Genomic DNA, 55,445 nt, shown 5'->3' on the forward strand with positions numbered 1-55,445 from the left:
TCACGGCGAGCGCAGCTTGTGCATCTGCCTCATCTGCTTGTCTCCCGTATGGAAGGCGGAGGGCAACGAACTCAGCATGATATTCCAAAGTTCGAAGCTCCAGGACGGCGCGCTGCGCAAGCATCCCCGCCGCAAGCGAGTCGATCCCGCCGCTGATGCCGAGCACGTAGTGTTTCAGGCCCGAGCGAACGAGATAGTGCTTGAGGAACTCTATGCGCCTGGCTGCTTCCTCCTCTGCATCAAAGGCTTTCTGTACGTCCAAGGTTTCAATGATTGCAGATTGGTCAAACATGCCTCTATCCATAGGTGGTTGATTGAATGCCAAACAATAAAGAGGGCAGTTCGATCCAATGCCCGAGAAAATCGGGGTTGAACCGGTTGCCGATCGAGCGTCGCAAAAAGAAGGTCGGGGAGGCGTGGATAAGGCAAATTGATAGCTTTATTTATTTATTTGACGCAAATTATTTGGATGCAAATAAATCTCCCAATACTTCCAACGGGTTCCCCTCTGAGGGATCCATTTCAGGAAAAGTGACTGTTCATACCGTCGTGAACAGATAGTCGGCAAAACGAACAATTGTCTCAAGAGGATCGAAGACCTAAATTTAAGCCGTCAGCGATCAACAGCTAAGCCATTAATAAGACTTGGTGATTTCGCTCTCGAGCCATTATTGAACGCATAGGAGATTTATCATGCGTAAGGTTGTTCTTTCTGCAATTGCTCTTTCTTTCCTCGGCCTCGGTGCTGCATCGGCAGCTTCCCACACCTCTGCCGGGGTTGTTGAAAATCTCAATGCCAAGGCTGGTGTCGTTCGTCTTGCAAATGGCGACCAGTACATTCTGCCTGCCGGCACGGATCTGTCCGGCATCGGCGGTGGCGACAGGGTCATCATCAACTGGGAGACCCAGAACTCGTCCTCGATTGCAAGCCAGCAGTCGAACAATGAACTGCCCGCCCGCATCCTTCAGGCTGACAGCATCTCCCTCGCTCGCTAAGCTTCTCTGCGACGAGAAAGGGGCCGCATTGTTGCGGCCCCTTTTATTTGACAATTATCGTGCCCCTCGCTACCGCCTTTGAAAACAGACGCGGAGCTTCTCATGGCTATTCTCTACGGCATCCCTAATTGCGATACGGTCAAGAAAGCGCGCAGCTGGCTTGATGCCAACAGTATCGCCTATCAATTTCATGATTATAAAAAGGCAGGTATCACGCGCGAAAAGCTGGTGTCCTGGTGCGGGGAGTTCGGTTGGGAAAAGGTGCTCAACCGTGCTGGCACGACCTTTCGCAAGCTGGACGAGGCGCAGAAGGCCGATCTCGACGAAGCAAAGGCTATCAACTTGATGCTGGCACAGCCGTCGATGATCAAGCGTCCCATTGTTGAGAAGAACGGGGCGAATCTTGTGGGCTTTAAGGTCGAGGACTACGAAAAGGCATTCGAAGTCTGACCATGGAAGCAGCATCCGACAGCCGCGAGGCATGGCGACTTGCATGGGCAGGGATGTTTTCTCTCGTGGCTGCGATGGGGATTGGGCGTTTCGTATATACGCCGGCCCTTCCTAGAATGATGCAGGAACTTGATCTTTCGGCCGTTGATGGAGGTTTGATCGCTTCCGCCAATTTTCTAGGCTATTTCGCGGGCGCCATGGTTGGCGGAGGCCGCTGGGCGGCTGGCCGTGAACGCATTATTCTTGTTGCTGCACTTATTGCGAATGCTGCACTCTGTCTGGCCATGGCGCTGACCCATTCGGTCAATGTTTTCATGGTCCTGCGTTTCGCTGCCGGCCTCGCCAGTGCGTTTGTGATGCTCTATTCCTCTGCGATCGTGCTTGGCAGCCTCAATGCAATGGGCGCCAGCAAGTTACAGGATCTGCATTTCGCGGGTGTCGGCAGCGGGATCGCGCTCTCTTCGCTGATGGTACTGATGCTCTTCGCCGTTGATCTTCACGAGTGGCAGGGCATTTGGTTGGCTTCGGCCGCTGTGGGCTTTCTTGCTGCGGCGGCCGTCATGATCCTTTTGCCAGGCCGGCAGATGCGCCCTGGGCAGCAGGAAGGACTCTCGCAGATGCCATGGTCGGAGTCCCTGCTGCGCGCGGTCATATGCTTCGGCCTTTTCGGCATTGGTTACAGCGTGTCAGCAACGTTTCTCATTGCGTTGGCGCGTCAGCAGGGCGCTACACAGATCGATGAAGCCATGCTTTGGCTGATCGTCGGCGTGACTGCCGCGCTATCCGTTCCAGCAGGTAGTTTCCTTGCGCGTCGGTTTGGATTGGTACAGACGTTGACGGCGCTGTGCATCGCAGAGGCCGCCGGTGTCGCCGCCTGTGTTCTTTTGCCGGTTCCCCTTGGGGTCTATCTCGGCGCATTTCTGTTCGGCGTAACTTTCATGTCGATTACCGCGCTCGCACTGGATGTGGCACGGCGGCTGGTGCCGCAGCATGCTCGACGCGTTTTCTCGATCATGACGATCTCTTTTAGCCTCGGCCAGATACTAGGGCCCTTGCTCTCCGGATTTGTCGTTGATGCAACGGGAGATTATGTCGCCGCTTCGCTGGGTGCGGCAGCCTTGCTTGTCATTGCGGCGTTCATCGTCTGGCCGGCGAAGGACCGCGCGGTACTCTCCTGACTACCCCGCGTGGCTTTCGTCGGGAGCGGCCGTTTCTTCCAGATATGTCCGGTAGCTGACGCAGCGCACCTCCTTCTGCCTGCACACTTCGCGCGCAAAATGTTCGAGGGCGCGCCAGTAAGCGCCATCGTTCATCAGTGTGAAATGAAAGCCGAATTGGAGCGGGATGCGTTCGCCCGAATATTGCGTGTCGAAGGTTGTCTTGAACGCCTCGTAAGCTCTGGCTTCGTAGATTGCCGCCTCTTCGGGGCGTTCCTTGCCACCGCTGTGGCGGACATAGAGATTGTAGTCCATGCCGATAACGAGGCGCTTCGATGGTCCTTCAGGAATGAGCGGCAGTGAAAACTGCATTATGTCCTTCTTCACATGGGGCTCCAACGGCCCGCGCGAAACCGTGCTGGCGTCGTACTGCAAACCAGCCTGCCGCTGAGCGGCGTTCAGTGCGGGAGACATGGCCAGATAGGGAGCGCGAAAGCCGATAACCGAACGCGCCATCTCCTTCCAGCCGTTCGGCTCACCTTCGATGCCGTTGATCTCATAGGCATGCGTCAAAATGCGCGAAAACTCGGAGAATTCCTTGTCCCAGGTCGCTTTCGTCCACTTGGTGCCGTCGAAATGCCCGCAGCCGTGGCTGGCAATCTCGTGGCCGGCTTGATGCGCCGACCAGATCGCTGCAAGCCGATCTGCAACCTCCTGCTTACTCAGGGCAAAACCGACATTGGATCGCGCCTTTTCGCCAGGAATGCGCGCATATTCGTTGCGAGTGTCTGGTGAAAGCAGAAAGACGCAGGACTGGAAGTAGGTGAAACTCGCCCCGGTTTCGCGCCCCAGATCGGCACTGCGCCGCCATTGCCTGAGATCATGAGCGCCGTCGAAGGAGATAATGACGTATTGCGGCTTTTCCTGCTTTGCCTCGGCATAAGCCGGGAAAGGCAGTGCCAGCATCGCTGACATAAAAGCGACTATACGCCTGACGCTCATCATTGAGAAAATCCTTCGTAACTGGAAATGCAACGCACCTATTTGCCGGCAAGGGGCTTTAGTTCGCCTTTATGGCGTGTTTGAGATTACGCAGGGTAGGACCGATAAGAAGATCCGCTGCATAAATTTGGTGTGTTCGGGGCGTCGCAGGCGCACAATATGCACGTAGTGCCCCTTCCATGCGGCGCGAAATCCTTTAAAAGGCGGGCTTTAGAAACGCCTCTAATAAAATTGGATCAGCGATGTCGAATGACAGTTTCATCCGCGAAGTGAACGAAGAGATCCGTCAGGATAAGATGAAGGCCCTGACGCGCCGGTTCGGACCGATCGTGGGTGCTGCGGCCGTTCTCATTATTCTGGCCACTGTTGGATGGGTAGCCTGGGACCGATGGCAGAAGGCGGAAGCTGGTGCATCCGGTGATCAGTTTATTTCGGCGCTCGAACTCGCTAGCGACGGCAAGGTCGATGAAGCGCAGTCGGCCTTGCAGACGATCGAGAAGGAGGGGCACGGTAATTATCCGACCTTGGCCGCGTTCCGTCTCGCTGGTCTTGCTGCTGACAAGGGCGAGGCCACTGCCGTCCAGCAATTCGATGCCATTGCCGCAACGGGCAGTGCAGCGGCGATTGTGCGCGACATGGCACGCCTTCGCGCCGGACTCCTGCTGGTCGATAGTGGTTCCTATGAGGATGTCTCTGCCCGGGTCGAGCAATTGACGGCCGATACAAATCCGCTGCGCCACGTGGCCCGTGAGGCACTGGCGCTTTCCGCCTACAAAGCCAGGCGCATGGCAGATGCGCGGGCCTTGTTCGAGCAGATCAGCAACGATGCCGAAGCCCCCGGCAACGTGCGCGGCCGTGCCGGCCTGATGCTCGACCTGATCAAGAGTGGCGATGGAGCCAACGAATAAATGACTTTCAAGATCGCTGTTCTTGGGCGGCCGAATGTCGGCAAGTCAACCCTGTTTAATCGTCTCGTGGGTCGCAAGATCGCCCTTGTGGACGATACGCCGGGCGTAACGCGCGACCGGCGCGTACATGACGCGCATCTCTACGATCTCGATTTCGATGTCATCGATACAGCGGGCTTCGAGGATGCCGCCGCCGAGACGCTGCAAGGTCGCATGCGCGCGCAGACCGAGCTTGCAATCGAGGAAGCTGACGCGATCATCTTCATGATCGATGCCAAAGCCGGAGTTCTTCCCGACGACCGAACTTTTGCGGAAATCGTCCGCCGCTCCGGTAAACCGGTAATTCTTGCCGCCAATAAGTCCGAATCGCGCACCTCTGAAGCAGGGCTGCTCGAGGCTTGGGAGCTTGGTTTCGGCGAGCCGATCCCTCTTGCTGCCGAGCATGGCATCGGCATGCCGGATCTACGAGATGCGATTGTCGATGCCATTGGTGAGGATCGTGCGCTGGGTATCCGCGACAGCGAAGGCTATCTCATTGACGAAGCGACGGTTGATATTGATATCGAAGATCCCGACGCTGAAGAGTCGGAAGATGATTATGACGCTACCAAACCGGTTCGCATCGCGGTTGTGGGTCGTCCTAATGCCGGCAAGTCCACCATGATCAACGCGTTGATCGGGGAGGAGCGTCTGCTGACTGGTCCCGAGGCTGGCATCACGCGCGATTCCATTTCGGTGGAATGGGAATGGGAAGGTCGCGAGGTCAAGCTCTTTGACACTGCCGGGATGCGGCGCAAGTCCCGCGTGCAGGAAAAGCTAGAAAGACTCTCTGTGGCCGATGGTCTGCGTGCAGTCCGCTTCGCCGAGGTGGTTGTTATCGTGCTGGATGCGACCATTCCCTTCGAGAAGCAGGATTTGCAGATTGCCGATCTCATCATTCGAGAGGGACGCGCGCCCGTTATCGCCTTCAACAAGTGGGACTTGATCGATAATCCGCAGGAAAAACTTGCAGAACTGCGTGAGGCGACCGAACGTCTGCTACCGCAGATCCGCGGCATACAGGCCGTGCCGATCTCCGGCGAGACGGGCAGGGGACTCGACAAGCTCATGGCTTCGATCTTCAAGACCCATCGCGTTTGGAACAGTCGTGTTTCGACGGGACGGCTCAATCGCTGGCTGGAGCGCGTCTCCGCGCATCACCCGCCGCCAGCCGTGTCCGGCCGCCGCCTCAAGGTCAAGTACCTGACGCAGGTCAAGACGCGCCCTCCAGCATTTGTGCTCTCCTGCTCGCGGCCCGATGACATGCCGCAGAGCTATGTGCGCTACCTGATTAATAATTTGCGTGAGACTTTCGACATACCTGGCGTGCCGCTGCGCATGTTCCTGCGCACGTCGGATAATCCATTTGCCAGCAGGGCAAAGAAGCGCTGATGGCTAATCAGGCACTTACGAGGGAAGATCTTCAAACGTTGTTCGCGGCTCCGGTTGTCCCGGACGCTGCAAACGTTTTTGAGGCTTTTACTGATGCAGATGACCTGAAGAGGCTCGTTGACCGCTATGAACGCGGCATGACCATGTGGCGCAACGATACCCGTCTCAAGATCGAGAAAGCCATTGCCAGCTTGAAAGAGAAGGCCGCAGAGCACGCTGCTTCGACCTATTCTCAGGCCGCGCTCCCGCTGGTCAACGACATGTTGCACACGCTGGAGCGCGCCACGGCCTCGCTCACGACGCCGCTCGAGAGTGAGCCGGAGCATCAGGCGACCTTTCGCCGGTTAAGGTTCGGGTCTGGCGCGAAGGGGAAATTCTTTCGCAGGAATCTTGACCGGGCCGAGGAAATACGTGTTCTCAATTACGACGCCGTTCTGAATTGGCGTTCCCAATTGCTGGGCTTGAAAAGAGATCTGATGCGGGACGCTGCGGACGTTTAGGCACCGAATTTCATCCTATTCCGAAATTTGAACGCGGGCGGCGACGGCGGTATTCCTCACGTCATCGTTACCTGTGATCCCTGCCGGCTTCCCGGTTTTATGGTTACCAACTTCCTTAATCTGGCTCCTCTGTTAACTGTCCATCAAGGTTACCGCTTCATTATCGACTTCGATTGCTGCTTGTATCGCGTTGGAGGGTAACTCGTGTTTCGGAAACGTCGTAGGCCGACGGTCTATCTGACCGCCGAACCCCGTCGCTCGTTCGTATCGCCGGTGGTTTTCGGTCTTGGTGCCCTTCTTCTTTCATCTTCGCAGATAGCCTATCAGGACATGACGAGCATTCTGGCTTCTGCCGGTGGTGTAGGCGAGCGTTGGGCAAGCTACATTGAACGCTCAGCGGCAGGCGGAACGCAGATCGCTTCGCTCCCCTTTGGTGGCGCAGAGGGCATGGCGCTGTCAGGCGGGGGCGTACGTACGGCAAATCTTGGCGAAGTTACCATCCGTGCCAAAGACGGTTCGATGGTCGGCTCGGACGAATCCCGCATCAATCGTGCCGAGAAGACGGGACGTCTTGTTAAAGTCGCCCCGACCGCGCCGCCCAAGGCCTTTAGCGCGGGAACGATTCTGCAGCGGACCAGCTTGCTGAAGCGTCCGAGTGAACTTCCTAAACGGGAAATGGCCTTTATCGTACCCAAAATCGCCGGCAAGGAGTTGCAGATTGCAGGCAATTTTCACAATACGCCGCCCAAGGTCACCGAGCAGATTCCCGTCGCGATCGCGTCGCTGGTTACCAACGATACGCCGGACGTGCTGGCTTACGCACCGTCGGAGCCCAATTATGCGAAACAATCGCCTTTCTCGAGCCTGCTGAGAAAGGAAGATCCGAACGAGGGCCGTTTCATTCCTCCGATCGGTGAGAATGATCATGGCTGGATGGCGAGCCCTTTGCCACCGAAAGTCTTCTCGAGCGCTGAGCAAAAATGCCTGGCGACGGCAATTTACTTCGAGGCGCGTAGTGAGCCCAAGCTGGGACAGGCTGCGGTGGCTCAGGTTGTGTTGAATCGCGTGCGCAATCCTGCGTACCCGAATACGATCTGCGGCGTTGTCTATCAGAACGATGACTGGTTGAACCGTTGCCAGTTCTCTTTCGCCTGCGAGGGCCGCAAGAAGGTCGTCTACGACCGCAAGCGGTACAAGCTGGCAGAGGAAATCGCGTTGGCCGTGACATCCGGCGCGATCTTCATCCCGGAGGTCGGCTCCTCGACCCATTACCACGCTACGTATGTTCGTCCGAAATGGGCTCCGACCATGACGCGTCTGACCAAGATCGGCCTTCACATATTCTATCGTACGAAGAACGGTGGCTGGAGTTAAAGAGCCGGATCGTCGGGAGAGGGTGCGAATTTTCTCCCAAGCCGCTGTTCCAGCTCCAGATTCGGTGTGCCGCCGTGGCACATTCGTCGCACTCGCTGTTAAAGTTCTGGTGAGCGCATTTCAAACGATTGATTTTATTTCACAATTTTCATGTATGAGTCTTGGTGTCGGAGTCTTGACGCAAGAAGGGCGTCTCTCTATGTTGCCCGCGACTTTGGAGGCAGGTTTTGCTGCTCGCAGGGGAGGAAGGTCATGGCACCTGAACGGCAAGATGACGCCGACGCCCGTAAGCGTAAGCAGGCAGGATCTGGACCTTCGGCAGGTGGCGATCTCGATCGCCGCAGGGATGTGCTGGGCGAGAAGTTGCAGGCAATGCGTGGCCAGAACAAGGCCGACCGCGAACCTGCTTCGGCAAAGTCGGGCTATGGTCAGGCCATGAAGCTGTCGAGCGAGTTCATCGCCGGTGTGCTGGTTGGTATCGGATTGGGTTGGGTGATCGATGAGTGGGCCGGAACGCGGCCTTGGGGATTGGTCATTTTTCTCATTCTCGGATTTTGTGCGGGAATCCTCAACGTGCTGCGTTCGATGGGGGTTGTCGTTGAAGAGGGGTTGAAACCATCCAAAAAAGATGGTGATAAGCCGGACGTAAACTGAAAGCGCCCGAGCGCGCAAAGGAAGAGGTTCCCAGGTGGCTAACGATCCGCTCCACCAGTTCCAGATTTCTCCTCTGGTTCCGATTGAAATCGGAGGTCTGGACTTTTCCTTCACCAATGCGTCTGCCTTCATGGTTGCAACGGTTGCCGCCGCAGGCGCATTTCTGTTCCTGACGACGTCGAGCCGTGGCCTCATTCCAGGCCGTCTCCAGTCGGTGTCGGAACTGTCCTATGAGTTCATTGCCAACATGCTTCGCGATTCCGCGGGCACGAAGGGCATGGTCTTCTTCCCGATGGTCTTTTCGCTGTTTATGTTCGTGTTTGGCGCGAACATGCTTGGTCTGTTCCCGTACTTCTTTACGGTTACCAGCTCGATCATCGTCACCTTCGCCCTGGCGCTTCTCGTCATCGGCACGGTAATCGTCTACGGCTTCTCCCAGCACGGCCTTGGCTTTCTCAAGCTTTTCGTGCCGAGCGGTGTCCCGCCGATCCTGCTGCTCATCGTCGTGCCGATCGAAATTATCTCGTTTCTGTCGCGCCCGATCAGCCTCTCGGTTCGTCTGTTCGCCAACATGCTGGCAGGCCACATCACGCTCAAGGTCTTTGCAGGCTTCGTTACCTCACTCTCCGCACTTGGTGCGATCGGCGTGTTCGGTGCCGTTCTGCCGCTTGCCATGACGGTTGCGATTACCGCTCTCGAATTTCTGGTGGCTTTCCTCCAGGCTTATGTCTTCGCAGTGCTTACCTGCATGTATCTCGCTGACGCGGTGCATCCCGGCCACTGATCTATAGAATTCCGCAGGGTTCCCGATACAGGGGCGCTGCGGTGCAATCTCGCCGACGGTTCGCCGTCATCTAAAAAGTTCTGCATGAATCGTAGATTCCAATGAGGAGTAATTGAAATGGAAGCAGAAGCAGCACGTTACATCGGCGCAGGTCTCGCTTGCTTTGGCATGGCCGGTACGGCTCTCGGCCTGGGCAACATCTTCGGCAGCTTCCTGTCGGGCGCTCTGCGCAATCCGTCGGCTGCCGATGGCCAGTTCGGCCGTCTGGTTTTCGGCTTCGCCGTGACCGAAGCTCTGGGCATCTTCTCCCTGCTCATCGCCTTCCTTCTGCTCTTCGCATAATCGCAAAGACCGAGAAGCATTTCGATATGCCGGCCGCTTGAATTCTTTAAGCGGCCGGAGAGGTTGAACAGGGGTTCTCTATGCTGGTTACACCGGTTTTCGCCCAGGAAGCGCCTGGCGCTTCTCATAATACCGATGCGGCGGTTCCTTTGGCACCGGAAGGCCCACAGCATCTGATCGAGCAGGAAGTTGCGCACGAAGGCGTTTTCCCGCCTTTCGACGCGACGACCTATCCTTCGCAGCTTCTTTGGCTCGCGATCACCTTCACCCTGTTCTACCTCTTCCTGAAAAAGGTAGTTCTTCCCCGCATCGGCGGCATCCTCGAAGTTCGTCGCGATCGCATCGCGCAGGATCTCGACCAGGCTGCCCGTTTGAAGCAGGAAGCTGACGAAGCAGTTGCTGCCTATGAGCAGGAACTGGCCGAGGCACGCGCCAAGGCGCAGAAGATCGCGACCGAAACGGCAGACGTCGTGAAGGCCGAAGCCGAAGCCGAGCGTCAGAAGGTCGAAGGTGCACTTGATGCCAAGCTGTCTGAGGCAGAGGCGCGGATTGCTACGATCAAGGCAACGGCCCTGAAGGATGTCGGCACCATCGCCGAGCAGACCGCCAAGGCAATCGTCGAAGAACTTGGCCTTACTGCCGACGACAAGGCAGTTGCTGCCGCCGTCAAGGCAGCAGGCAACTAAGGAGAGACGACAATGGATGCAACATTCTGGGCGACAGTCGCTCTCGTCCTCTTCATCGCCATCGTCTTCTACGTGAAGGCTCCGGCAATGCTTAACAAGTCGCTCGATGCGCGTGCGGATCGCATTCGCAACGAACTCGACGAGGCGCGCCGTCTGCGTGAAGAAGCGCAGCAGCTCGTTGCGGAATATCAGCGCAAGCGCAAGCAGGCTGAGAAGGACGCGGAAGACATCGTGGCTGCGGCCAAGCGTGAAGCCGAACAGCTGACCGCAGAAGCCAAGGCGAAATCGGAAGAATATGTCGCACGTCGTACCGCCATGGCAGAGCAGAAGATTGCTCAGGCCGAACGGGATGCCGTGAACGAAGTCCGTTCGAATGCTGTCGAGCTTGCCGTTGAGGCAGCGCGCTCGGTAATCGCGGAACGTTCGGATGCTACAAGTCGGGATGCGCAGTTCAAAGCCTCGCTGGAACAGCTCAAGGGCAAATTGCACTGATCTTGCGCAGCAGTACCTGAAACGAAAAGAAGCGTCGGGCAACCGGCGCTTTTTGTTTGGCTTAAGATGTTCATGACGTGGAAAAAATTCTTGCCAAGAAATCTTTTCCTTTTGCAAGTTCAAGCGCTTGTCGTTTTCTTGCGCGGCAAGATCTCAGCAATTGTCCACACCCGGGTATGGCTGGCGGATAATCTCTCTCACGCGTCGAGGGGCTTTGGTTGCGCACCCGTGGCATCGAAGGCGCGAGGGCAAGCTGTCTGCCGGGATCTTCCGGTGGGCGGTGGCTGCGGGACGTGACAATCTTCACATCCGGCCTGCAAAAGCGCATGTGGAAGCATACGCAATTTATGAGATTACGGGCCACATGCGCTCTTCCCCTCATGAAATGCGGCAGTTTCCGGGGAAGCGAGAACCGGCTTCCCCGGAACTGACGATCTTCTCCCTTATCAACCGCGCGGCGAGAGCCGTGGCGGCGCCAGCGCATGCAATGGAAGTTGCCGAAGGAATCTGCCTCAAGGACACCGTTATAACTGCGGATAGCGCGGCTATGGCCTAAATCTTATGTGAAGCTCTCAATGACACAATATTAGTTGGAGCTTTGCCTTGGCCGCTACGGAATTTGTTACACCCAAACATTCAATGGAAAGCATCTACACGCTTCCCAGCGGGTTTAAGGAAATGCCCTTCGCTACCTATCAGCACCCGAAGGTCGCCTCTCATGAAAGCGAAATATCGCTGGATGAAGTCGCTCTTTTTGTCATGGACGACGCATATGCGATTGCAATGGGAGGGAGCGGAAATGACCGTTTCGAGATATTCCCCCCCGCCAATGCCGAGACCGTTCTGCTGATTTATGGAATGGCTGGCGATGACGTTGCAAGCGTGCATCTGAATGCCACTGAGCTGAAGATTGTTCGGGAACCTGGTCAGTATACGCTGATTACGTCGCTGCCAGGCTATGCGCATAACGTGCATATAGAACTGGAAGGCGTCGAACAGGTCAGGTTCGATACGGCTCCCTTTGAATGCCTTCTTTGAAAGCAACCGTCCTGACCGGAGGGGAGTTGGAGTGGCCGTCCGCTCGTGAAGCCCGTTTTCAGCTCCTCAAATCTTGCGGAGTGATCTTGTTTGCATTGCGTGCCGGCCCTCCATTGAGCTGTACGGCTTCGATGTACAAACGATAAAGTAAAGCATCGGGCAGCTGGAGATAGAGCTTCGACTTCGGAAAACGCTCTGCATAGGCGTCTTTGAACGACGCAAGGTCGGGCCCGCTGATCAACTCGACATGGCCCGACAATGTCAGGCGTGGTGTCACCATCACGTCGCTTGCATAATCGGCAACGGTAATCGACACTCGCGGGTCGGCTTCGATGTTCCGCGCATGCAGGGAAAGCCGGGCCATGAACAGGACAGGCATTGCCTCGGCGTCGATCAGCAGGTTCGTCACGGTGCTGTAGGGAAAGCCGCTCGGGTCGAGAGTGGCAAGTGCTGCCACCTTTGCGCTGAAAAGCAGGTCCTTGGCGACTTTGATCGCGTCGATGGGACGGGCGGCCTCCGGATTGATCTCGATGCTTCGGGGCGTGATCGCCTTCATGTCCTTCCTCCATCAACTGACGAAATAGTACTTCTATGTCAGGCAACCTGGTTTTGGTGCAAGAATGAACATCTCTGTTCGACTTGAATCTGGTGAGAAAGCAGGTCCTGGGGCCGTATTATTTGATCCAATTCTCTTGCGGGTACGCGAGGGCCGGGAGAGCCAGGTTCACTTTCCTCAGATCTGTTTGCTGACAATCCCGCATGGGGAACGGCGCCGGGACGGCTGGGAGGCTGGCTGCCTCTGAATGATATGCGCAAGACGCAGTATTTGCTCATAAGCACGCCGAAGGCAGTTAGAGGATACTCTCTTGTGTCCTCTTCAAGATGCCAGACCATGGTAGCTGGTAGCTGAATTTTCGGCCATCCTCCGTCGTGCTATTTCATTGGCTAAAAGTCAGGCGCTTTTGAGTGGGGCGAAGGTCATGCGATGAATACGTACCAGCGCGCCGCTTTCCAGAATTGCCTGCCGGTGCCGAACGGTGCCGTAGCCGGCATGCGTCTCGAAGCCATAGACGGGGTGATGATTTCCGCATCCTGCCATGATGCGATCGCGCATGACCTTGGCCACAATCGAGGCAGCTGCGATAGATTGCGACCGCGCATCGCCTTTGATGAGCGGACGGCTCTCGCAGGGCAGCCGCGGCGGGTGATCGCGCCCGTCGACCAACACAAGTTTCGGTGCAATCGACAGTGCCAGAACGGAGCGCCGCATGGCCTCCAGGCTGGCGCGCAGAATATTGACGCGGTCTATGGTCTCGGCACTCATAGAGGAAAAGGAAACGGCAAGGCTACTCGTTACGATCAAATCGAAAAGTGCTTCGCGGGCTTTCAATGTCAGCTTCTTGGAATCGTTGAGGCCATCAGGAATGTTCCGCGGATCGAGAATGACGGCTGCTGCCACGACCGGCCCCGCAAGTGGGCCGCGCCCCGCCTCGTCTGTCCCTGCTACTGGAAAATGGCCAGCGTCTATTGCCGCTTTCTCTATCGAGAAGTCGGGAACGAGCACCTCGTCGAAGAGGAGCGGAGAATCGGGAGATGTTCGAGCCATTGCGGCAAACTCGCACGTCACCCCGATTCTCCGCAAGTCCCTCGCAAGAATTTGGGGAACTTGCGAGGCACATCCGGCCAGATCTGACGGCGGCAATGATCGCACTTTGGGACGAGTACAGGCGGCGATCATTCGTCACATCGGCCGCAAGGTTTTGGTCACAAGAGACCAGGATCAGAGAAGGCTGAGTTGCCCCCCTTGCTGAACAGGACGGCGGAATAGGTCGGTCCGAAGCTTCGTGCGGTCCTTGTTGAAACCGAGCTTGCGGGCCGCAATCTCGAAACGACGACCAATCTGCCAGGCATAGGGACCTTCACCACGCATGCGCTTGCCCCATTCAGCGTCGTAGTCCTTGCCACCGCGCATTGAGCGAAGCAGCGACAGCACGTGCCGATAGCGGTCAGGATAATGGCGCAACAGCCAATCCTTGAAGATCGGGCTGACCTCGAGCGGCAGGCGTAAAAGTACATAGCCAGCATTGAGCGCTCCCATTGCGCGCGCGGCATCGAGAATCTTTTCGATTTCGTGGTCATTCAGCCCCGGAATGATCGGCGCGACCATGATTGAAGCGGGAATACCCGCCTCGTTAAGCTGGCGGATGGCGTCAAGCCGGCGCGATGGTGTCGAGGCACGCGGCTCCATCGTGCGTGCCAGGGTGCGGTCGAGCGTCGTCACCGACAACGCGACCTTCGCCAGCCCTTTTTCTGCCATACGTCCCAGAATATCCAGGTCGCGCAGGATCAGCGTCGACTTCGTAACAATACCGACCGGATGATCGAAGGCCTCGAGCACCTCGAGTACTTCGCGCATGATGCGATACTGTTTCTCGATCGGTTGGTAAGGATCGGTATTCGTTCCGATGGCGATGGTCCTGGGCTCATAGGAGGAGCGTGCCAGCTCTTTTTCCAGAAGCTTGGCCGCATTCGGCTTGGCAAAGAGCTTCGATTCGAAATCCAGCCCCGGGGACATGCCCATATAGGCGTGTGTCGGGCGCGCGAAACAGTAGACGCAACCATGCTCGCAGCCGCGATAGGGATTGATCGAACGGTCGAAGGAAATATCCGGCGAATCATTGCGGCTGATGATGCTGCGCGGGTTTTCCGTCTGCACCTCGGTCTTGAAGGGAGGTAGTTCCTCCAGGCTGTCCCACCCATCGTCGAATATATGATGGCTGATCGGTTCATACCGCCCGCTTGGATTGATGGCAGCAGCGCGCCCGCGCCGCCGATCCACCTGAATGCGCACAGCCCCACCCTCGACAATGGCATTGGCAAGCGCCGTCCGGCCTTCGGAAAAAGCTGCCGCATCCGCACGCGAAATCTGATCCATTTCCTGCCTCCGGACATGTTCTCATTTTCATACCATTAGGATCAAAAAGAGAACATAGCAAGAACTTTATATTTTCTTGCGAGGCCAGACATGCTAGGTTACCGATAGGCCATGCTGAGTGTCGTTGTTGTTCCTGCCGATGATCCAGAGGCTCTTGCCCGCACGCTCGCCGTGCTGGTCGAGGGGGTCCTGGAGGGTGTGATATGCGAGGCCTTCGTCATCGACGAAGGGCTGGAGGCAGCCTCGCTGGAGGTGGCCGATCAGGCGGGCTGTATGCTCATGAAGAACAGGCCGGCTGAAATCGCTGCTGCGATGCGGGGCGAATGGTTACTGGTTCTGGAAGCGGGTGCGATTCCGGGCGAGGGGTGGGTGCAGGCGCTATCGCTGCACATGGCGTCGGCTTGTGAAACGGCATCGTTCCGGCATGAACGCTGGTGGGGCAATTTGGGGCTGCGATTCCTGCGCAGGCCGCTGGCCTTTGGCCTTCTGGTGAAGCGTCGCCGGGCCATGGAGCAGGCGGAAAAGGGCTTTGAGGTGATTGCGCGTGGCGCGCGCCTCTCGATAGCGGCGACTATCGTACCTGCCGAAGGGGAAAGCAGAAAACCGGCTGTCGCAGAAATGAGAAAGCGACCTGCGGCATCTGGAAACTAAACTTTTAAGCGCCGCAGATGTTCATCCAATCGCGGCATGATCTCGACGAAGTTGCAGGGCTTGTGACGATAGTCGAGCTGGTCCTTTAAAATGCCGTCCCAGCCGTCACGGCAGGCGCTGGGCGAACCGGGGAGACAGAATACGAAGGTAGTGCCTATTAGTCCCGCAGTTGCACGCGATTGCACGGTCGAGGCCCCGATTTTTTCGTAGGAAATTCGATGAAAAGCGTAGGAAAATCCTTCCATGCGTTTGGTAAACAAAGGCTCCAGCGCTTCCGGAGTGACGTCGCGGCCAGTAAAGCCTGTGCCGCCGGTGGTGATCACTACGTCTGGGCCGCTATCTGCTATCCACGCTTGAACCTTCGCCCGGATAGCGGAAATATCGTCGGGCGCGATCGCGCGAGCGGCGAGCTTGTGACCTGCTTCGTTTATGCGCGCAACGAGTGCGTCACCGGAACGGTCGTCGTCAAGCGTACGTGTGTCGGAGATGGTGAGAACGGCGATTGAAACGGGGATGAAGCGGCGTTCGTTCATGGCTCAATCATCGAGTGTCCTGGCGGCGCGTACCCACCATGTGGGATTCGCGAGCGCGATGGCGTCGGCAGTCTGCCTTGCCTCATCGGCGGTTGAAAATATGCCGAAGCACGTGGCGCCTGAGCCAGACATACGGGCAAGGCGAGCGCCCCCGTCGCGCAGCGCCACAAGGCAGGGCGCAATGCCCGGCGCAATTTCGAGTGCCGGTGCCTGAAGATCATTGCGCTGCTCTCCCAGCCAGTCGAGGAAAGAGCCCAGCGCGAGATCATCGGGAAGAGGGGACAGAGGCGGGTTCACCTTTGAGGAGAGGGCGCGATAGACGGCAGGCGTCGAGATCTCGATGCCGGGATTGACCATGACGATATGCAAGACCGGCAGATTCTTGATTGCGACCAATTCTTCGCCGATGCCGGATGCGATTGCCGGCACTTGCGCAAGACACATCGGCACGTCGGCTCCAAGCGACCGCGCAATTGTCTCTACATGGGCGGTTTCGACTTCTGGATGCAGCGTCTGATAAGCGCGCAGTGCGGCCGCTGCATTGCCGGATCCTCCGCCTATTCCGGATGCAACCGGCAGGTTCTTTTCCAGGGAAAGACGCAATGTGCGCAGACCTGGATAAAGCGTCAACAGTTTCTCGCGCGCCCTGACGACGAGGTTCCCCGCATCAAGCGGCAGGCTCTCGCCAAACGGCCCTTCTATCCGAAAATCATGATCGGGGGCGGTGGCGACGTGCAGGAGGTCGCCAATATCGGTGAAGGCGACGAGCGAATGCAACAGGTGGTACCCGTCCTCACGCTGGCCCGTAATGTGCAACGCCAGATTGATCTTGGCGGCAGAAGCGATGGTGAAAGAAGGCGCGTGCAAAGTCATTAGTCCTGGGGAACGCGATATTCGCCGGTCTTCGGGTCGTAGACCAGCGTGCCGTGTGAGCCGGTCTGCTGTTCGCGTTCGGCGCGGCGCAGCCGTTCATTGACCTTCTCGGCCTGCGAGATCATCTTCTTGTAGCCCCAGAAAGCCACGGCTCCCACAGCGGCGAATACGAAAAGATGCGGCATCACAAGGCGTCTCCAAAACATGAGAACTGGCGGAATAGAGCAAATATCATAACCGCCGGGTCAAGACCATATCAGGCGCGAAAGCTCAAAGCCCGTAGCGGTTCCAAAGTGCGCGTTCCTCCGCTGCCGAAATCAGCCCGTCGGCTACCGCGGTGCCGAAGCCCGTCGAAACGCCAAGTCTGCGTCCGAACAGACCGCGCTTTTCAGTGATAAGCTTCAGCTCGGTTCTGGAGCCATAGCGCGCTTTCAGGAAGCCGCGCATCGTGCCGAAATCGTCGACGAGGCCAAGCGTTCTGGTCTTCTCGCCCGTCCAGAACAGGCCGGTGAAAAGATCGGGATCCTGGGCAAGCTTTGCCCCGCGCCGCTCCTTGACCATATTGATGAAGGTCTGGTGAATGTCGGCTTGAAGCGCCTTCAGATGCTCGACATCCTCGGCCTTTTCCGGGCTGAAGGGATCGAGAATCGACTTGTTCTCGCCCGACGTATGCACGCGGCGCTCGATCCCGAGTTTGGACAGCGCATTCTGGAAACCGAAGGAGGCGGATATTACGCCAATCGAGCCGACGATAGAGGATGGATCCGCGATTATCTCGTCGCCAGCCAGTGCCAGCATGTACCCTCCGGACGCAGCGACGTCCTCGACAAAGACGTAAACGGCCTTGTTCTTCTCAAGGGCAAGATCGCGGATGCGCTGGTAGATCAAGCGCGACTGTACGGGCGAACCTCCAGGCGAATTAATGGCAAGGGCAATAGCCGGCGCACCCTTGTAAGCGAACGCCCTTTCCAGAAGCGGCGCAACGCTTGCCATGGAAAGCGACGGACGAAGCCGATTGCCACCGCTCATGATGGCTCCCTCGAGTCGCACCACCGGAATGGTAACCTCTTCACCGCGCATCGATCTTGGCAAAAAGCGCTTCACAAGCTTCTTCAAGAGTGTCTCCTCATATCTCGATCACGAGGACTATGTAGGCAATGCGGCGGGAATCGGAAGAGTCCGTATATGCAGATAATCAATCACCAAAGAGTGAGATGTATCCGTTAGCGAGCTGGTCGGCTCTCTCCTCGACCGGCAGACCGGACAGAACGGAGCGCTCGCTGCCATCGCGCAGGATCAGAGGCGGCTCGAGCGACAACCGCGCCTTCGAGCCACTTTTTGCGCGGATGAGAATGCGAATGGCGGTTTCAGCGCGCGAAGGGTGCACCGGCACGATGCGCACTGCGCCGAAACGGCTTTCCATAGCGGCAAGAATCGTACCCAGGGAGGAAGGTCGGGCGATCAGGCCAATCTCGCCGGACGGCCGCAACACCGCCCGCGCCGAACGCAGCCAGGTCTCAAAGAGGCCAGCTTCCATGACATGCGCGCCCTTGCGGAGCGGATCAGGTGTTGCCCGGTCGGAGTTTTCGTTGAAGGGAGGGTTCATGATGACGAAATCGGCGCTGTGATCCGTCAATCCCGCTGCAACGCGCATCTTGCCGCGCAAACCGAGATCGGTTTCGAGGACTGCGGCACGCTCTCGCAGATGCGCATTCTCAGGTAGCTGTAACGAACGTCGCGCAAATTCGGCCATTTCGGCATCGCGTTCGACCAGCGTCGCGCTTGCGCTCGCGCATCGCTGCAGCACGGCAAGGCCAGCCGCACCGGCGCCAGCGCCGAAATCCATCAAGTGCCCGGCAAAGGCCGATGGCACGAGCGCCGCAAGCATCATGGCATCCATGCCGGCACGATGGCCCCGGCCTTTCGGCTGGATCAGATAAAAGCCGCCGCGATGAAATGCGTCGAGGGTTTCGGTCGTCATTGCGTGTTGCGGTCGCTCAGCTCGTTACCGATCCCCGCATCCGCCAAAAGGCGTTGGGCTTGCGCTAGCGCGTCATCGGCGACGAGAATACGCCGCGGTAACACGCCGATCGAGCCGTCCAGAACACTCATGTTCTGATCGACAGTGAGATGTTGAATGTCGGAGTCGCGCAATAGGGATTCTACAAAGGAAATCACGACTGCGTCATTGGTGCGTATCAGTTCCTGCATCGTGATAGTCTCCTTGAAGCGACAAACCGCTCGATTGAATGATCCGTATCAATGTTTTGGGCAGCTTGGAAGTTTCCTTGGGGCGGCAATTGGTCTATTGCCCTTCTGAAATGGCTGAATAGTATCGCCTTCAAGTTGGAATGAGCTGCCGAAAGGCAAGGCAAGGAGCATGTCGTGGGTGTTGTCGTCAATCTGGACGAGGGAAAGAAGGGATCGGCGTCGATCCGCAACCTTATCGAGCTGACAGCCGCCGACATGGGCGCCGTCAATGAACTTATCCTGTCAAAGGCGGGATCCGATGTCGCAATGATTCCGGAAGTTGCCAATCATCTGATTTCGTCCGGCGGCAAGCGCCTGCGCCCGATGCTGACGCTCGCTGCTGCGCAGATGTTCGGCTATCAGGGCGATCACCATGTCAAGCTCGCCACCAGCGTCGAGTTCATGCACACGGCGACGCTTCTGCATGATGATGTCGTCGATGAAAGCGATTTGCGTCGCGGCAAGAGCACGGCGCGCATGATCTGGGGTAATCAGGCGAGCGTTCTGGTAGGTGATTTCCTGCTCGGTCAGGCCTTCCGTATGATGGTGGATGTTGGTTCGCTGGAGGCATTGGATATTCTCTCCACCGCCGCTTCGGTCATTGCCGAGGGCGAGGTCTTGCAGCTTGCTGTGGCCAAGAATCTGGAGACGACGGAAGACGAACATTTCAACGTCATAAAGGCCAAAACGGCCGCCCTCTTCGCCGCCGCTGCCGAGGTCGGGCCAGTCATTGCAAATCGTTCAAAGACGGAAAAGGCTGCACTGCGCTCCTATGGCATGAACCTTGGTCTGGCTTTCCAGCTCGTCGATGACGCGCTGGATTACGGCGGCTCGGCCAAAGACCTGGGCAAGAACGTCGGCGACGACTTTCGTGAAGGCAAGGTGACGCTGCCGGTGATCCTCGCCTATCGTCGCGGCTCACCCGAGGAGCGTGTTTTCTGGAAAGATGCCATCGAGGAAGGCAATGCCGACGACGCGAAGCTTGAACACGCCATCGCCCTGATGGCCAAGCACAATGCAATTGGCGACACGATTGCACGCGCACGTCATTTTGGCGATATTGCTTGCGATGCATTGGCACCGCTTGATGCGACGCCGCAAAAGGACGCGCTGCTGGAAGTGATCGATTTCTGTATCAGCCGCGTCGTCTGATCAAAGATCGTCACGGCTACGTGTTGCGTGGTTGATCGCTGATCCCAAAAAGGCCATGCTTTCTATCAAGTATGAAACGCTGTATTTGACTGCGACATAAGATCAGACGATTCACTGCGGAAAGGAATGCAATGCCGCGGAAACGAGATTTGCGTATTGCGGGATTGGCCGTTTTGCTCCTGGCGGGAAGCGCCTTGGCATCGGCGCAGGATGCGCAGCCGCCGGTAGAGGTAAATTCCTTTTCAGGTGCATTTCTGGCCGGACGCTCTGCAGAGATCGATAATGATCTCAATCTTGCCGCGCGCTACTATGAGCGTGCGCTCGATTTCGCACCGGGCAACAAGGATATAGAGCAGAGCCTGCTCCTGTCGCTGATCTCCAATGGCAAGATCGCGGAGGCGCTTCCCTATGCCGAAAAGCTGAAGGAAGTGCCGGAAGTAGAACGTTTTTCGCGGCTGGTTCTGGCCGTTCAGGATTTCAAGGCAGGCGATTATCAGAAGGCCGAGTATTGGCTCAAGCTGACGCTGGAATCCGACCTGGATCAGATGATTACCGGGCTGATGACCGCTTGGGCGCGCTATGGCAAGGATGGCGCGCAGGCCGGTCTCGACCAGTTGCAGGAGCTGCGAGGGCCGGAATGGTCGCAGCTATTCGTGACCTATCATCGTGCGCTTATGGCCGATCTCGCGGGCCGCAAGGATGTTGCTGATGAGGCTTTTCGCCAGACGGTGGATAATCTTCCAGGTGGTGGTGCAGCACCGCAGACGTGGCTGCGAGCAGCAGAAGCCTATGCCGGTTTCCTGACGCGCGAGGGCAAGAAGGACGAGGCCAACAAGATCCTCGATCGTATCGCCGAACTTTATACGGGCCGTCCGTCCACCGACACTATTCGTGATCAGATCACCCGTGGGGATGTCCCGGATCGCACGGTCAAAGACCCTCTGGCAGGCGCAGCCGAAACCCTGGTCAATGTTGGTAGCGCTCTCAATCGCGGCGGCGGCGAAGCTTTCGTCCGCATCTATCTCCAGCTTGCGCTGCATCTCCAGCCGGATAATGACGCTGCCTTGTTCGAAATGGCACTCGCTTCGGAACAAATGCGCAAGCATGCCGATGCCGTTGCCTTCTACGAACGCATCAATGAGAACTCACCGCTCAAGCGCATCGCGCGTTTGCAGGAGGCGCTCAATCTCGCCGACATGGAGGAGAAAGAGCGTGCCATCAGCGAGTTGCAGAAGGTGATTCAGGCCTCGCCGAAAGATTTGCAGGCTTATCTCGCCATCGGCAGTATCTATGCGTCGGACAAGAATTTTGCCGAGGCCGCAAAGATCTACGAAAAGGCAGTTTCTGCCATCGGCGAACCGAAAGCCGAAGACTGGAACCTCTTTTTCCAGCGCGGCATCGCCTACGAACGCCTGAAACAGTGGGACAAGGCCGAGCCAAACTTCCACCAGGCGCTGAAGCTCTCGCCGGATCATCCTCAGGTTCTGAATTATCTTGGCTATTCCTGGATCGACAAGAACATGAACCTGAAAGAAGGCATGGAGCTGATCCGCAAAGCGGTCGATCTGCGCCCGAGTGATGGCTATATCGTCGATTCGCTTGGCTGGGCATATTACAAGCTTGGCCAATATGACGATGCCGTGCGCGAACTGGAACGGGCGGTCTCCCTCATGCCGGAGGACCCGACCCTGAACGATCATCTGGGCGACGCCTACTGGAAGGTGGGGCGCAGGCTCGAAGCACGGTTCCAGTGGTCGCATGCCCGCGATCTGGAGCCGGAACCCGAGCTGCTCGAACAGGTCGAGAAGAAGTTGAAGGAAGGCATGCCCGCCGAGGAGAGTAAACCGGAAGAGCCGCAACGAGTCGAGGCGGAGCCTGCGCCGGAGCCAGTCGAGACCGCTCAGGCCTCAACGCCAGAGACACCTGCGCCAGTGGCACAGCCTGTCTCTGCAACGACGGCACCGGTGGTGGATGCGTCCGATTATGAGGTGCAGCCGGGGCAGTCACTTTGGTCCATTGCCGATGAGCGCCTGGGCGACGGAAATCGCTATCGCGATATATTGCAGCTCAATCCCGTTCTGAAAGGCGATCCGAACCGTATCGTGCCTGGCCAGCGTCTCGTGATGCCCCCCGCAAACTGATTCTTTTTTGCATCCTGACAAGGCTCGGTACATCCGGGCCTTTTTCTTTTGGGATCGATGCGCTAGAGGGATGCAAACCTCCGGCACGCAATGCTTTGCTCACTCCAAGACGGCTTGCGACGTCGAACAACCGATCTCGCAAAGGATACGGCATTGGCTGAATTCTCGTCCGACCCGAAGCGCTCGTTTCAGGGCCTGATCCTGACCCTGCACAACTACTGGGCCGAAAAGGGCTGCGTCATCCTGCAGCCCTATGACATGGAAGTGGGTGCGGGGACTTTCCATCCGGCAACCACCTTGCGTGCCCTCGGGCCGAAGCCGTGGAACGCAGCTTATGTGCAGCCCTCGCGCCGCCCGAAGGATGGCCGTTACGGCGAGAACCCCAACCGCTTGCAGCATTATTATCAGTATCAGGTCATCCTGAAACCGAACCCGTCCAATCTACAGGAGCTTTATCTCGGTTCCCTGAAGGCGATAGGCATCGATCCGCTTCTGCACGATATCCGTTTCGTTGAGGATGACTGGGAAAGTCCGACGCTTGGAGCTTGGGGGCTGGGCTGGGAATGCTGGTGCGACGGTATGGAAGTCTCGCAGTTTACATATTTTCAGCAGGTCTGCGGTATTGAATGCTCACCCGTTGCAGGAGAACTGACATACGGGTTGGAACGGCTCGCCATGTATGTGCAGGGCGTCGAGAATGTCTACGACCTGAATTTCAACGGCGGCGAGGGCGATGCCAAGGTCACTTACGGAGAAGTTTTTCTGCAGGCCGAGCAGGAGTATTCGCGTCACAATTTCGAATACGCGAATACGGACATGCTGCTTTCCCATTTCAACGATGCGGAAAAGGAGTGCCGCACCCTGCTGACGGCCGGTGAACCGAAGGAAGAGGGTGGCGTGCACCAGCTCGTCTTTCCGGCCTATGACCAGTGCATCAAGGCTTCGCATCTCTTCAACCTTCTCGACGCTCGCGGAGTCATATCGCCTACCGAACGCGCCCGATATATTGGCCGCGTACGCGACCTTGCCCGGGCTTGCGGCGAGGCCTTCATGAAGACCGATGCGGGTGGAATGAATTACAAGCTGGCGGAGGCGAACTGATGCCCGATCTTCTTCTTGAACTCCGCTCCGAGGAAATTCCCGCGCGCATGCAACGCAAGGCAGCCGGTGATCTGAAAAAAGCCGTCACTGACGGTCTGGTTGAAGCGGGCCTGACTTATGAGGCCGCGCGCGAATACTGGACACCGCGCCGGCTTGTGCTGGATGTGCGCGGCGTATCGGCGCGCTCCCGCGACGTGGTGGAAGATCGCAAGGGTCCCAGTACCAAGGCACCGGAAGGGGCGATCGCCGGCTTCCTGCGCTCGGCGGGCCTTTCAGACGTTTCCGAAGCGCATGTGCATACCGACCCGAAGAAGGGTGAATTCTATGTCGCTCATATCCGTACGCCGGGGCGTGATGCGGAGGAAATCATTGCTGAACTCATGCCTTCGGTAATTCGCAACTTCTCGTGGCCGAAGTCGATGCGTTGGGGCAAAAATTCGGCGAGACCCGGTGCGATGCGCTGGGTGCGCCCACTGCAATCAATCGTCTGCACCTTCGGCCCCGAAACTTCCGAGCCTGTCGTCGTGCCGTTCGAGGTCGAGGGAATTTCGTCGGGCAATGTCACTTATGGCCACCGCTTCCATGCGCCGGATGCAATCGTCGTCAGACGCTTCGACGATTATGCCGCGAAGCTCGAGGCTGCCAAGGTGGTGATCGACGCCGAGCGCCGCAAGGAGATTATTCGCACGGACGCCGCAAATCTGGCCTTTGCACGCGGCCTCGAAGTTGTTGAGGATGAAGGCCTTCTCGAGGAAGTATCCGATCTCGTGGAATGGCCGGTCGTGCTGATGGGGGAATTCGAGGAGAGCTTTCTTCAAATTCCGGCCGAAGTCATTCGCCTTACCATCCGCGCCAATCAGAAATGTTTCGTCACGCGAAAGAGCGGAGAGACCGAAGGGCTCTCCAATCATTTCATCATTACCTCGAATATCGAGGCGAAGGATGGCGGCGCCGAAATCGCGCACGGCAATGGCCGCGTGGTGCGCGCCCGTCTGTCCGACGCGCTCTACTTCTGGGAGACGGATCAGCACGATCTGCCTGATCTGATGAGCTTCGCGGCGAGCTTCGAAAAATTTGGCCTGGACGCTAAGAAGCCGCTCGACCAGCGCATGGCCCGCCTTGACCATCTCGGCGTGACCTTTCATGCGAAACTGGGCACCCAAGGCGAGCGTGTGCAACGCATTATCACGCTGGCGCGTGAACTGGCACCGATCGTCGGTGCCGATGTCGAACTGGCCGTGCGCGCTGCAATACTCGCCAAAGCCGATTTGCAAACGGAGAATGTCGGCGAATTCCCGGAACTGCAGGGCGTTATGGGCCGCAAATACGCCCTTCTTCAGGGTGAAGACGTGCGCGTTGCTGCTGCCATTGAAGAGCATTACAAGCCGCAAGGCCCGACCGATTCAGTGCCGCACGATCCGGTATCGGTTGCTGTTGCACTTGCCGACAAGCTAGACACTCTGTTCGGCTTCTGGGCAATCGACGAAAAGCCGACGGGTTCGAAAGATCCCTATGCCCTGCGTCGCGCGGCGCTGGGTATCATTCGTTTGATCCTTGAGAGCGACGTTCGCATTGAACTTTCGACACTCGCGTCAAACGCTTTCGCATCTGTTGCAGATAAAGCCGTAGGCGCCGCCAACGAAGTGGTGGCCGACCTTCTTTCCTTCTTCCACGACCGTCTCAAGGTTTACCTGAAGGATCAGGGCGCGCGGCATGACGCCATCGACGCCGTTCTTTCGGCTGAAGGCGGGCAGAACGACAACCTTCTCTTCATCGCTCGGCGTCTTGAAGCACTGATTGTCTTCATCAACGAGGAGGACGGAAGGAACCTGCTCGCGGGCACCAAGCGCGCCGCCAATATTCTCGCTGCGGAAGAAAAGAAGGGAACGGCCATTGCCACCTCTGTCGAGCCGTCTTTGTTGGCGGAACAGGAAGAGCGTGCGCTATATGACGCTGTGGTAAAGGCCGAAGCAGAAGTCGAGACGACGCTGGCCGCGGAAGATTTTTCCGGAGCCATGCTGGCACTGGCACAGCTTCGAGCGCCAGTTGATGCCTTTTTCGACAAGGTGCTGGTGAACGCCGAGGACGAGAGGGTGCGTGCTAACCGCCTGGCGCTTCTAAAGCGCATTGCGGCTGCAACCGGCAAGGTCGCGGATTTCTCCAGGATCGCTGGATAAATGGCCAACAAAAAACCCTCCGTGCAGCGATACGCGGAGGGTTTTTTGCATTTCAGGGCAGGGAATTGCCTGATTATTCGACCGTAGGTACGGAATCGGGTGATTCTGTGTCAACGGTTGGCGACGTGGCGATAGCCTCGTCATCCAGGTCGGCCGGGGTCGTTGCATGAGCTTCAAACTCCTGGGCGCCGGGGCTTTCCGTAGCAGCTTCCGGACTGGCTATGCGGCTTTCCAGAGCCTCGGCCGGAGTTTGCTTCTCAAGCGGAATTTCGCGAATCTCGCGACCCGAAATCGGGTCTTCCGTGCGAACTATTGCCGGTGCTTCTTCAATGGTGATCTCGGGCGTTGTGCTGGCCGTTTCCTGAGCGTCAATCTCGGGTGTTTGTATTTCGCTTGTAGTGGGCCGCATTTCTTTCAGCGCCTGTTTGGAGGCGATGCGCTCTTCTTCTGCACGCCGGGCCTCAAGTTCGGCCTCCCGCGACGTGCCGCGATAGATGAAAGATGAGCTTGGTTGCTTTGCGCCCTGATAAACGAGCGAATCCGCCGAAGCGTTTTGCGTGGCAAGCAGGCCAAGCGCTAGGAGCGCGATTAAAGACGTCAGTTTCATTGCAACAAGCCATATGCAGGTCCGGTTACAACAGGAATACAACCAAGAGTTAAAAGAGGCTTTAACCCGTCGACTTCAATGCCGCCCTTGCTTCCTCCAAATGATGCCTATAGGCAGATTTGGACACATTATTGAACAAAACGGACATGATGGCACAAATCGTTGCAGCAGATGCAGGATTGGAAAAGGCAGCGGATTGCCTTGAGTCCGGTCAACTTGTCGCCATGCCGACGGAAACCGTCTACGGGCTTGCGGGTGATGCCACCAATGGCGTTGCGGTGGCGAAGATTTTCGAGACCAAGGGCCGCCCGCAGTTCAATCCGCTTATCGCACATGTTTCGTCGATCGAGATGGCAAAGCAATATGCGCACTTCGATCCGCTATCCCTGAAACTGGCGGATGCGTTTTGGCCCGGTCCGCTTACGCTGGTGCTTGATCTGGCGGGCGGCTCGGCCATTCATCCTCTGGTGACCGCCGGTCTCGAGACGGTGGCCATCCGCATGCCGTCCGGTTTCGGGCGGGCGCTGGTGGAAAAGCTTGGTCGTCCGATCGCTGCTCCAAGCGCTAATTCTTCAGGCAAGATCTCCCCAACGACAGCCCGGGCCGTCAATGAAGATCTCGGTGCAAGATTGCCGCTGATCATCGATGCCGGTGCCACGCCGGTGGGTGTGGAATCCACCATCGTCAAGGTTGAGAACGGTGTTCCTGTGCTGCTGCGGCCCGGCGGGCTCGCCGCGGAAGAAATCGAACGCGTGGCGGGCATCCCGCTTATGCGCCGTGGTGGCTCGGCCGTCGAGGCACCAGGTATGATGAAATCCCATTATGCACCGAATGCTGCGTTGCGCTTGAACGCTGCCGAGGTGGGGGAGGACGAGGCGCTGCTGGCGTTCGGGACAGAAATCGTTGTGGGAAGCGACCGCGCGCTTGCAGTCCGGAATCTATCCGAAAGTGGCGATCTGGCCCAAGCAGCCGCCAATCTCTTCAGCTATATGCGCGAACTTGACGCAAGTGGCGCTTCTATGATCGCCGTTACACCTGTGCCGATGCACGGGCTCGGTGAAGCGATTAATGACAGGTTGGCGCGTGCTGCTGCGCCACGCAATGAATAGATAAAAACGAGGGGGGAATACATGGATGGGAATCTCAAGGAGCGTTTCCGCGCCATCGTCGGGGACGCTTATCTGATTGATGCCCCTGCCGATATGGTCTCTTATGCCACCGAACCGAGAGGGCTTTTCGGCGGTTCTCCGTCGCTGGTCCTGCGCCCCGGGACGGTAGAGGAAGTCAGCCGCATTCTCGCCCTTGCCAACGAAACGAGGACACCGATCGTGCCGCAGGGCGGCAATACTGGCTTGGTCGGCGGACAGATGGCGAGCAGCGACGGCAGTCAGGTTGTTCTGTCGCTCGCCCGGCTCAATCGTATCCGCGAGATTGACGGAGCAGGCAGAACGATGACCGTGGATGCCGGCGTTCTGCTCCAGAATATTCAGCAGTCGGCGGATGATGCAGGGCTTCTTTTCCCGCTCTCTCTGGCTTCCGAAGGATCATGTCAGATCGGTGGGAATCTTTCCGTCAATGCTGGGGGCACGGCGGTACTGGCTTATGGCAATGCGCGCGAACTATGCCTGGGTCTCGAAGTGGTGCTGCCGGATGGCACGGTACTGGATGATCTGCGCAAGCTGAAGAAAGACAATACCGGCTATGATCTGAAAAACCTCTTCATCGGGGCGGAAGGTACGCTCGGCATCATCACAGGCGCAGTGCTCAAGCTTGTTCCGAAGCCAAAAGGTAAAGGTGCGGCCTGGGTGGGGGTGAATAGCCCTCAGGCGGCGCTTGCTCTCTTCAATCTGGCTGAGCAACGTGCAGGCTCGGCGCTCACAGGTTTCGAGCTCATGGCTGACGTGGCTTTCTCCTTCGCGATCCGCCACCTTGAAGGCGCACGCGCGCCGCTGGAAGGTGAGCATGCATGGCATGTGCTGATGCAAATCTCGTCGGGTCGTTCGCAGGATGATGCCGATCAGCTGATGCAGGAAATTCTTGAGGAGGCATTTGAAAGCGGCGTTGTCGAAGATGCAGCGATTGCGGCGAGCCTAGCGCAGGCGAAGGAGTTCTGGCGTTTGCGCGAGGAGCTCTCGGATGTGCAAAAGCGCGAAGGCGGGTCGATCAAGCATGATATTTCCGTGCCCGTTTCAAAAATCCCGGCTTTCATTGAGCAAGGCGCTGCCGCCGTTCAAAGCGTCTGCCCCGATGCGCGATTGGCTGCTTTCGGGCACATGGGGGATGGCAACTTACACTTTAACGTTTCGCAGCCGGTCGGATCAGATACGAAGGGGTTTCTTGCGCTCTATCGCCAGATGAATGACGCTGTCCACAGGGTGGTTCGCAGCTTCAACGGTTCGATTTCCGCCGAGCATGGTATTGGTCAAATGAAGCGCGAGGAGCTGGCCGCGACCGCGCCGGCTCCCGCAATTGCCCTGATGCGCGCCATCAAGGACGCCGTGGATCCCAATGGAATCATGAATCCTGGCAAGGTAATTTGATCGAGTTCAAGGTTAGCAAAAACTTGCTGAATCTCTCTCCAGCAAACCTTTGCTAACCAATGGAAAAGTCAGTCTTTTTTAACCGAGCTTTTTAAGCCGTCTGGAATACAGCCTCCTCTAAATTCCCTCACATGCCGAGATCGGAAAACCGATCCGAAAGTCTTCAAAACGAAGGCAAAACAGGGATGTCGAGGCAGAAGATGAATCATCATCTCAAAGTCCTCGAAACATTGAACGGACGTGTGGCGCAAACCACCGTCCCGTGCAGGGAAGGCGACAGAGATGACGATGGGTTTGAAACCGGTTTGGGCTGAAGGCAATCTGCGACTGGATCCGTGGGAACTGCCTCAGGCCACAAGCTATTCGCTGCGGGGCGAAGCCGGGGACGTGACCTTTACGGTTGATCATCGTGGGGCGCGTATTCGTCGCCTGCTCGATCGCAGCCGCCTGCCGGTTACGATCATGCTGCCGTTCCACGCCTTCCAGGGCGTCGCTGCGCGCGCCATCGAGGATGAGAACGGCTTCGTAACCGTGACGTTGGAACTATTGCATGAAGACGCGTCACTTTGCGTGCCGCTGCTTATTGCAAACGATCTGGGTGATGTTGCTGGCGACTGGCGCGCCTGGTCTGACATGCTGAAACTGCCGATGCTCCTGATCGAGTCAGACGGCATTGCTCGTTCGCTCGAAGAGACCATGCAGATGGAAATAAGCCTGCATCCCGGCTATGAGCGGCGCAAGCGTCGTCACTCGGCGGAAAAGCGCCCCCGTTTCCTGGCACGCCGCAAAACCGGCTCATTGGGGCTTCGCGTTGTGGTGGAAGGGCGAGAGATCATCGCAAGACGATGATCCGACTCCTCAATTTCAACCGAGCAGCGGCTTGATCCAGGCCCACAGGCCGCTGCCGACAATGCCCAGGAAGATCATCCAGCCAACCGTCTTGTTCGATTTGAAAAGGGCGAGGCACTGCGTCGGATTGTCGATGTCGAGGACGGTGATCTGGCGTGCCATGTGGATACCGGCGGCAACCACCCCGGCCAGTGCTGGCATGGGGGCTTGTGCGGCGGCGATCGCATAGGCAAACAGGATCAACGCGCCGCCATAAAGTCCGGAAAGCCAAAGCTTCGTGTGTTTTCCCATAAAGAGCGCAGTCGAGCCGATGCCGACCAGTGCATCGTCTTCCTTGTCCTGGTGCGCATAGATTGTGTCGTAGCCGATCGTCCAGAGGATCGCGCCGATGTAAAGCAGGACAGCAGGCCCGTCGATATCGCCGAAGGCCGCAGCCCAACCCATTAGTGCGCCCCAAGAAAAGGCAAAACCCAGCACCAGTTGGGGCCAGTTCGTGAATCGCTTCATGAAGGGATAAAGCGCGACGACGCCGAGCGAAGCCAAGCCAAGCAGGATCGCGAAACTGTTGAATTGCAACAGCACCACCAGTCCGACCAAGGATTGTGCGACCAGAAAAGCCCAGGCCTGTTTCTTCGTAACGCGGCCGGATGGCAGAGGACGCGAACGGGTACGCTCTACCTGCTCGTCGATCCTGATGTCGACAATGTCATTATAGGTGCAGCCGGCGCCGCGCATGGCGATCGCGCCGATCAGGAAAAGCACGATGTGATACGGACTGGGCAGTAGCGAAAGGAGGGTGTCGCCCTCGCGAGCATAGGCCACCGCCGCGAGCGCCGCAGACCACCAGCAGGGCCAGAGCAGGAGCCACCATCCTATAGGACGGTCCCAACGGGCAAGCTGCGCGAACCCCCAGGCCGGGCGCGGCAAAATCTTGTAGACCCAATGGCCGCTGGGAGCATCTGCAACCCGGCCCTGAACATTGCGTGACTGAATCGTATCCATGGCAATGCAGTGGCAAGGTTCGAGCCTTGCGTCAAGAATTCTGCGCAAATGCCACATGAACTTGAACGCAACACCTCAGATGACTTGACCGCCGCGTCGATCACCCATACCGAAGCGGCAAGAATTTCAATGGGAGTTTGGCTTGATGAACCTGTTGCTGATCGGCTCCGGTGGCCGGGAACACGCGCTGGCCTGGAAGATTGCTGCCTCGCCGCTCGTCTCCAAGCTCTACGTCGCTCCCGGCAATCCGGGCATCGCCGAGGAAGCCGAATGTGTCGCTCTCGATGTCGCCGATCACCAGGCCGTTTTGACTTTCTGCAGAGAGCATGAGGTCGACCTCGTTGTGGTGGGGCCGGAAGCACCGCTGGTTGCAGGTATTGCCGACATTCTGGAAGCCGCTGGGGTCAAGGTATTCGGACCGAGCAAGGCGGCGGCGCAGCTTGAGGGCTCAAAGGGCTTCACCAAGGACCTCTGCGCCCGTTTCCATATCCCGACAGGTGCCTATAAGCGTTTTAGCGATGCAACTGCCGCCCGCGAATATGTGCAGGCGCAAGGTGCGCCGATTGTCGTCAAGGCTGACGGCCTTGCGGCTGGGAAGGGCGTGACCGTTGCGATGACCATTGAAGAAGCAATCGCGGCCGTCGATGATTGTTTCGAGGGTGCCTTTGGTTCCGCTGGTGCCGAAGTCGTAGTCGAAGAGTTTCTGACGGGCGAGGAAGCGAGCTTCTTTTGTCTGTGCGATGGCAAGACAGCGCTGCCTTTCGGGACCGCCCAGGATCATAAGCGCGTAGGCGATGGCGACACGGGGCCGAACACCGGGGGCATGGGTGCCTATTCGCCCGCTCCCGTCATGGATCAGACTGTGCTCGACCGAACCATGCGCGAAATCGTGGAACCCACAATGCGCGGCATGGCCGAGATGGGCCACCCCTTCAAGGGTGTGCTTTTCGTCGGCCTGATGATCGATAATGGTGCGCCGAAGCTTATCGAATTCAATACGCGTTTTGGCGATCCTGAATGCCAGGTACTGATGACGCGTCTGAAGGATGATCTCGTTGTCTTGATACAGGCAGCCGTGGATGGTCAGCTTGCCAATGTGTCGGTGCGCTGGAGCGAGGAACCGGCCCTGACGGTGGTGATGGCGGCGGAGGGCTATCCGGCCAACCCGAGGAAGGGATCTGTCATCTCCGCCATAGACAAGGCTGACGCGCTCGAAGACGTCAAGGTCTTCCATGCGGGCACGGCGCTGAAGGAGGGTTCTCTGATAGCCAACGGCGGTCGCGTGTTAACGGTGACAGCGACGGGCAAGACAGTGAAGCAGGCCCAGACGCGCGCCTATGAAGCTGTAAAAGCAATCGATTGGCCGGAAGGATTCTATCGCTCGGATATCGGTTGGCGAGCGGTTGCGCGCGAAGGCTGAAGGAACAAGAACCCCGCGAGACGATCTTGCGGGGTTCTGTCCAACGGGTCATTTCACGAGATAGATTCTGCTGATCTTGTCGCCAGCTGTCCTGGTCGGACATTCCATGATGATGGTGATGTCATTGAAGTCGTCGTCATTACCGTCTTCCCAGCCGAAGTAACGGAACTCACCGACTGGACATGCGCCGTCTTCTCTGACTGGAAAACGGTTCTTTCCTTCAGGAATGACGCCGCCCTGTGACTTCGGCTTGCATTGTTGTTCCGTTCGGCAGCGAATGGTCTCGGGATTGAAGCGATCGCCGCGGCGATCAAAGGCTCCGTCGGCCTTATGAATAAAATCGTCGCCAGGGCCATATGCAGTGCCGGAAAAGTCGCTGGCAGGCGGCGGCGGGTTTTTCTTGTACTTCCCATCCATCTGTTCGCGCTTGAAGCTCAGATTGCCGTCTTCGCCGCAATCGGGAACCGCGACCGGGTATGCGGTCGGCGGTTCGGCATTGTCGCTCACCGGCGTCAACTGATCCCGACCCTTGTTATAGTCGTAACCGGGGAGACTCGGATCGCTCGTGTCGATATCGTCCGGATAATAGCAATAGAAATAGATGCGATTGTAATGATCTGCTTCAGGGTCGACAAAGGAATATTTGGGAGGCTTGAATTCCGTGTTCGCATACTCAACGCGTGCACGTGAATAGATACCGATGTCGGTCTGCGGCGAAATGCCTGGGACGATGCGCATGAGCGTCCCTTCCACTTTGCCATTAACAAAGACCTCAACGTCGGTTGTTCCGTCCCAATTTGCGCGAAGCTCCAAGGAAGGATCGAGCGTATCGGGGCCGAGTTCGGCGAGAATAGTGTTGCGTGCAAATTCGACTGGTTCCGCAAGGCTTGCGCTTTTTCCTCGCTTGGCGATTGCAATAGCTGCAGCATCTGCCTGGTCCTGAAGCGAAGTCCTTACGTTTTGAATGCGAGATAAATCAACCGCATATCCGGTCATTCCCATTAATGGAATAAGAAGAAAAACGGTTGCAACAAGGAAATTCCCTTTTTCGTCCCTGATAAAATTTTTCATAATAAAATACCTGTTCTGAATTGCGTAAATACATATTGAGTAGATGTTTTTTTATTGTTTATAACACTTTAGTATTTTGAATAAATTTTGGTAGATCTTAAATTCTGCTGCTGCGGGAGGCTTCAGGGGAGACTTGCCACTCAGCGGGAAACTTGTATGTTTGACCTTTACGTCAAAGGCGCTGGAGGAGTCTGCCCATGTATCGTGCCCCGGTCGATGAGATCGCGTTTGCCTTGCGTCATCACGCAGGTTTGTCTCAAGTTCTGGGGGACGGCGTTTTTTCGCATCTCGACGACGATGTTCTGGATGCAATTATGGGCGAGGCGGGACGCTTTGCGTCCGAGGAAATCGCTCCGCTCAATCTCTCTGGTGATCGGGAAGGCGCCAAGCTCGCGAACGGTGCCATAACGACACCAAAGGGATGGAAAGAGGCTTATGCGCATTGGCGCGAAGGCGGCTGGAACGGGCTTTCCGCTCCGGAAGCCTATGGCGGGCAGGATCTGCCGCTCGTCGTCAATATGGCAGCCTTTGAGATGTGGGCGAGTGCATCAGTCGCGTTCGCGCTTGGACCGACGCTGACAATGGGCGGGATTGAAGCCCTTGCCGCACATGGCTCCCCGGAGTTGCAGAAGCGCTATCTGGAAAAGCTCGTCAGCGGCGAGTGGATGGCCACGATGAACCTGACCGAACCCCAGGCCGGTTCCGATCTTTCGACGGTGCGTACCAAGGCAGTGCCGGAGGGAGACGGGACCTACCGTCTTTCGGGTCAGAAAATCTTCATCACCTTTGGCGAACACGATTTCACCGATAATATCGTGCATCTCGTTCTGGCGCGTTTGCCGGACGCGCCAGAAGGCACGCGCGGTATTTCACTCTTCCTCGTTCCAAAGTTCCTCGTCAATGAAGACGGTACGCTTGGCAAACGCAACGACGTGATCTGCTCTGGTGTGGAACACAAGATGGGCATTCATGGCTCTCCCACCTGCACTATGGTCTATGGTGATGGCGGCGCGCATTCGGAAGTCGGCACGGGCGCCATCGGCTGGCTGGTCGGCGAAGAAAATCGCGGGCTGAATTGTATGTTCACGATGATGAACAATGCGCGTGTGGCAATTGGCGCGCATGGCGTCGGTCTGTGTGAAGCCGCGACGCAAAAGGCGCTGGAGTATGCGAGGGAACGGCGTCAGGGCAAAGCGAAAGCCGTTGCTTCCGAGGGCGCGGTGGCCATCTTGCATCACGCCGATATTCAGCGTGAACTCCTGACCATGAAAGCTCTGACCGCAGCCTCGCGCGCCCTCGTCTATTCCTGTGCGCTGGCTATTGATCTCGCGCACGCGAATGAGGACACGGAGAAGAAGAAATATTGGCAGGAGCGCGCTAATCTCCTTACACCGCTCGCCAAGGCATTCTCGTCCGACAATGCTGTCGAGGTGACGGGACGCGGTGTGCAGGTGCACGGCGGCATGGGTTTCATCGAGGAAACGGGCGCGGCCGTATTTTATCGTGATGCCCGCATAGGTACGATCTACGAAGGTACCAATGGCATCCAGGCAATCGACCTCGTAATGCGCAAACTGCCCCAATCCGGCGGACAGCATGTGCTTTCCTATATTGGCGAATTGTCCGAACAGGTGGACGCTTTCAAAGCCTCGGGAGAAGCGACTGCGGAAGTGGCTGCCCGACTTTCCTGGGGTCTCGATCAGCTGCGCGATGCCACCGTATTCCTCCAGGAGAAATTGCAGGCCGGGGACGAGCAGCCTTTGATGGCCGCTGCAACGCCATATCTGCGCCTCTTCTCCATCGTGCTCGGTGCCGTGCTTCTGTCGCGTGGCGTGACTCACGATCCGGAGGGGCAATCACCGCTCCTGCGCTTTTACGCCGAAAATCTGCTGGCAGAAGCAGCTGGCTTGAAGGATCGTGTCATTCATGGCGCCGCCAGCCTCGACGAGGCGGCGAAGCTTCTGTGGAAGGATTGATTTCATGAGCGAACACATCCAGATTTCGCGCGATCATTTGGTGCAGGTCATTCGCATAGCGCGTCCTGAAAAGAAGAACGCACTCACCCGTGACATGTATGCAGCCATGACCAGAGCGCTGATGGAGGGTGATGCGGATGAAGGCGTGCGTACGCATCTTCTGTTGGGGCAGCCGGGAATGTTTTCTTCCGGCAATGATATAGCCGACTTCATCGCGGTCGCGCAGGAAGGCGCTTTGGGAGGCGAAGTCCTGGCTTTTCTGGAGGCGCTAGCCGGCGTTAAAAAGCCGCTGGTTTCTGGCGTCGACGGCATTGCAGTCGGTATCGGAACGACCGTTAATCTACATTGCGACCTGACATTTGCCACATCGCGCACGGTTTTTCGTACGCCGTTCGTCGAGTTGGGACTTGTGCCGGAAGCGGGTTCGAGTCTGCTTTATCCCGCAGCGATCGGCGGCCAACGTGCATTTGCTGCTCTCGTCATGGGCGAGCCGTTAAGTGCGCAGGAAGCACAAGCCGCGGGTCTGATCTATCGCATCGTCGGTGAAGAACTGCTGGAGGCGACGGCGATGCAAGCGGCCCAGAAGCTCGCGAGCCTTCCTCCCGAGGCCGTGCGTCAATCCAAAGCCCTGCTGAAAGCGCCACGGGAACCGCTGCTCGATCGGATTCGTGAGGAAGCGAGCCTTTTCGGCGAGCGTCTGAGCTCGCGCGAGGCGATGGAGGCTTTCCAAGCCTTTATGAGTCGCAAAGCTTCATAAGAGATATCAGGGCGCGAAGATGGACCAGTTCATCATCTTCGCGAGCTTGCCGAGCGCTAATGTGCCCAGCTTGGAATTTCCATTCTCGTTCAATCCCGGAGACCACACGGCAAGGGTGGCTTGTCCCGGAACGATGCCGAGAATTCCCCCGCCGACACCGCTCTTGCCTGGAATACCAACCTGAAAGGCGAACTCGCCTGAGCCATCATAATGTCCGCAGGTCAGCATGAGCGCGTTGATGCGCCTGGCCTTCTGTCGCGCGATGACAGAGTGACCGGTCGCAGGATTGATGCCGTCATGAGCGAGGAACCGGCCCGCCAGCGCCAGTTGCCTGCAACTCATGGCAATGGCGCAATGATGAAAATACACGCCAAGCGCCATTTCCGGCGGATGGCGCAGATTGCCAAAAGATTTCATGTAATTCGCAAGCGCGAAATTGCGGAAGCCTGTAGCCCGTTCGGATGCCGCGACGGCTTCGTCGATGGCAATCGTGTCATCCTCCGTCAGAAAACGCAGGAAACGAAGGATCTCCCCGATCGTCTCACGCGGCTCGTGGCCAGCCAATAAAATATCGGAAACCACGATGGCGCCCGCATTGATGAACGGGTTGCGCGGGATGCCGCCTTCCTGTTCGAGCTGCACGATCGAATTGAAGGCATTCCCCGATGGCTCGCGTCCAACGCGTTTCCACAAGGAATCACCTACCTCGCCAAGCGCCAGGGTTAACGTAAAGACCTTCGAAATGCTCTGGATCGAGAAAGTCTCGTCGGCGTCCCCGATAGTAAAGACGCCATTATCATTGGTGACGACAGCGATACCAAACCTGGCCGGGTCGACCTTTCCAAGCTGGGGGATGTAATCCGCGACGCGACCGCGGTCGATATGGTCTGCCATCTCGTCATGGATTTCGGCCAGCGCTTCGTCGAGTGTAGGCACCTTGCCTCCTGCGTTCGCGGTCAGGGGTAATAACGCTGCGTCTGCCAACCATCCGCAGAGGGCGTCATGATGACCCGATCATGGAGGCGGAATGGGCGATCGTGCCAGAACTCGATAGAGAAGGGAACAAGACGGAAGCCAGACCAATAGCCGGGACGGGGCACTTCGCCTTCCGGATACTTGTTTTCATACTCGGCAACGGCACCTTCCAGCGTCGAGCGCGCGTCGAGCGGACGTGACTGCTGCGAGGCCCAGGCGCCGATCTGCGACAGACGCGGGCGGCTATGATAATACTCGTCCGCTTCCGCATCCGTCACGGTCTCGATGGTGCCACGCACCCGTACCTGGCGACGGAGGCTCTTCCAATGGAAGCATAAGGCTGCTTTCCCAGTAGAAAGTAGTTCTCGCCCCTTGTTGCTCTCGTAATTTGTATAGAACACGAAGCCCTTCTCGTCGTAATCCTTTAAAAGGACGATTCGCACATTGGGCAGCCCGGTTTCATCGACCGTGGCAAGCGCCATTGCGTTAGGGTCGTTTGGTTCGCTGTCACGCGCGTCCTCGAGCCACTCGGAGAAAAGTGTGAACGGATCGTTACGCAATGTGAAATCAGCGTTATTGCTTTTATCACCAGTTGTTAACTTACTGCCGTTCATAGTCATTCCTCGCGTTAGATTCTGTTCCGGAGATTGCCCATTGCCGCTCGCGAAGCAAGCGCCAGAGCAAGAAAAACATTGGCCTTGGCGATATATAGCGGGCTTTCGGATGTGCGTGCCGTTGGGGCTTTGCCTGCTTTCCAGTGGTTGCGTCATGTCGGTCATGGGGTCGGCCAAACAGCCGCCGGTAGATACCGACGTCCGCACGGGGGCCGTCGTCTCTTCTTCCCCTGCGGTCGATAGCGCGGCATCTTCCGATATGTTTACGATCCGTAACGCTGTGACATCGACAGACCTTGAACAGGCGGCAGTGCAGCCGCTTGCCTGGGCGAATGCCGAAACCGGCTCGCGTGGCATCATCGAGAAGATTCAGCAATACGAAGAGCAGAACAGACTCTGCCGTAAGTTTGAAGTCCTGCGCGAAAGCTACAAGGGGGTTGCCATGTTCGATGGCGACGCCTGTGTCGCCAATAATGGCGAGTGGATGGTACGCCGCTTCGAGCAACGTTAAGCTTGCCTGGGCGCTGGCATCCTGCCTGGCTTGTGCCTATATATCGGGCAAGTCTCAATTCACCCTAGAGTAAAGCTGAAGCTTCATGCGCAACCCTTATGACGTTTTGGGCGTAGCCAAGAACGCCACGGAAAAAGATATAAAATCGGCTTTTCGCAAGCTCGCAAAGAAGTATCACCCGGACCAGAACCCGGACGATGTTTCGGCGAAGGAGAAGTTTTCGCAGGCAAATCAGGCCTATGAAATCCTCGGCGACAAGGACAAGCGCGCAGCCTTCGATCGCGGCGAGATCGATGGCGAAGGCAAGCCGCGCTTTCAGGGATTTGCGGGCGCCGGTGCCGGTGGCGAAGACCCATTTGCAGCGTTTCGCAGAGCTGGAGGCAGTCATCCGGGAGGCTCTCCCTTCGGTCAGGGTGGATCGCCATTCGGCAATAGCGAGGATATTCTAAGCGAAATCTTTGGCCAGGCTTTTCGTGGCGCTGGCGGCGCTGGGCCAGGAGCGGGCTTTGCCGGTGCCGGACGCGCGCGTCAGCAGCGGCCCCGGAAAGGCGAGGATCTGCAGGTCGGTCTCGGTGTCACGATTGAAGACATTGCAACCGTGGCGAAAGTCACGGCGCAGTTTCCGGATGGCCGCAGCATCGCGATCAAGCTGCCGCGCTTTGTCGAGGACGGCCAGACCATTCGTTTGCGTGGACAGGGCGAACAGGTGATGGGCGGCGAGAACGGCGATGCGCTCGTCAAGATTCGCATTCGTCCGCATCCCCGTTATCGCATAGAGGGACGCGACCTGCATGTCGATCTTCCTATTCCGCTCCGCGATGCGGTATTGGGAGCAAAGGTGCCGGTCGAAACGCCGGCAGGCAAGCTGGCGCTGAACATTCCGGCGTGGTCGAGCTCCGACAAGGTGCTGCGCCTGAAAGGCAAGGGCTTGCCGCTGAAGGATAGTGGCGAGGGCGATCTGTTCGTTCATGTGCGCATCATGCTGGCTGATGAGGATCGCGATGCGCTCAATGAGCTCTACCGTGGAGAAGCTTTCTAGCAGCACGCATTAACGGTGAGGCGGCCAGTATTTCAAACGGCAGCAATCAGAGTTTCCCAAAGTCTACTTCGGCTTTCAGATCAACCGTGCTGGTTTCCCACTGCGAACAGGCGCTTACGTAAGCCTCTCTGCTTGATGCAGCCGATTTGCTGTGCAATAGGGCATGAACAGAATTCTATGGAGAGCTGACCGATGGCGACGAGTACGGGCCTGATGCAAGGCAAGCGAGGCCTTATCATGGGCGTTGCGAACAACCGTTCGATTGCTTGGGGAATCGCCAAGGCTTGCGTCGATCAGGGCGCTGAGATTGCGCTGACCTATCAAGGCGAAGCGTTCCGCAAGCGCGTCGAGCCGCTTGCAACCGAACTCGGTGCATTTATCGCAGGCGATTGCGACGTTACCGACGCCGCAAGCCTGGACGCCGTTTTTGACAATGTCGAAAAGAAATGGGGCAAGATCGACTTCCTGGTCCATGCGATCGCATTTTCGGACAAGGATGAACTCGACGGCCGCTACGTTGATACCACGCACCAGAACTTCCTGCGCACGATGGACATTTCGGTGTTTTCCTTCACCACCATCGCCAAGCGCGCAGAAAAACTGATGACCGAGGGCGGGGCGCTCCTTACGTTGACCTATTATGGTGCTGAGAAGGTGATGCCGCACTACAACGTCATGGGCGTTGCCAAGGCTGCCCTTGAAGCTTCGGTGCGTTATCTTGCGGTTGATCTTGGCTCGAAAGCCATCCGGGTCAACGCGATCTCGGCTGGTCCCATCAAGACATTGGCTGCATCCGGCATCGGTGATTTCCGCTATATTCTCAAGTGGAACGAGTACAATGCACCGCTCAAGCGGGTTGTCTCGATCGAGGAAGTGGGCGACTCTGCGCTTTATCTGCTGTCAGACCTCTCGCGTGGCGTGACCGGCGAGGTGCACCATGTCGACGCCGGGTACCATGCCATTGGCATGAAAGCGGTGGATGCGCCTGATATCAGTACTGTAAAAGACTGACCCAATTGCATTATCTGAAGCGCGGGCGTTTTCCCGCGCTTCTTCCTTCTCATTCAGCTGCCGAGTTCTGTCATGACGCGCCCGCTAATCTATTTCGTTCGCCATGGTGAAACCAGCTGGAACGTGGAGCGGCGGCTTCAGGGACAGACGGACCGCCCGCTTAACAAAAATGGAATTGCCCAAGCTACCCGCAATGGCCAGAAGCTGAAGGCCCTTATCGACGACATTTCCATCTTCGATTTTGTTGCGAGCCCGCTTATCCGGACCAGCGACACGATGCGTCTATTGCGCAAGGCGATGGGCCTCGAGCCGGACGACTTTCGTACCGATCGCCGCATCATCGAAATCTCGTTCGGAGAATGGGAAGGCTCGACGCTCCCGGAACTTGAAACACATTCGCCGGGCGTGAGTAAGAAGCGCGATGCCGACAAATGGAATTTCGTCCCGCCGGGTGCGGCCGCGGAAAGCTACGAGATTCTGAGAAGGCGCGTTCTGCCATTTGTCGAAGAGCTGGTGCGCCCGACGGTCGTCGTGACGCATGGCGGCGTCATTCGCACTATCTTTCGTCAGTTCGGTGGCTACTCTGAGGAAGAGGCGTCACGCATGCACGTGACTCAAGACCACGTGCTGCGTTTTGCCGATGGCGAGCTTATCTGGCTCTGAGCCGGTCGCGCGATTTATTGTTCCTCGGTCGTGACTTCTTCGTCGATGATGATGTCCTGGACCATCTTCTTGCCGTCCGCTTCTTCGTAGGTAAGAGCAACTTCCGTTCCGCGTTCGAGCGTGCCTATGTCGAATTCGCCGTTCAGCGTGTAGGTTTCCCCATTTACCACGATCGTGCGAGCCTCCGCGTTGATCGATTCGACTGTGCCAAAATCCTCGGCCGCCAAAGCAGGAAGGCCAAGGCCTGCCAGAATGAACGTCGCTACAAATAGTTTACGCATATCGAATCTCCCGATTGCCAAATATGACGCGCTTACAGAGCAGTAACGACGCGAATGTGTCAAAACTGACATTTAATCGTTCAAATTTCAAATTCATCGCGGCGAATACGTTGATCTACAGGAACCGATACATGGACTCCTGCTGCCGTTCTAAGCAGTTTCGATTCCCGCGGAGATGCGCTAGAACGCAACTCTGTTCTGTTTCTCGGTTGCGGGTCAAAGTCGATCTATGTCGCATAATAGTTTTGGTTATCTTTTCCGTGTCACTACCTGGGGCGAAAGCCATGGACCGGCTTTGGGCTGTGTTGTCGATGGCTGCCCGCCCGGCATCCGGTTCACGCTGGCCGATATCCAGGCCGATCTAGACCGCCGCCGCCCGGGCACATCGCGTTTCGTGACGCAGCGCCGCGAGCCGGACGAGGTGAAGATTTTGTCCGGTGTTCTGCCCGAAGAGGATGGGGTGACGCTGGTAACTACCGGCACTCCGATTTCCATGCTGATAGAGAATGTCGATCAGCGTTCGAAGGATTATGGCGCGATTGCCCAGCAATATCGCCCCGGTCATGCCGATTACGCCTATGAAACCAAATATGGCATTCGCGATTACCGCGGTGGCGGGCGATCCTCAGCGCGCGAAACCGCCGCACGTGTTGCCGCCGGTGCAATCGCGCGCCGTGTCGTGCCGGGCATGGTGGTTCGCGGTGCGCTTGTTTCGATGGGCGATAAGGATGTTGATCGCAGTCGCTGGGACTGGAACTTCGTGGAGAGTGCCGAGAACCCGTTCTTCACCCCTGATCCGGGATCGGTCCCGATCTTTTCCGATTATCTTGATGACATACGAAAGTCCGGCTCTTCGGTTGGCGCAATCATCGAGATCGTCGTGGATGGCGTACCGGCAGGATTGGGTGCGCCGCTCTATGGCAAAATGGATCAGGATATTGCCTCCAATCTCATGTCGATCAATGCCGTGAAAGGCGTGGAGATCGGCAATGGTTTCGAGGCCGCGCGCATTCGTGGCGAGGAAAATGCCGATCAGATGCGCATCGGTGAAGATGGGAAGCCGCATTTCCTATCCAATAAAGCGGGAGGAATCCTGGGCGGCATTACTACGGGTCAGCAGGTCGTCGCGCGCTTCGCCGTTAAGCCGACATCGTCGATTTTGACGCCGCGTCAGTCCGTTGACCGGCAGGGGAGGGAGGTCGAAGTCGTCACTAAAGGTCGCCATGATCCGTGCGTCGGCATTCGCGCCGTGCCGATCGGCGAGGCGATGGTGGCATGTGCGCTCGCCGACCACTATCTGCGTCACCGCGGCCAGACCGGACGCGCCTGAACAAGACATACATACGCTTAAGGTATCGAAATGGCATATGATCACAACAAGGTCGTCGAAGCGATCCGGGCCTTCGAGAATGGCGAGATCGTCGTCGTCATGGATGATGATGGACGTGAGAACGAGGGCGACCTGATTGTTTCGGCTGTGCATTGCACGCCTGAAAAGATGGCTTTTATAGTGCGCTATACCTCCGGCATCGTCTGCGCCCCAATGACGCGGGAGACGGCTCGTCGTTTCAACCTGACGCCGATGGTGGCCGAGAACGACGCGCCGCATTCAACGGCATTCACGGTGAGCGTTGATTTCAAACACGGCACGACCACCGGCATTTCCGCGGATGATCGAACGCTTACGGTGCGCAACCTGGCGAACTCCAATGCCGGCGCCAGCGACTTCGTGCGCCCTGGCCACATCTTCCCGCTGGTCGCGCGCGAAGGCGGCGTCCTCATGCGTTCAGGCCACACCGAAGCCGCTGTCGATCTATGCAAGCTTGCGGGACTGCCGGAGGTCGGCGTGATCTGCGAACTCGTCAATGATGACGGCTCGGTTATGCGCGGCCCCCAAGTCTCGCAATTTGCCGAAACGCACAAGTTGAAGCAGGTCTCGGTCGCGGATCTCATTTCCTATCGTCAGCGTCGCGAAACGCTGGTGCAGCGGGTGGAAAGTTTCGACATCGAAACCCCGGCTGGTCCGGCAAAGGCGCATGCATACCGCCTCCCATGGGAAGAGATGCACCATCTCGTTGTCGTCTACGGGGATATCCGAGACGGTCAGGACGTGCCGGTGCGCTTGCATCCCGAAAACGTTGCAGCCGACGTGTTTGGTGAAAAGACCCGCCTGGATGGCATCATGCAAACCATGGCGCAAGAAGGCCGCGGCGTTATCGTCTATCTGCGTGAGGGCTCGGTGGGCACGCAGCGCAATGCACGCCAACGCCCGAGCAACGACGATCGTGAGGCTCACGAAGAAGCGTTGCGGCGCGAGAGCGAGTGGCGCGAAATCGGCCTGGGCGCCCAAATCCTGAAAGATCTTGGCATTTCCTCGATCCGTCTTCTCACCTCGCGTGAGCGGCATTATGTCGGTCTGGAAGGCTTTGGCATCGCGATTGCAAAAACCGAGTTGATCTAACGCGCCGAGCGCGGGAGTAAATGCATGACGACGCGCTTCTATCACCATCCCGGCTTTCTCGAGCATGAGACGCCGCAAGGCCATGTCGAGCGTGCTGATCGTATTCGCGCCATCGAACAGGCACTGCTGGAAGATCAGCTCTTCGAGGAGATGGAGCGTGTAGAAGCACCGCTTGCCGAACGCGACGCGGCGTTTCTTGCCCATGACGAAGCCTATGTGGAAACACTTCTGAAAACAGTGCTTGGACACGAGGAGATTGTGCAACTCGATCCGGATACCTATGCCGGGCCGCACTCGATCGAAGCGGCATTTCGCGGTATGGGGGCTGCGATGGCAGGGATAGACGATCTTTTTTCAGGACGCGCGGACAATGTCTTTGTCTGCTCACGTCCTCCGGGTCACCATGCAGAACGTGACAAGGCGATGGGCTTTTGTCTCTTCAACAACGTGGCAATTGCGGCGCGTCATGCGCAGAAGGTGCACGGGGTCGAACGGGTGGCGATCATCGATTTCGACGTCCATCATGGCAACGGCACGCAAGACATATTCTGGAATGACAAGAATGTGCTTTTTGCGTCCACGCATCAGGCCGATCATTATCCGCATACCGGCTTCGTGCACGAGGTCGGCGCGGGCAATGTTCTCAACGCTCCGCTTGCGGCGGGAAGTGGATCGCATGAATTCCGCGAGGCGATGGAGACCCGTGTATTTCCTGCCCTCGACAATATGGCTCCTGACCTTATCGTGTTATCGGCGGGCTTCGATGCGCACAGGCTCGATTCGCTGGGTGATCTGAACCTGGACGAAGACGACTTCGACTGGGTGACGGGCAAGCTGATGGAGCGTGCGGCCCGTTTCTGCAATGATCGTGTATTGAGTGTGCTCGAAGGTGGTTACAATCTGCACAGCCTGGCGTTTTCCGCCACGCGTCACATTGCACGACTGATGAAAGGATAGACGATGGCTGAGCCGGTGAACGAGGATATCCGTTCCTTAAGTTTCGAGCAGGCGCTGAGCGAACTCGAGAACATCGTCGATCATCTGGAGCGCGGCGATGTAGCCCTCGATCAGTCGATCCGTATTTATGAGCGCGGCGAGGCGCTCAAGTTGCATTGTGAGCGATTGTTGAAATCTGCCGAAGACAAGGTCGAGAAAATCCGCCTATCACGTGAAGGCGTCGCGGTTGGCACCGAGGCGCTCGATCCGGAATAGCCTCCAAAGTGGAGCAGTCCGAAGAATCGGCTTGCAGGCCGCCGTCTTGGGTGAGCGTGTAGCGTGAACAGAAGGCGTTGACAGCTTCTTGATTCCCTTTGCAGCGGCGTAGCAGAACTTTATGCAGGACTGAATGAACACGTCGGCACAAGAGAAGATGCGTCTTGATGAGGCGCTGGTAATGCGCAACTTGTCCGTATCACGTTCGCGGGCCAAGGACGCGATCCAACGTGGCCACGTGGTGGTCAATGGAAAACCGGTCAGGAAGCCCGGGCAAATAGTGGCTGTCTCCGACGCAATCACCGTCTCCGATCCGGCCGGGGCCTATGTATCGCGCGCAGCTTTGAAGCTCGTAAAGGGACTTGAGCATTTCGGCTTCGACCCAGCTGGAAAGCTTTGCCTTGATATTGGTGCGTCCACAGGCGGTTTCACGCAGGTGCTACTTGAAAAAGGCGCGCGCCATGTGGTGGCGGTGGATGTCGGGCATGATCAGATGGATATGCAACTACGCGATAACCCACGGGTCTCCTGCATCGAAGGACTGAATGCGCGCGCGATGACGTTGGCCGATATTGGCGGCAAAGCGCCGGAGTTTCTCGTGTCCGACGTCAGCTTCATTTCCTTGAAACTGGCGCTGCCGCCTGCTTTGGCTTTTGCCTCGCCGGGTGCCGTGGGCATCTTTCTGGTCAAGCCGCAATTCGAGGCCGGACGCGAGGCGATCGGCAGGGGCGGGCTGTTGCGCGATGCATCACTCGGCGAAGCGACCGCACAGGACATGGGTGACTGGCTTTTGTCGCAGGAAGGGTGGATGGTCGAGGGGCTGACGACGTCGCCGATCGAAGGCGGTGACGGCAATCGCGAGTTTTTGCTTGCAGGGCGCAAGCGCATCTGATTTCTGAGCAAATATTCCAGAAAAAATGGCGTATCGAGACCGCGTTTGAGCGAAAACGCGATCCAGACAAGGCAATTTCATGAGCATTCAGGTCATCATCGAACGGTTAGGCGCGCAGGGCGATGGTATTGGCCATGTCGCCGGCAAGCCAGTTTTCGTTCCTTTCACATTGCCCGGCGAACGCGTCAATATTGCGCTTGATGCCAAGGGCAAGGGCGCTGTGATGGCCCTTCTGGAAACAGCGGCCAATCGTGTTCAGCCGGCCTGCAAGCATTTCACCGAATGCGGCGGTTGCTCGCTGCAGCATCTCCATATGGACGATTATCTCCTGTTCAAGCGTCAGATTCTCGTTGATGCGCTGCAACGGGAAGGCATTGAAGCCGATGTAGCACCGATCATCGCCTGCGCTCCGCATAGTCGCCGCCGGGTCATTTTCACGGCCCGAAGAACCATGTCTGGTATTGTACTCGGCTATTTGCGGGCCCAGTCGCATGAGATCATTGCCATCGAGGAATGCCCCATTGCGCTACCCCGTATTGTCGAGGCACTGCACGTTTTTCGGAGCCTTGCCGAACTGATTGCGCATACGTCCGACAGCTTTCACCTCGGTGTAACTGTTACGGAAGCAGGCTTTGATATCGCGACGAGCGGCCAGGGCAAGGTGGCGGATCGTGCCCGTAAAGAAATTTCCGCTTTCGCGATGGAAAATGGTATCGCCCGTATCAGCGCCGACGGCGAAATCATCATCGAGCCCAAGAAACCGCACGTAACCTTCGGCAAAGCCGTGGTTGCACCCCCGCCAGGCGCTTTTCTCCAAGCCGTTGCCAGTGCCGAGGATGCCATGTCCGACCTGGTGCTCGGTCATCTGGGAAAGTCCAAATCGGTTGCCGACCTCTTTGCCGGTAGCGGGACCTTCGGTCTCCGCATCGCAGGGCGCGCGCAGGTCCATGCTGTAGAAGGCGATGACAAGGCCGTCGCTGCCCTCGACCGCGCCATTCGCACCACGCAGGGCATTAAACCGGTCACCGTCGAAAAACGTGATCTCTTCCGCCGCCCGTTGACCTTCAAGGAACTGAATGCCTACGATGCCGTCGTTTTCGACCCGCCGCGTGCGGGTGCGGAAGACCAGTGCAAACAGCTTGCGCGCGCGGATGTGGCAAAAGTGGCGGCTGTCTCCTGCAATCCCCAGACACTCGCACGCGATCTGAAAATCCTGCTCGCTGGCGGCTACATTCTCAAGCGCGTCACGCCAATCGACCAGTTTCTGTGGTCTTCGCATCTGGAAGCGGTAGCGCTTCTGGAGAAAAAGGTCGTGCGGAGGCGGTAACACAAAAATCTCGAACACGCCTGACGTGCTCAATCGGGAAAAGCGCTTCCAGACACTGTTCCAGTGTCCATAGCGCTCCTGCAAGCCGCGCCAGATGATATTGTTGACGGCAAATATGCAGAGCCGCCAAAAACAGCCGGTTATCTCGACCCTTGTCGCCTCGCCATGGAAGGGAAGCGCGGAAAACTAAAGCTGCGGCAATCCAAATAGGCGTATCTCTTCTTGATCTCTAGAGAGTGGCAAGAATCTTCTCTACGAAGGCAGGCACGACGAGTGTCGCCGGTCCGTGGTAGGATTCATCGAAATAATCCACCCCTTCCGACGGCTCGAGGTTGAGCTCCACCGAGCGGGCACCGGCATAGCGTGCCTGTTGCACGAAGCCTGCGGCTGGATAGACATTGCCGCTGGTGCCGATGGAGATGAAGAGATCACATCGCTCCAGCGCGTTTTCAATCTGGTTCATCTTGTAGGGGAACTCGCCGAACCAGACGACGTCGGGCCGCAGATGGCCTGGCGTGCTGCAAACGCTGCATACATCGTCAGTGGACAGATCGGAAGCGCAGGCAATGCGGTTGCCACAATTGGCGCAGAGTGCTTTTGCCAGCTCGCCATGCATATGCACGAGTTTCTGCGAACCGGCGCGCTCGTGCAGGTCATCGATATTCTGCGTGACCAGCAGGAAATCCCCCTTGAACTCCTGCTCGAGCTTGGCAAGCGCCAAATGTGCGGCGTTGGGGGCTACATCCGCCAGTTCTCGACGGCGTCCATTATAGAATGTGTGCACCAGTTCCGGCGCTCGCGCAAAGCCTTCCGGTGTCGCGACATCCTCGATGCGGTGGCTCGCCCAAAGTCCGTCGCCGTCGCGAAACGTGGCAACGCCGGACTCCGCGGAAATGCCGGCACCGGTCAGGACGACGATCGACGTTGCTTTCATGCGGGGCTTCCCAGGCTTTCGAAATAATGAGCAGGCAGGAAACGCAGCTGAGGAGAAAAAATCAAGCCTGAGTGCCGCCAACCGTCACTGCATTCATTCGCAGATGTGGCTGACCTACGCCGACCGGCACCCACTGACCGGCCTTTCCGCACATGCCGATTCCGGTGTCCAGCGCAGAATCATTGCCGATCATGGTGATGCGCTTCATCGCGTCCGGACCGTTGCCGATCAGCATCGCGCCCTTGATGGGGCGGGTGACCTTACCATCCTCGATCAAATAAGCTTCAGTGCAACCAAACACGAATTTGCCCGAGGTGATATCGACTTGTCCGCCGCCGAACGAGACGGAATAGATGCCGTTCTTGACCGATGAAATGATTTCTTCCGGCGTGTGTTCGCCTGCGGTCATGAAAGTGTTGGTCATGCGCGGCATCGGACGATGCGCGTAAGATTCACGCCGCCCATTACCGGTGGCGTCCATCCCCATCAGGCGCGCGTTCTGGCGGTCTTGCATGTAGGCGACGAGCTTGCCATCTTCGATCAGGACGTTGCGATTGGTGGGCGTACCCTCGTCATCGATCGAGAGCGAGCCGCGGCGCTCGGAAATCGTGCCGTCATCGACGACGGTCACGCCTTTGGCCGCGACCTGCTGTCCGAGCAATCCGGCAAATGCAGATGTCTTCTTGCGATTGAAATCGCCCTCCAGGCCGTGGCCGACGGCCTCGTGCAACATGACTCCTGGCCAACCCGAACCGAGTACGACATCGAAAGTGCCTGCCGGGGCAGGAGCGGCAGCCAGGTTGACCAGCGCCTGACGCAGCGCTTCCTCCGCTGTTTCCTGCCATTTTCCATCCGCAAGAAATTCGCCGAAGCCTTTGCGCCCCCCGGCACCGGCACTGCCGGTTTCCTGGTGATCGCCATCGCCAACGACCACGGAAACGTTCAGACGTACCAGCGGTCGAACATCCGTCAGATGCTGGCCATCGGCACGTAGGATCTCAATGTGGCTCCAGGAGGCGGCCATCGACACGGTGACCTGACGTACGCGCGCATCCCTGGCGCGCAGATGCGCATCAATTTCGGTCAGAAGCTTGGCCTTGGCGGCAAAGTCCGGTGCATCGATCGGGTTTACGTCGTCATAAAGGCGCTGATTGGTGGGGCGCGGGCCTTCCGCTGGTTTGCCCTCACGTCCCGTCTTCACGGTTGAAACAGCTTCCGAGGCTCGGGCGAGTGCTGCTTTCGTGAGTTCGCCGGAATGCGCGTAACCGGAAGTTTCACCAATCACGCTGCGCAGACCGAACCCGCGATCGGTGGCGAAATTGGCGGTCTTCAGCTTTCCATCATCGAAGAGTAGCGATTCGTTCTGGCTCTGCTGGAGATAAAGCTCGCCATCGTCACAGCCGTGAACGGTATCCGCGACGAGCTTGCGAATTGATTCTTCCGAGACATCGAACTGGGAAAGCAGGCTTTGCATGATCTCGGCCTTTTTGAATGCGCTGATAAAAAAAGCCCGGCGGGAAACCACGCCAGGCGCGTCATCATTTCATTTAGGTGAATGGACCGCCTACTGCAACGCCTTGAAGCCGTCGGCAAAGCCGCTGAGATCGACCGGAATGCCGATGCCTTCTTCAGGGGTTTGAAAAACAATAAAGGTGGCCGACTGGCCCGCATTGAACGTGTCGAGCAGCGATTTCTCCAGAATGACTTCCGCATAGCAGCCGTCCTGGAAACAGCGCACGAAGTAGGCGCGGCCAATGTCCTTGCCATCAACATTGAGTCCCAGGCCATTTGGCAGCAGTACACCGAGCGGCGCCAGAACGCGCAATATCTCGCTTTTGCCGTCTGCCGTTCGCAGAACGACAACCGATAGACCGACTTCGGGACGATCTTCAGCAACAACATTTTGCATCAGGACGCATTGCTCTGCGCTCGCGCCGGCCGGCGTATCGCAGATCACCGACCACGCGCCGTGAGTCGATTTTACGTTGCCTTCCGGGGCGGACTGCTGGGCCAGCGCAGGGGCAGCAATCATGAAAAGTCCGGAAAGAACAGACAGGGCGCTCGTGCGCAGATGTCTCGAAATCATGTCTCATCCCTTGCGAATCGGCGGATTATCGCAGCTTCTGGCAGGTAAAGGAAGGGAAAGCCCTTGTTCAAGCCATTTTCGCTTTGTGCGGCAGGAAAACAAAGCTCTGATAGGTAATTCGGTCATAAATGCGGCCTGGAGTCGCAAGCAGAAACGGATGATTGTGCGATTGTGCTCGAATGTGCATGCTGAATAGGCTTATGTTGTGAATAAGATCACTGGTCTGCCCGGAGGAGTGCGCGCAAATATGCCGCATGGGCAAGCAAGCTGATTTGTTGCGGAGCGAACCGCAGTATGATTTGAACAAGTGAGGCGTGGTTGGGAAAGCATGCTCCCGACAGCTCACGCGTTTGAACGCCGCGAGAAACACGCGGCGGAAGGGGAGAGAGAAGGGATGATGAACAGTTTAGCGGGACGCCCGTCTCGCCTGTGCACCGCAATCGCCTTGGCCCTTTTGGCTGGCACCGGCGGCGCACTGGCAGACCAGCCAACGCCTTGGCAGGCTCGGTTTCAGGAAGCCGCGACCGGCATCATGCACGAGATTACCTGGTTCGAGCATTATACGCTCTGGTTTATCATTCCGATTACCCTGCTCGTTCTCGCGTTGCTTGGCTGGTGCATGTTCCGCTACAGCGAGAAGCGCAACCCGATTCCCTCGCGCACGAGCCATAATACAACGATCGAGGTGATCTGGACGGTGGGGCCAGTTCTCATTCTTCTCGCCTTGGCTGTACCGTCCTTCGCTCTGCTTACCTCGCAATACACCCCTCCGGAAGAGCCGGCGCTGACAATCAAGGCGACGGCGAACCAGTGGAACTGGGACTATGAGTATCAGGTCGGGGAAACATTTTCCTTCAACTCGGCTCTGCTGCCGGATAATGCGCGCGCCGATGCAGGCAAGGAAGACCGGGGGCGCTATCCCCGTCTTCTTGCGGTCGATAATGAAGTGGTCGTGCCGGTGAATACGACGGTGCGTCTGCTGGTAACGGCAAGCGATGTGATCCATGCCTTCGCGCTGCCGGCTTTCGGCCTCAAGACCGATGCGGTGCCGGGGCGCATTAACGAAACCTGGTTCAAGGCGCAGAAGGAGGGGATGTACTACGGTCAATGCTCCGAATTATGCGGACAGGACCATGCCTACATGCCTATCGCGATCCACGTCGTGCCGCAAGCTGACTATGAACAGTGGGTAGCGCGTGCTGCGACAGATGTGCCGGGTGCAAACCGCGCATTGCAGGCAAAGATTGACAGTGAGACGAACGTCGCCGACGCCGGCAACTGACTTCGTCGGATGTGAAGCATAGCAACGGAGCTGAATATGGCGCAGGCCACAGCACATAGCCACGATCATCCGACCGGATGGACACGGTGGGTTTATTCCACCAACCACAAGGACATCGGCACGCTCTACCTGATCTTCGCGATAATCGCGGGCATCGTCGGCGGCTTCCTGTCCGTGATGATGCGCATCGAATTGCAGGAGCCGGGTGTCCAGATTTTCCACGGCCTTGCCAGCATGGTCTACGGGATAGATGGCGATGCTGCCATTGGGGCCGGCCGCCATATGTACAACGTCTTCACGACCGCGCACGGCCTGATCATGATCTTCTTCATGGTGATGCCCGCGCTGATCGGTGGTTTCGCCAACTGGATGCTGCCCATCATGATCGGTGCGCCGGACATGGCGTTCCCGCGCATGAATAATATCTCGTTCTGGCTTCTGCCGCCGTCCTTTATGCTTCTTTTGCTCTCCATGTTCGTGCCGGGTCCGGCCGGCATGTACGGTGTAGGCGGCGGCTGGACGCTGTACCCGCCATTTTCCACCTCCGGCATGCCAGGTCCCGCAGTCGACCTTGCAATCCTGTCGCTCCACATTTCGGGTGCATCATCGATTCTCGGTGCGATCAATTTCATCACCACGATTTTCAACATGCGTGCGCCCGGCATGACACTGCACAAGATGCCGCTCTTTGCCTGGTCGATTCTCGTGACCGCCTTCCTGCTGCTCCTGTCGCTGCCGGTTCTGGCAGGAGGCATCACAATGCTCCTGACCGACCGCAATTTCGGCACGACCTTCTTCACGCCGGATGGCGGCGGCGACCCGATTCTTTATCAGCACCTGTTCTGGTTTTTCGGCCACCCGGAAGTCTATATCATGATCCTGCCGGCCTTCGGCATCGTTAGTCACATTGTCTCGACCTTCTCCAGGAAGCCGGTTTTCGGTTACCTGGGTATGGCCTATGCAATGGTGGCGATCGGTGCGGTTGGCTTCGTCGTGTGGGCGCACCACATGTACACGACCGGCTTGTCGCTCAACACGCAGCGTTACTTCGTTTTCGCCACGATGGTGATCGCGATCCCTACCGGCGTGAAGATATTCTCGTGGATCGCCACAATGTGGGGCGGCTCCATTCAGATGCGTGCGCCGATGCTATGGTCTATTGGCTTCATCTTCCTGTTCACGGTCGGCGGCGTCACCGGTGTGCAGCTTGCGAATGCCGGTCTCGACCGCTCCTTCCACGACACTTACTACGTCGTGGCGCACTTCCACTACGTGCTGTCGCTGGGAGCGGTGTTCGGCATCTTCGCCGGCTGGTACTACTGGTTCCCGAAGATGAGTGGTTATATGTACAATGAGTTTCTGGCGAAAGCCCACTTCTGGGTCATGTTCGTCGGTGTGAACCTCGTCTTTTTCCCGCAGCACTTCCTCGGCCTGGCTGGCATGCCGCGTCGCTACATCGACTATCCGGACGCCTATGCGGGCTGGAACTACGTTTCATCGATAGGTTCTTACATTTCCGCGTTCTCGATCCTGATCTTCCTCATTTCCGTCGCCGAGGCCTTCTCGCGCAAGCGTTTGGCGGGTGACAATCCATGGGGCGAGGGCGCAACGACGCTGGAATGGCAGCTTTCTTCGCCGCCGCCGTTCCATCAGTGGGAACGTTTGCCGCACGTCCGCTAGGTGCATTCGCCTTGCCGGGCGGAGCGTTCCGCACTAAACAATTGCCGGAGGAGGAGCCGGCAAAACGAGACAAGAAAACGGTTATCCGATGACCATTGTGAATGAACAGTATCACGCAGACAATTCCGGACTGGTTTCGGAAGCGATGGCGCGCGACTATGTTTCGCTCCTCAAGCCGCGCGTCATGTCGCTCGTGGTATTCACTGCGATTGTCGGCATGTTGGCCGCTCCGGGATCGATCAACCCGTTCATCGGCTTCATCGCCATTCTGATGATCGCCATTGGTGGCGGTGCGTCAGGGGCTCTTAATATGTGGTATGATGCCGATATTGACGCCGTGATGAGCCGCACGTCAAGGCGCCCGATTCCCAGCGGCCGCATTCGCGGCAGCGATGCGCTTGCATTCGGCGTGGTGCTCTCGGCGCTCTCTGTGCTGACGCTTGGAACACTGGTCAACTGGTTTTCGGGCGCGTTTCTCGCTTTCACCATCTTCTTCTACGTCGTCATCTATACGATGTGGCTGAAACGCTCGACGCCGCAGAACATTGTTATCGGCGGCGCGGCCGGTGCCTTTCCGCCTATGATCGGCTGGGCGGCGGTTACAGGCGGCGTCAGCCTGGAAAGCATTATCCTTTTTGCCATCATCTTCCTTTGGACCCCCCCGCACTTCTGGGCACTGGCGCTGTTCAAATCGGACGATTACGGGCGCGCCGGGGTGCCGATGCTGCCTAACGTTGCGGGTCATGCCGCAACGCGTCTGCAGATCCTTGTCTATACGCTGATCGTTGCACCGCTGGGCGTAGCTCCGTGGCTGCTGGGATATCGCAGCGCCTTTTATGGCTTCCTGGCCTTCGCTCTTGGTGCCTGGTTCATTTATCGCGCGATTGCCGTCTACCGTATGCCTGACAGCGATACGCAGATGGTCCCCGCCAAGAAGATGTTCAAGTTTTCGCTTGTCTACCTGTCGGCGATTTTCGCCGTATATCTGGTCGAAAGCGTCGTGGTTCGTTTCTATGGAGCATAAGCGGGTGGAGCATACGCAAAGTGAAGGGGAAGTGGTGCTGACGGAGGCGCAGAAAAAGGCGCGCCGCAGCCGGTCCATTGCCATTGCACTCGCGCTCGCTGCCATGGTCGTCCTTTTTTATATCGCCACAATCGTCAAATTTGGACCGGAGCTGTTCCAGAGGCCACTGTAAACCAGCGAACCGGCAAGTCGGGTCGCAATAGCGAGAGACTGAGCAATAGAACGTTCGAAAGAGCGAAATTGCTGCGGGGAGGGAGGAGATGAGCAACATGCGCAATGCGTCTTCCACCGACAGGTCCAACCTGCGGGTGGCGCTGATGTGCGGCACCATCTTCTTCTCCATGGTGGGGCTCGCTTTCGCATCCGTGCCGCTCTATCGCTTATTTTGTCAGGTGACCGGCTATGGCGGCACGACGCAGCGCGCAGAGCAACAATATTCCGATACCATACTGGATCGCGAAATCACGGTCCGCTTCGACGCGAATACATCCGGCGGGCTAGGCTGGGATTTTGCGCCGGTGCAGCGCGACGTGACGCTGAAGCTCGGCGAAACGGTGCAGATCGCCTATAAGGCGCAGAACAAGGCCTCTTATTCGACTTCCGGGCGAGCGACCTTTAATGTGACGCCCGAACTGGCCGGCGCCTATTTCAACAAGATCGAGTGTTTTTGCTTCACCGATACCGAGCTGAAACCGGGCGAAACGCTCGACATGCCGGTCGTGTTCTTCGTTGATCCCGATATTATCAATGCACCGGAACTGAAAAACATCCGCACCATCACATTGTCCTATACCTTCTTCCCGCTGGACAGGGACAAGCCGCAGGCAAATTCGGCAAAGCTGGGAGAAGGTGAGGAGGAACACCGAAAGGTCGAGGGCAACAATGGCTGACGCGCATACCAAACACCATGATTATCATCTCGTCGATCCCAGCCCCTGGCCGTTCATGGCTGGCATCGCGGCCTTCCTTATGGCAATCGGCGGCGTGGCCTGGATGCAGTCGCTGAAAGGCGGCGCGCTGCCTCTATTCGGTTTCGATTTTGCAACCGCGCATTGGTACATCTTCGCCATCGGCTTGGCACTGATGCTCTACGTTATGTACGCCTGGTGGGCGGACACGATCAAGGAGGGGCAGGAAGGCGCACACACGCCAGTGGTGCTCCTGCACCTGCGCTACGGCATGATCATGTTCATCGCCTCCGAGGTAATGTTCTTTGTCGCTTGGTTCTGGGCCTTCTTCGATGCCAGCCTTTTCCCTGGCGAGGCAACGCAGGCAACGCGCGCGGAATTCACCGGTGGGACTTGGCCGCCCCAGGGTATCGAGGTGCTCGATCCGTTCCATCTACCTCTATATAATACGATCATTCTGCTGCTTTCAGGCACAACGGTAACCTGGGCGCATCACGCGTTGCTGCATAATGATCGCCGGGGTGTGATTGCCGGATTGTCGCTCACCGTCGCGCTCGGGGTGCTTTTCTCCTATGTCCAGTATTATGAATATGCCCATGCTCCGTTCGAGTTCGCCAATTCGATCTATGGCGCGACCTTCTTCATGGCGACGGGGTTTCACGGCTTCCATGTGATCATCGGCACGATCTTCCTGGC

60 protein-coding genes (2 of these 60 only partly in view) are annotated in these 55,445 nt (G+C 57.5%); 40 read left to right on the forward strand and 20 right to left on the reverse strand.

Annotation, left to right across the window (positions count from 1 at the left end; genetic code table 11):
* Nucleotides 1-292, reverse strand: the start of a protein-coding gene (nadE, locus tag IE151_RS09055; protein ID WP_244636675.1) for an NAD(+) synthase. The gene continues 545 nt to the left of window position 1, outside the view; only the first 292 of its 837 coding nucleotides appear in the window; the start codon lies at nt 290-292; the stop codon falls past the left edge of the window.
* A gap of 401 nt (nt 293-693) precedes the next feature.
* Here nadE and IE151_RS09060 point away from each other — a divergent pair, with 401 nt between their 5' ends.
* The 3 genes from IE151_RS09060 to IE151_RS09070 all read left to right on the forward strand — a co-directional run bounded on the left by IE151_RS09060 (nt 694) and on the right by IE151_RS09070 (nt 2,624).
* A complete protein-coding gene (locus IE151_RS09060; RefSeq protein WP_189489669.1) occupies nt 694-996 on the forward strand; it encodes a hypothetical protein in 303 nt (100 codons plus the stop codon).
* Between the two features lie 102 nt (nt 997-1,098).
* Nucleotides 1,099-1,446, forward strand: a complete 348-nt coding sequence (locus tag IE151_RS09065; protein ID WP_189489670.1) for an ArsC family reductase — start codon at nt 1,099-1,101, stop codon at nt 1,444-1,446.
* Nucleotides 1,447-1,448: 2 nt separating this feature from the next.
* Nucleotides 1,449-2,624 (forward strand): YbfB/YjiJ family MFS transporter, encoded by a 1,176-nt coding sequence (locus IE151_RS09070; protein WP_189489671.1) that lies wholly within the window; start codon nt 1,449-1,451, stop codon nt 2,622-2,624.
* On the opposite strand, the gene IE151_RS09075 is transcribed toward IE151_RS09070, so the two are convergent.
* On the reverse strand, nt 2,625-3,608 hold the full coding sequence (locus tag IE151_RS09075) for a polysaccharide deacetylase family protein (RefSeq protein WP_189489672.1): 984 nt from the start codon (nt 3,606-3,608) through the stop codon (nt 2,625-2,627). It lies immediately after the preceding gene.
* A gap of 239 nt (nt 3,609-3,847) precedes the next feature.
* On the opposite strand from IE151_RS09075, the gene IE151_RS09080 reads away from it, so the two are divergent.
* From IE151_RS09080 to IE151_RS09125, 10 genes are all read left to right on the forward strand, one after another.
* A complete protein-coding gene (locus IE151_RS09080; protein ID WP_189489673.1) occupies nt 3,848-4,513 on the forward strand; it encodes a tetratricopeptide repeat protein in 666 nt (221 codons plus the stop codon).
* A complete protein-coding gene (der, locus tag IE151_RS09085) occupies nt 4,514-5,944 on the forward strand; it encodes a ribosome biogenesis GTPase Der (RefSeq protein ID WP_189489674.1) in 1,431 nt (476 codons plus the stop codon).
* Nucleotides 5,944-6,444, forward strand: a complete 501-nt coding sequence (locus tag IE151_RS09090) for a hypothetical protein (RefSeq protein ID WP_189489675.1) — start codon at nt 5,944-5,946, stop codon at nt 6,442-6,444. Before der ends, IE151_RS09090 begins: the two co-directional genes overlap by 1 nt.
* Before the next feature lie 204 nt (nt 6,445-6,648).
* A complete protein-coding gene (locus tag IE151_RS09095; protein WP_244636676.1) occupies nt 6,649-7,818 on the forward strand; it encodes a cell wall hydrolase in 1,170 nt (389 codons plus the stop codon).
* A gap of 252 nt (nt 7,819-8,070) precedes the next feature.
* Nucleotides 8,071-8,472, forward strand: coding sequence for an AtpZ/AtpI family protein (locus IE151_RS09100; protein ID WP_189489676.1), 402 nt, complete (start codon nt 8,071-8,073; stop codon nt 8,470-8,472).
* Between the two features lie 34 nt (nt 8,473-8,506).
* Nucleotides 8,507-9,256, forward strand: coding sequence for a F0F1 ATP synthase subunit A (locus IE151_RS09105; RefSeq protein WP_189489677.1), 750 nt, complete (start codon nt 8,507-8,509; stop codon nt 9,254-9,256).
* A 117-nt stretch (nt 9,257-9,373) separates the two neighbouring features.
* Nucleotides 9,374-9,598, forward strand: a complete 225-nt coding sequence (locus IE151_RS09110) for a F0F1 ATP synthase subunit C (RefSeq protein WP_189489678.1) — start codon at nt 9,374-9,376, stop codon at nt 9,596-9,598.
* An 80-nt stretch (nt 9,599-9,678) separates the two neighbouring features.
* Nucleotides 9,679-10,284, forward strand: a complete 606-nt coding sequence (locus tag IE151_RS09115; RefSeq protein ID WP_189489679.1) for a F0F1 ATP synthase subunit B — start codon at nt 9,679-9,681, stop codon at nt 10,282-10,284.
* A 12-nt stretch (nt 10,285-10,296) separates the two neighbouring features.
* Nucleotides 10,297-10,776 (forward strand): F0F1 ATP synthase subunit B, encoded by a 480-nt coding sequence (locus tag IE151_RS09120; protein WP_189489680.1) that lies wholly within the window; start codon nt 10,297-10,299, stop codon nt 10,774-10,776.
* A gap of 603 nt (nt 10,777-11,379) precedes the next feature.
* A complete protein-coding gene (locus IE151_RS09125; protein WP_189489681.1) occupies nt 11,380-11,814 on the forward strand; it encodes a hypothetical protein in 435 nt (144 codons plus the stop codon).
* Nucleotides 11,815-11,872: 58 nt separating this feature from the next.
* Here the strand turns inward: IE151_RS09125 and IE151_RS09130 are convergent, their stop codons facing one another.
* The 3 genes from IE151_RS09130 to IE151_RS09140 form a co-directional block, all read right to left on the reverse strand.
* Nucleotides 11,873-12,370, reverse strand: a complete 498-nt coding sequence (locus IE151_RS09130; protein WP_189489682.1) for a HugZ family pyridoxamine 5'-phosphate oxidase — start codon at nt 12,368-12,370, stop codon at nt 11,873-11,875.
* A 396-nt stretch (nt 12,371-12,766) separates the two neighbouring features.
* Nucleotides 12,767-13,420, reverse strand: a complete 654-nt coding sequence (rnhB, locus tag IE151_RS09135; protein WP_189489683.1) for a ribonuclease HII — start codon at nt 13,418-13,420, stop codon at nt 12,767-12,769.
* Nucleotides 13,421-13,594: 174 nt separating this feature from the next.
* Nucleotides 13,595-14,749 (reverse strand): PA0069 family radical SAM protein, encoded by a 1,155-nt coding sequence (locus IE151_RS09140; protein ID WP_189489684.1) that lies wholly within the window; start codon nt 14,747-14,749, stop codon nt 13,595-13,597.
* A gap of 111 nt (nt 14,750-14,860) precedes the next feature.
* Between IE151_RS09140 and IE151_RS09145 the strand changes: the two genes are divergently transcribed.
* A complete protein-coding gene (locus IE151_RS09145; protein WP_189489685.1) occupies nt 14,861-15,400 on the forward strand; it encodes a glycosyltransferase family protein in 540 nt (179 codons plus the stop codon).
* On the opposite strand, the gene moaB is transcribed toward IE151_RS09145, so the two are convergent.
* The 6 genes from moaB to IE151_RS09175 all read right to left on the reverse strand — a co-directional run bounded on the left by moaB (nt 15,397) and on the right by IE151_RS09175 (nt 19,017).
* A complete protein-coding gene (moaB, locus tag IE151_RS09150; RefSeq protein ID WP_189489686.1) occupies nt 15,397-15,933 on the reverse strand; it encodes a molybdenum cofactor biosynthesis protein B in 537 nt (178 codons plus the stop codon). The two genes, IE151_RS09145 and moaB, sit on opposite strands and share 4 nt — an antisense overlap.
* A gap of 3 nt (nt 15,934-15,936) precedes the next feature.
* Nucleotides 15,937-16,806, reverse strand: coding sequence for a 4-(cytidine 5'-diphospho)-2-C-methyl-D-erythritol kinase (locus IE151_RS09155; protein ID WP_189489687.1), 870 nt, complete (start codon nt 16,804-16,806; stop codon nt 15,937-15,939).
* Nucleotides 16,806-16,991: a hypothetical protein gene (locus IE151_RS09160; protein ID WP_189489688.1), complete on the reverse strand. Its 186-nt coding sequence runs from the start codon at nt 16,989-16,991 to the stop codon at nt 16,806-16,808. Before IE151_RS09160 ends, IE151_RS09155 begins: the two co-directional genes overlap by 1 nt.
* An 85-nt stretch (nt 16,992-17,076) precedes the next feature.
* On the reverse strand, nt 17,077-17,922 hold the full coding sequence (locus tag IE151_RS09165; RefSeq protein ID WP_189489689.1) for a S49 family peptidase: 846 nt from the start codon (nt 17,920-17,922) through the stop codon (nt 17,077-17,079).
* A 79-nt stretch (nt 17,923-18,001) separates the two neighbouring features.
* Nucleotides 18,002-18,787 (reverse strand): tRNA1(Val) (adenine(37)-N6)-methyltransferase, encoded by a 786-nt coding sequence (locus IE151_RS09170; protein ID WP_189489690.1) that lies wholly within the window; start codon nt 18,785-18,787, stop codon nt 18,002-18,004.
* Nucleotides 18,784-19,017 (reverse strand): putative signal transducing protein, encoded by a 234-nt coding sequence (locus tag IE151_RS09175; RefSeq protein WP_189489691.1) that lies wholly within the window; start codon nt 19,015-19,017, stop codon nt 18,784-18,786. The genes IE151_RS09170 and IE151_RS09175 overlap by 4 nt, the downstream gene beginning before the upstream one ends.
* A gap of 174 nt (nt 19,018-19,191) precedes the next feature.
* On the opposite strand from IE151_RS09175, the gene IE151_RS09180 reads away from it, so the two are divergent.
* The 4 genes from IE151_RS09180 (at nt 19,192) to glyS (ending at nt 25,627) form a co-directional block, all read left to right on the forward strand.
* Nucleotides 19,192-20,208, forward strand: coding sequence for a polyprenyl synthetase family protein (locus tag IE151_RS09180; protein WP_189489692.1), 1,017 nt, complete (start codon nt 19,192-19,194; stop codon nt 20,206-20,208).
* A gap of 131 nt (nt 20,209-20,339) precedes the next feature.
* Nucleotides 20,340-22,349, forward strand: a complete 2,010-nt coding sequence (locus IE151_RS09185) for a tetratricopeptide repeat protein (RefSeq protein WP_189489693.1) — start codon at nt 20,340-20,342, stop codon at nt 22,347-22,349.
* A gap of 153 nt (nt 22,350-22,502) precedes the next feature.
* Nucleotides 22,503-23,450 carry a glycine--tRNA ligase subunit alpha gene (locus IE151_RS09190; RefSeq protein WP_244636677.1) on the forward strand — a complete coding sequence of 316 codons (948 nt, stop codon included), beginning with the start codon at nt 22,503-22,505 and terminating at the stop codon, nt 23,448-23,450.
* Nucleotides 23,450-25,627 carry a glycine--tRNA ligase subunit beta gene (glyS, locus tag IE151_RS09195; RefSeq protein WP_189489695.1) on the forward strand — a complete coding sequence of 726 codons (2,178 nt, stop codon included), beginning with the start codon at nt 23,450-23,452 and terminating at the stop codon, nt 25,625-25,627. The genes IE151_RS09190 and glyS overlap by 1 nt, the downstream gene beginning before the upstream one ends.
* 73 nt (nt 25,628-25,700) lie before the next feature.
* Here the strand turns inward: glyS and IE151_RS09200 are convergent, their stop codons facing one another.
* Nucleotides 25,701-26,234 carry a hypothetical protein gene (locus tag IE151_RS09200; RefSeq protein WP_189489696.1) on the reverse strand — a complete coding sequence of 178 codons (534 nt, stop codon included), beginning with the start codon at nt 26,232-26,234 and terminating at the stop codon, nt 25,701-25,703.
* 149 nt (nt 26,235-26,383) lie between these two features.
* On the opposite strand from IE151_RS09200, the gene IE151_RS09205 reads away from it, so the two are divergent.
* The 3 genes from IE151_RS09205 (at nt 26,384) to IE151_RS09215 (ending at nt 29,623) form a co-directional block, all read left to right on the forward strand.
* The gene (locus IE151_RS09205) at nt 26,384-27,343 is read left to right on the forward strand and encodes an L-threonylcarbamoyladenylate synthase (protein WP_189489772.1); all 960 of its coding nucleotides are present in this window, start codon (nt 26,384-26,386) and stop codon (nt 27,341-27,343) included.
* 21 nt (nt 27,344-27,364) lie between these two features.
* Nucleotides 27,365-28,774: an FAD-binding oxidoreductase gene (locus IE151_RS09210; RefSeq protein WP_189489697.1), complete on the forward strand. Its 1,410-nt coding sequence runs from the start codon at nt 27,365-27,367 to the stop codon at nt 28,772-28,774.
* A 282-nt stretch (nt 28,775-29,056) separates the two neighbouring features.
* Nucleotides 29,057-29,623 (forward strand): DUF6101 family protein, encoded by a 567-nt coding sequence (locus tag IE151_RS09215; RefSeq protein WP_189489698.1) that lies wholly within the window; start codon nt 29,057-29,059, stop codon nt 29,621-29,623.
* Between the two features lie 15 nt (nt 29,624-29,638).
* Here IE151_RS09215 and ubiA read toward each other — a convergent pair whose 3' ends face one another.
* Nucleotides 29,639-30,625, reverse strand: coding sequence for a 4-hydroxybenzoate octaprenyltransferase (gene ubiA, locus IE151_RS09220; RefSeq protein WP_189489699.1), 987 nt, complete (start codon nt 30,623-30,625; stop codon nt 29,639-29,641).
* Between the two features lie 145 nt (nt 30,626-30,770).
* Here ubiA and purD point away from each other — a divergent pair, with 145 nt between their 5' ends.
* Complete coding sequence (gene purD / locus IE151_RS09225) at nt 30,771-32,045, forward strand: phosphoribosylamine--glycine ligase (protein WP_189489773.1); 1,275 nt, start codon at nt 30,771-30,773, stop codon at nt 32,043-32,045.
* Between the two features lie 48 nt (nt 32,046-32,093).
* Here the strand turns inward: purD and IE151_RS09230 are convergent, their stop codons facing one another.
* Nucleotides 32,094-33,116, reverse strand: a complete 1,023-nt coding sequence (locus IE151_RS09230; protein WP_189489700.1) for a TadE/TadG family type IV pilus assembly protein — start codon at nt 33,114-33,116, stop codon at nt 32,094-32,096.
* 197 nt (nt 33,117-33,313) lie between these two features.
* On the opposite strand from IE151_RS09230, the gene IE151_RS09235 reads away from it, so the two are divergent.
* Both IE151_RS09235 and IE151_RS09240 read left to right on the forward strand, forming a co-directional pair.
* On the forward strand, nt 33,314-35,092 hold the full coding sequence (locus IE151_RS09235; protein ID WP_189489701.1) for an acyl-CoA dehydrogenase family protein: 1,779 nt from the start codon (nt 33,314-33,316) through the stop codon (nt 35,090-35,092).
* Nucleotides 35,093-35,096: 4 nt separating this feature from the next.
* The gene (locus IE151_RS09240) at nt 35,097-35,849 is read left to right on the forward strand and encodes a crotonase/enoyl-CoA hydratase family protein (RefSeq protein ID WP_189489702.1); all 753 of its coding nucleotides are present in this window, start codon (nt 35,097-35,099) and stop codon (nt 35,847-35,849) included.
* A gap of 6 nt (nt 35,850-35,855) precedes the next feature.
* Here the strand turns inward: IE151_RS09240 and IE151_RS09245 are convergent, their stop codons facing one another.
* Together IE151_RS09245 and pdxH are read right to left on the reverse strand one after the other, a co-directional pair.
* Complete coding sequence (locus tag IE151_RS09245; protein WP_189489703.1) at nt 35,856-36,785, reverse strand: glutaminase; 930 nt, start codon at nt 36,783-36,785, stop codon at nt 35,856-35,858.
* A gap of 20 nt (nt 36,786-36,805) precedes the next feature.
* Complete coding sequence (gene pdxH, locus IE151_RS09250; protein WP_189489704.1) at nt 36,806-37,438, reverse strand: pyridoxamine 5'-phosphate oxidase; 633 nt, start codon at nt 37,436-37,438, stop codon at nt 36,806-36,808.
* 109 nt (nt 37,439-37,547) lie between these two features.
* Between pdxH and IE151_RS09255 the strand changes: the two genes are divergently transcribed.
* From IE151_RS09255 to IE151_RS09270, 4 genes are all read left to right on the forward strand, one after another.
* Entirely contained in the window at nt 37,548-37,949 is a 402-nt protein-coding gene (locus IE151_RS09255) for an RT0821/Lpp0805 family surface protein (RefSeq protein ID WP_189489705.1), read from the forward strand.
* An 85-nt stretch (nt 37,950-38,034) separates the two neighbouring features.
* Nucleotides 38,035-38,988 carry a DnaJ C-terminal domain-containing protein gene (locus IE151_RS09260; protein WP_189489706.1) on the forward strand — a complete coding sequence of 318 codons (954 nt, stop codon included), beginning with the start codon at nt 38,035-38,037 and terminating at the stop codon, nt 38,986-38,988.
* A 192-nt stretch (nt 38,989-39,180) separates the two neighbouring features.
* Complete coding sequence (gene fabI / locus IE151_RS09265; protein ID WP_189489707.1) at nt 39,181-39,999, forward strand: enoyl-ACP reductase FabI; 819 nt, start codon at nt 39,181-39,183, stop codon at nt 39,997-39,999.
* Nucleotides 40,000-40,071: 72 nt separating this feature from the next.
* Nucleotides 40,072-40,662, forward strand: a complete 591-nt coding sequence (locus tag IE151_RS09270; protein WP_189489708.1) for a histidine phosphatase family protein — start codon at nt 40,072-40,074, stop codon at nt 40,660-40,662.
* A 14-nt stretch (nt 40,663-40,676) separates the two neighbouring features.
* Here the strand turns inward: IE151_RS09270 and IE151_RS09275 are convergent, their stop codons facing one another.
* Nucleotides 40,677-40,943, reverse strand: a complete 267-nt coding sequence (locus IE151_RS09275) for a DUF1344 domain-containing protein (RefSeq protein ID WP_189489709.1) — start codon at nt 40,941-40,943, stop codon at nt 40,677-40,679.
* Nucleotides 40,944-41,172: 229 nt separating this feature from the next.
* On the opposite strand from IE151_RS09275, the gene aroC reads away from it, so the two are divergent.
* From aroC to IE151_RS09305, 6 genes are all read left to right on the forward strand, one after another.
* Nucleotides 41,173-42,273, forward strand: a complete 1,101-nt coding sequence (aroC, locus tag IE151_RS09280; protein ID WP_189489710.1) for a chorismate synthase — start codon at nt 41,173-41,175, stop codon at nt 42,271-42,273.
* Nucleotides 42,274-42,303: 30 nt separating this feature from the next.
* Complete coding sequence (gene ribB / locus IE151_RS09285) at nt 42,304-43,404, forward strand: 3,4-dihydroxy-2-butanone-4-phosphate synthase (protein WP_189489711.1); 1,101 nt, start codon at nt 42,304-42,306, stop codon at nt 43,402-43,404.
* A 24-nt stretch (nt 43,405-43,428) separates the two neighbouring features.
* Nucleotides 43,429-44,361 (forward strand): histone deacetylase family protein, encoded by a 933-nt coding sequence (locus IE151_RS09290; RefSeq protein ID WP_189489712.1) that lies wholly within the window; start codon nt 43,429-43,431, stop codon nt 44,359-44,361.
* A gap of 3 nt (nt 44,362-44,364) precedes the next feature.
* Nucleotides 44,365-44,616 (forward strand): exodeoxyribonuclease VII small subunit, encoded by a 252-nt coding sequence (locus tag IE151_RS09295; protein WP_189489713.1) that lies wholly within the window; start codon nt 44,365-44,367, stop codon nt 44,614-44,616.
* A gap of 133 nt (nt 44,617-44,749) precedes the next feature.
* Nucleotides 44,750-45,508 carry a TlyA family RNA methyltransferase gene (locus IE151_RS09300; RefSeq protein ID WP_189489714.1) on the forward strand — a complete coding sequence of 253 codons (759 nt, stop codon included), beginning with the start codon at nt 44,750-44,752 and terminating at the stop codon, nt 45,506-45,508.
* Between the two features lie 79 nt (nt 45,509-45,587).
* Nucleotides 45,588-46,835 (forward strand): class I SAM-dependent RNA methyltransferase, encoded by a 1,248-nt coding sequence (locus IE151_RS09305; protein ID WP_189489715.1) that lies wholly within the window; start codon nt 45,588-45,590, stop codon nt 46,833-46,835.
* A 229-nt stretch (nt 46,836-47,064) separates the two neighbouring features.
* On the opposite strand, the gene cobB is transcribed toward IE151_RS09305, so the two are convergent.
* From cobB to IE151_RS09320, 3 genes are all read right to left on the reverse strand, one after another.
* On the reverse strand, nt 47,065-47,769 hold the full coding sequence (cobB, locus tag IE151_RS09310; RefSeq protein ID WP_189489716.1) for a Sir2 family NAD+-dependent deacetylase: 705 nt from the start codon (nt 47,767-47,769) through the stop codon (nt 47,065-47,067).
* A 61-nt stretch (nt 47,770-47,830) separates the two neighbouring features.
* Nucleotides 47,831-49,243: a metalloprotease TldD gene (gene tldD / locus IE151_RS09315; protein ID WP_189489717.1), complete on the reverse strand. Its 1,413-nt coding sequence runs from the start codon at nt 49,241-49,243 to the stop codon at nt 47,831-47,833.
* A gap of 90 nt (nt 49,244-49,333) precedes the next feature.
* Complete coding sequence (locus tag IE151_RS09320; protein WP_244636685.1) at nt 49,334-49,801, reverse strand: invasion associated locus B family protein; 468 nt, start codon at nt 49,799-49,801, stop codon at nt 49,334-49,336.
* Nucleotides 49,802-50,249: 448 nt separating this feature from the next.
* Between IE151_RS09320 and coxB the strand changes: the two genes are divergently transcribed.
* From coxB to IE151_RS09350, 6 genes are all read left to right on the forward strand, one after another.
* On the forward strand, nt 50,250-51,137 hold the full coding sequence (coxB, locus tag IE151_RS09325) for a cytochrome c oxidase subunit II (protein WP_244636678.1): 888 nt from the start codon (nt 50,250-50,252) through the stop codon (nt 51,135-51,137).
* Nucleotides 51,138-51,173: 36 nt separating this feature from the next.
* Nucleotides 51,174-52,817, forward strand: a complete 1,644-nt coding sequence (ctaD, locus tag IE151_RS09330) for a cytochrome c oxidase subunit I (RefSeq protein WP_189489719.1) — start codon at nt 51,174-51,176, stop codon at nt 52,815-52,817.
* Between the two features lie 88 nt (nt 52,818-52,905).
* Nucleotides 52,906-53,841: a heme o synthase gene (locus IE151_RS09335; protein ID WP_189489720.1), complete on the forward strand. Its 936-nt coding sequence runs from the start codon at nt 52,906-52,908 to the stop codon at nt 53,839-53,841.
* Entirely contained in the window at nt 53,831-54,013 is a 183-nt protein-coding gene (locus tag IE151_RS09340; RefSeq protein WP_189489721.1) for a hypothetical protein, read from the forward strand. Before IE151_RS09335 ends, IE151_RS09340 begins: the two co-directional genes overlap by 11 nt.
* Nucleotides 54,014-54,101: 88 nt before the next feature.
* On the forward strand, nt 54,102-54,731 hold the full coding sequence (locus IE151_RS09345; RefSeq protein ID WP_189489722.1) for a cytochrome c oxidase assembly protein: 630 nt from the start codon (nt 54,102-54,104) through the stop codon (nt 54,729-54,731).
* A protein-coding gene (locus IE151_RS09350) for a cytochrome c oxidase subunit 3 (protein ID WP_189489723.1) crosses the window boundary here: on the forward strand, nt 54,724-55,445 show its 5' portion. It continues 163 nt past the right edge of the window; only the first 722 of its 885 coding nucleotides appear in the window; the start codon lies at nt 54,724-54,726; the stop codon falls past the right edge of the window. Before IE151_RS09345 ends, IE151_RS09350 begins: the two co-directional genes overlap by 8 nt.

Source organism: Limoniibacter endophyticus (assembly GCF_014652835.1).
Lineage (GTDB): Bacteria > Pseudomonadota > Alphaproteobacteria > Rhizobiales > Rhizobiaceae > Limoniibacter > Limoniibacter endophyticus.

Excerpts from the sequence above, each read along its gene's own strand:
- IE151_RS09100 (WP_189489676.1), top strand. The coding sequence starts at position 8,071 with ATGGCACCTGAACGGCAAGATGACGCCGACGCCCGTAAGCGTAAGCAG.
- IE151_RS09340 (WP_189489721.1), top strand. The coding sequence starts at position 53,831 with ATGGAGCATAAGCGGGTGGAGCATACGCAAAGTGAAGGGGAAGTGGTG.
- IE151_RS09160 (WP_189489688.1), bottom strand. The coding sequence starts at position 16,991 with ATGCCGCATCTTTTCGTATTCGCCGCTGTGGGAGCCGTGGCTTTCTGG.
- IE151_RS09260 (WP_189489706.1), top strand. The coding sequence starts at position 38,035 with ATGCGCAACCCTTATGACGTTTTGGGCGTAGCCAAGAACGCCACGGAA.
- IE151_RS09210 (WP_189489697.1), top strand. The coding sequence starts at position 27,365 with ATGGATGGGAATCTCAAGGAGCGTTTCCGCGCCATCGTCGGGGACGCT.
- IE151_RS09215 (WP_189489698.1), top strand. The coding sequence starts at position 29,057 with ATGACGATGGGTTTGAAACCGGTTTGGGCTGAAGGCAATCTGCGACTG.
- IE151_RS09115 (WP_189489679.1), top strand. The coding sequence starts at position 9,679 with ATGCTGGTTACACCGGTTTTCGCCCAGGAAGCGCCTGGCGCTTCTCAT.
- IE151_RS09175 (WP_189489691.1), bottom strand. The coding sequence starts at position 19,017 with ATGCAGGAACTGATACGCACCAATGACGCAGTCGTGATTTCCTTTGTA.
- IE151_RS09130 (WP_189489682.1), bottom strand. The coding sequence starts at position 12,370 with ATGAAGGCGATCACGCCCCGAAGCATCGAGATCAATCCGGAGGCCGCC.
- IE151_RS09300 (WP_189489714.1), top strand. The coding sequence starts at position 44,750 with ATGAACACGTCGGCACAAGAGAAGATGCGTCTTGATGAGGCGCTGGTA.
- purD (WP_189489773.1), top strand. The coding sequence starts at position 30,771 with ATGAACCTGTTGCTGATCGGCTCCGGTGGCCGGGAACACGCGCTGGCC.
- IE151_RS09080 (WP_189489673.1), top strand. The coding sequence starts at position 3,848 with ATGTCGAATGACAGTTTCATCCGCGAAGTGAACGAAGAGATCCGTCAG.
- coxB (WP_244636678.1), top strand. The coding sequence starts at position 50,250 with ATGATGAACAGTTTAGCGGGACGCCCGTCTCGCCTGTGCACCGCAATC.
- IE151_RS09200 (WP_189489696.1), bottom strand. The coding sequence starts at position 26,234 with ATGAAACTGACGTCTTTAATCGCGCTCCTAGCGCTTGGCCTGCTTGCC.
- ctaD (WP_189489719.1), top strand. The coding sequence starts at position 51,174 with ATGGCGCAGGCCACAGCACATAGCCACGATCATCCGACCGGATGGACA.
- IE151_RS09320 (WP_244636685.1), bottom strand. The coding sequence starts at position 49,801 with ATGATTGCTGCCCCTGCGCTGGCCCAGCAGTCCGCCCCGGAAGGCAAC.
- IE151_RS09305 (WP_189489715.1), top strand. The coding sequence starts at position 45,588 with ATGAGCATTCAGGTCATCATCGAACGGTTAGGCGCGCAGGGCGATGGT.
- aroC (WP_189489710.1), top strand. The coding sequence starts at position 41,173 with ATGTCGCATAATAGTTTTGGTTATCTTTTCCGTGTCACTACCTGGGGC.
- tldD (WP_189489717.1), bottom strand. The coding sequence starts at position 49,243 with ATGCAAAGCCTGCTTTCCCAGTTCGATGTCTCGGAAGAATCAATTCGC.
- IE151_RS09060 (WP_189489669.1), top strand. The coding sequence starts at position 694 with ATGCGTAAGGTTGTTCTTTCTGCAATTGCTCTTTCTTTCCTCGGCCTC.
- IE151_RS09275 (WP_189489709.1), bottom strand. The coding sequence starts at position 40,943 with ATGCGTAAACTATTTGTAGCGACGTTCATTCTGGCAGGCCTTGGCCTT.
- IE151_RS09240 (WP_189489702.1), top strand. The coding sequence starts at position 35,097 with ATGAGCGAACACATCCAGATTTCGCGCGATCATTTGGTGCAGGTCATT.
- IE151_RS09145 (WP_189489685.1), top strand. The coding sequence starts at position 14,861 with ATGCTGAGTGTCGTTGTTGTTCCTGCCGATGATCCAGAGGCTCTTGCC.
- IE151_RS09120 (WP_189489680.1), top strand. The coding sequence starts at position 10,297 with ATGGATGCAACATTCTGGGCGACAGTCGCTCTCGTCCTCTTCATCGCC.
- IE151_RS09205 (WP_189489772.1), top strand. The coding sequence starts at position 26,384 with ATGGCACAAATCGTTGCAGCAGATGCAGGATTGGAAAAGGCAGCGGAT.
- IE151_RS09185 (WP_189489693.1), top strand. The coding sequence starts at position 20,340 with ATGCCGCGGAAACGAGATTTGCGTATTGCGGGATTGGCCGTTTTGCTC.
- IE151_RS09070 (WP_189489671.1), top strand. The coding sequence starts at position 1,449 with ATGGAAGCAGCATCCGACAGCCGCGAGGCATGGCGACTTGCATGGGCA.
- IE151_RS09140 (WP_189489684.1), bottom strand. The coding sequence starts at position 14,749 with ATGGATCAGATTTCGCGTGCGGATGCGGCAGCTTTTTCCGAAGGCCGG.
- der (WP_189489674.1), top strand. The coding sequence starts at position 4,514 with ATGACTTTCAAGATCGCTGTTCTTGGGCGGCCGAATGTCGGCAAGTCA.
- IE151_RS09270 (WP_189489708.1), top strand. The coding sequence starts at position 40,072 with ATGACGCGCCCGCTAATCTATTTCGTTCGCCATGGTGAAACCAGCTGG.
- IE151_RS09110 (WP_189489678.1), top strand. The coding sequence starts at position 9,374 with ATGGAAGCAGAAGCAGCACGTTACATCGGCGCAGGTCTCGCTTGCTTT.
- IE151_RS09345 (WP_189489722.1), top strand. The coding sequence starts at position 54,102 with ATGAGCAACATGCGCAATGCGTCTTCCACCGACAGGTCCAACCTGCGG.
- rnhB (WP_189489683.1), bottom strand. The coding sequence starts at position 13,420 with ATGGCTCGAACATCTCCCGATTCTCCGCTCCTCTTCGACGAGGTGCTC.
- ribB (WP_189489711.1), top strand. The coding sequence starts at position 42,304 with ATGGCATATGATCACAACAAGGTCGTCGAAGCGATCCGGGCCTTCGAG.
- IE151_RS09335 (WP_189489720.1), top strand. The coding sequence starts at position 52,906 with ATGACCATTGTGAATGAACAGTATCACGCAGACAATTCCGGACTGGTT.
- IE151_RS09065 (WP_189489670.1), top strand. The coding sequence starts at position 1,099 with ATGGCTATTCTCTACGGCATCCCTAATTGCGATACGGTCAAGAAAGCG.
- IE151_RS09155 (WP_189489687.1), bottom strand. The coding sequence starts at position 16,806 with ATGACTTTGCACGCGCCTTCTTTCACCATCGCTTCTGCCGCCAAGATC.
- IE151_RS09090 (WP_189489675.1), top strand. The coding sequence starts at position 5,944 with ATGGCTAATCAGGCACTTACGAGGGAAGATCTTCAAACGTTGTTCGCG.
- moaB (WP_189489686.1), bottom strand. The coding sequence starts at position 15,933 with ATGAACGAACGCCGCTTCATCCCCGTTTCAATCGCCGTTCTCACCATC.
- pdxH (WP_189489704.1), bottom strand. The coding sequence starts at position 37,438 with ATGAACGGCAGTAAGTTAACAACTGGTGATAAAAGCAATAACGCTGAT.
- ubiA (WP_189489699.1), bottom strand. The coding sequence starts at position 30,625 with ATGGATACGATTCAGTCACGCAATGTTCAGGGCCGGGTTGCAGATGCT.
- fabI (WP_189489707.1), top strand. The coding sequence starts at position 39,181 with ATGGCGACGAGTACGGGCCTGATGCAAGGCAAGCGAGGCCTTATCATG.
- cobB (WP_189489716.1), bottom strand. The coding sequence starts at position 47,769 with ATGAAAGCAACGTCGATCGTCGTCCTGACCGGTGCCGGCATTTCCGCG.
- IE151_RS09230 (WP_189489700.1), bottom strand. The coding sequence starts at position 33,116 with ATGAAAAATTTTATCAGGGACGAAAAAGGGAATTTCCTTGTTGCAACC.
- glyS (WP_189489695.1), top strand. The coding sequence starts at position 23,450 with ATGCCCGATCTTCTTCTTGAACTCCGCTCCGAGGAAATTCCCGCGCGC.
- IE151_RS09170 (WP_189489690.1), bottom strand. The coding sequence starts at position 18,787 with ATGACGACCGAAACCCTCGACGCATTTCATCGCGGCGGCTTTTATCTG.
- IE151_RS09255 (WP_189489705.1), top strand. The coding sequence starts at position 37,548 with ATGTGCGTGCCGTTGGGGCTTTGCCTGCTTTCCAGTGGTTGCGTCATG.
- IE151_RS09235 (WP_189489701.1), top strand. The coding sequence starts at position 33,314 with ATGTATCGTGCCCCGGTCGATGAGATCGCGTTTGCCTTGCGTCATCAC.
- IE151_RS09295 (WP_189489713.1), top strand. The coding sequence starts at position 44,365 with ATGGCTGAGCCGGTGAACGAGGATATCCGTTCCTTAAGTTTCGAGCAG.
- IE151_RS09075 (WP_189489672.1), bottom strand. The coding sequence starts at position 3,608 with ATGATGAGCGTCAGGCGTATAGTCGCTTTTATGTCAGCGATGCTGGCA.
- IE151_RS09290 (WP_189489712.1), top strand. The coding sequence starts at position 43,429 with ATGACGACGCGCTTCTATCACCATCCCGGCTTTCTCGAGCATGAGACG.